A 57,671-nucleotide genomic window follows, 5' to 3' on the forward strand; every position below is an offset into this window, starting at 1 on the left:
GATCGCAAGCCATTCGCTTTATTTTGAACACACCTTTGAAGCAAACCTTGCAGGGCAAACATTTTCGCATTGCGAATTTGAGCAATGTGAATTTATCGACTGTGACTTTAGCAATAGTCAGTTTGAAAACTGTCGGTTCATAGAGTGCGAGTTTAAAAACTGTAATTTAGCTGCCCTTGGACTTAGATACACCTCGCTTGAAGAACTAAGCTTTAAACAGTGTAAATTAACCAGCGTGCGCTTTACTGATGTTGATTGGCCGCTACTCGCCAACCGTGCTCCAGTGAGTTTTGTTGGTTGTGAACTTAGCCACAGCAGCTTTTTTGAACTTAGTTTAAAAGCTTTAAAAATGCGTAGCTGTTTTGCCAAAGATGTTGATTTTAGACATGCAGATTTATCTTCAGCTGATTTTACTGATACGGACTTTCGTGACAGCTTGTTCCAACAAACCAACCTCAGTAAGGCTAACTTTATTGGCGCTAGCCACTTTGCTATTGATATAACTGCTAACAATATCAGTAAGGCCAAATTTGAACGTTATGCTGCTTTGGATTTATTAGCAGGGCTCGATATAGAGCTGGTGGATTAAATATTATTGCTACTTAAGGTTAAGGAAAGTTATGGATTTAAGTCCCATCACCTTAGAAGGTCAATTTGTTAAATTAGTGCCGTTAACGCTTGAGCACCGTGATGCTTTAGTTAGCGCCGCTTCAGATGGAAAGCTTTGGGAGCTTTGGTTTACCTCAGTGTCCAATGAAGAACGCGTTGACGATTATTTAAGTATGGCGTTTGAACAACAGTCACTTGGTCGCGCATTACCATTTGCTGTCATCGATAAACACACCGATGAGGTGATAGGCTCAACTCGCTTTTGTAATATCGACAATAAAAACCGCCGTTTAGAAATTGGCTATACCTGGTATGCCAAGCGTTTTCAGCGTACTGGGGTTAATACTGATTGTAAAAAACTGCTGCTGAGTTATGCATTTGAAACACTTAATGTGATTGCCGTTGAGTTTCGTACTCATTGGCATAACCAGGCTTCGCGCAATGCCATTGCTCGCTTAGGAGCGAAACAAGATGGGGTGCTTCGAAATCACCAAATAATGGCCGATGGATGCGTACGCGACACCGTGGTGTTTTCAATTATTGATGGTGAATGGCCTATGGTTAAACGTAGCTTAGAATTCAAATTAGCGCAGTTATAGTATGTTAAATATTAAAAAGGCGGCGCTAATGCTCGCGTTAACCCTTAGCGGGCAAACAGCCTTTGCAAATCAAACAGAGACACTGTTTGATACTGAGCGGGCACGCCATATTCCGGTGACCATTACAGCAGCCGATAGCAAATGCACGATAAAGACAAAATGCCCCGTGGCGTTTATTGGGGCAGGCTATGGTATGGCACATACAGACTATCAATTTGCCCAGCAGGCCTTTCATCAGAATGGTTATTTAACGGTTGAAGTTGCTCATGAGTTAAAAGGTGATCCGAGTTTAAACCCAGAGCCACCATACATGACCACACGCATGGAAAACTGGCACCGTGGTGTACAAACCCTTGAGTTTTTAGCCGTAGAACTTGCAAAGCGTTATCCTGCGTATGACTTTAATCAGCTCACTTTATTTGGTCACTCAAATGGAGGTGATATTGCAGCATTATATGCCGCTATTTATCCCGCTAAGGTGTCTAAGCTGATCACCCTTGATCATCGCCGTATGCTGATCCCGCGAAACAAAAATATTGCTGTACTGACACTACGCGGTTGCGATTACCCAGCAGATGACAACGTATTGCTAACGCCGCAAGAGCTCGCTGTATACCCAGTGACGCAAATTAAGCTTAAAGATTCGCGTCATAACGACATGTATGATGGTGGCCCAAAAGCGCTTGTAGCGCGTATGAGTAAAGAACTTAACGCGTTTTTATCCCGCTATTGATGCTCAGTTAAAACTGAGCATCAATGTCGCTGCGAAAATTAAAATAGCCCATCTCGACAAGGTTGTTATACACACCCTGAATATTCAGTGGTAGCCATTGCTGGTACATTTTTAAATGGCTGTATTGAGGCAGGCTTATTTCTTTTTGTAAGGTCGCAAGGTTCTTACCTTTTAACATGCCATCGCGCACGGCAGTATGTAAGTCTTGAATATAGTGTAAATAAGAGACAACATCATCGCGGTTGCCAGTATCTGCATGGCCACCTATAAATGCAGCAAACGCAGGTTCATTTAGCACCGCTTTGGTTGAATGCAGCATGCCGTTAATATCGTAACCAATCAGGTTTTTATATGGCATGCGGCCAAGCACAATCCAATCAACAACATAAAGTATATTGGCAGGCATAAAACGCATACTGACATTACCTCGGCCATTATTAGGCCCATAATATTTCAGCTGCACGTAACTATCACCTAAATCGACTTTTAGTGTATCGGTAAATGTAAGATCAGGCAGGGCTGTAGGCACTTTATTTAATTTAAGGTCCTCAGCTGCAAACTGGTGAGCAACGACCGTGGTGTTGTTATCGATTAGCTCATTACCGCCCATCGTATGGTCAACATGGCTATGGCTGTACAGCATGTACTTGATTTCGGCGTTAAAGGTTTTCTTGATATAGCTTTTTAAGTATTTTGCGGCATCGCTATTAATAGGATCAGTCACTAAGGCCTGGTTATCAACAATCATAAAAGCGCTGTGGTAATGGCCAGCACTAAATCGATATACGTTGTCTTTAATATTTTCGACTTTATAGTTGGCTTGTTCTGCACAGATGGCCTGATTGGTTACGAGTATCAGCACACTGAAAAGTAAGATTTGCAGATTTTTGAACATTAGCGATCCTTGTGCGTTGAAACGTGTCTAGTTGGTCATACCTAAGTTTAGATGATAGTACATATTATACTACTTAAAGGCTTGTTTGATCTGTATCAAAGTAAAGGAGCTAAGCAAGGTGGGGCGGACATAAGTCCTTATGTTTTTGCCTGTGTTTCTCTATCCTCGCGAAGCGCTATAATGAAGAAATGCTATGCTTAGCACAGACTTCTAGAACCTTATTCACTGGAAAAGACAAATGCAACATTTACCTACCGTTGATTATAAAGCGAGCGATGCGGCCGCTCAATTTGTTGAGTCACTAAGAAACACAGGTTTCGGTGTATTAAAAAACCACCCAATTCCTCAGTCATTAGTTGAGTCTATTTACAAAAATTGGCAAGAATTTTTTAATTCTGAGCAAAAGCACGAGTTTTTATTTTCAAAAGAAACACAAGATGGTTACTTCCCACCATCAGTGTCAGAAGTTGCAAAAGGCTTTACCGTTAAAGATATTAAAGAGTACTACCACGTTTATCCAAAAGGCCGTGTTCCAGCACAGCTAGAAGAAGAAATTCGTGAGTACTACCGTTTAGCGAATGAGTTTGCAGCAACATTATTAAGCTGGGTTCAAGCTGAGGCACCAGAAGAGGTGCGTGCTAAGTTCTCTATCGACCTTAAAGATATGATTGCTAACTCTGAGCAAACACTCCTGCGTATTCTTCATTACCCACCAATGACAGGTGATGAAGAGCCAGGCGCAATTCGTGCGGCAGCGCATGGCGACATCAACTTATTAACTGTATTACCTGCGGCAAATGAGCCAGGTTTACAAGTACAAAAAACAGATGGCGGTTGGTTAGACGTACCATGTGATTTTGGTAACCTGATCATCAATATTGGTGACATGCTACAAGAAGCGTCAGGTGGTTACTTCCCATCAACGATTCACCGTGTGATCAACCCAACGGGTAAAGCGTCAACGAAATCACGTATTTCGTTACCATTATTCTTACACCCGCGTCCTGATGTTGTGCTTTCTGAGCGCTACACAGCAGACAGCTATTTACAAGAGCGTTTACGCGAACTTGGTGTTAAGTAAAGATTGAGTATGAGAACAAAGCGGCATTAGAGCCGCTTTTTTTATGCCTAAAATTAGTCTGCTAAGTTCAGAATTAAGTGTTAGTTTGAAAATAATTCCATGCATTATTGACTATCCTAGGTATAATGCGCGCACTTCGCCGAATCGGCTGAATTTTTTAAAGAGAGATAGTATGAGTTTTGATGGGTTAGGTTTATCACCAGCTTTAGTAAATGCAGTTTTAGAAAAGGGCTATGAAGCACCTACGCCTATTCAATCACAAGCTATCCCTGCGATCATTGAAGGCCGCGATGTTATGGCCGCAGCGCAAACTGGTACAGGTAAAACAGCAGGGTTTACACTGCCGTTAATTGAGCGTTTGTCTAAGGGCCCTAAAGCGGGTGGCAATAAAGTACGTGCATTAGTATTGGCTCCTACCCGTGAGCTGGCCTTACAAGTAAGCGAAAATGTTGAGCAATATGCTAAGCATTCAAATGTGAGCTCATTTGTTGTTTATGGTGGCGTTAAAATTAATCCGCAAATGATGCGCCTTCGTAAAGGTGTTGATATTTTAGTTGCCACACCTGGTCGTTTATTAGATCTACACAACCAAAATGCTGTTAAGTTTGATGATTTAGAAGTGCTGATCCTTGATGAAGCCGACCGTATGCTTGATATGGGCTTTATTCATGACATCAAACGTATCATTGCTAAATTGCCTGCTAAACGTCAAAATCTGATGTTCTCGGCGACTTTCTCTGATGAAATTCGTGAACTTGCAAAAGGGCTCATTAACGACCCCGTTGAAATTTCAGTCGCGGCAAAAAACACCACAGCTAAAACGGTTGCTCAATCTGTTTATGCGGTAGATAAATCACGCAAAACAGCATTACTTAGCCATTTGATCCGTACCAATGATTGGCAACAAGTATTAGTATTTTGCCGTACCAAGCATGGTGCAAACCGTTTAGTTAAGCAGCTTGAACGCGATGATATTGTGGGTGCTGCCATTCACGGTAATAAATCGCAAGGCGCTCGCGTTAAGGCACTCGAAGGCTTTAAATCCGGTGAAGTGCGCGTATTAGTGGCAACCGACATCGTTGCTCGTGGCCTAGATATTGTTGAGCTACCTCACGTTGTTAACTACGATTTACCGAATATTTATGAAGATTACGTTCACCGTATTGGCCGTACAGGCCGAGCGGGTGCATCGGGTCATGCTATATCGTTTGTAACAGCAGATGATGCCGACGATTTATATGGTATTGAGCGCTTTATTGGTGAGCTTATTCCGCGTGCAACCGAAGCAGGTTTTGAGCCAAGCAAACCAGTTGCTGAAAAGCCACTAGATACGCGTCCAATCAAGCCGAAAAAACCAAAGAAACCGAAAAAGCCAAAAGCACCAGCTCAAGATGGTCAAGGTGCAGCAAAACCTGCACAAAAGCCAAAACCTAAATCGCAAAAGCGACCTTCACAAGGTAAGTGGCAGGGTAAGGGTAAAGAGCAGGGCCAAAACCAAAAAGGCGCTAACAACGGGAATAAATCGAATAACACTAAACCAGCAGGTAATAAACCTGCGGGTAATCGCCAGCGTGTATCGGGACCATCTCGCCCAAGACGTAAACCCGCTGCGGATAGTTAATAACAGTTAAAACAAAAAACGCGCAATTGCGCGTTTTTGTTTTTCTAAGCGATTAAACGAGTTTAATGCAATATAAGGTGGCGACACCAATAAAGAGTGTTACGGTGACACTTAACAAAGTGCCCAGCATGACATATTCAGTGAGTTGTTTTTCGCTACTTTCTTTTAAATCACCAAATCGGAAGATAGACTTGGCCGCTAGCAGAAAGCCCACGCCGCCGTATTCACCTAGCAAGATAAAGCTCAACATCAACACTCGTTCGAGCAAGCCAATAAAATGCCCCGCAGCAGGAATACTGCCTTCATTGTTTATCTGAATATTGATTTTCTCTAGCATCATGCGAATAAACACAGAGCTTGGGTTGAGCACCAACAAATAAGCTGCAATAACAAACAAGGTATCGAGGGCAATCAGCTTTTGCCACGCTAAGCTATAAAATTCATTCTTATCACTAAGCCAAACGCTTAGCATTACAATCACAACAAGATGTGCCAACTGGTCGAGTAAAAACGGCACTACGCCTTTACTTGAATACGACTTTGCCAAGTCAATGACATAGTGGCTTAGCATAATCGCAACCGTTGCTAACAATACACGAGAGAACTCTTGCCAGCCGTAAGTGTATTCCCATAGTGTGAGCACAGATAAAGAGGTCACGCCGTGTGTTAATACGTGCAAATAGAGCTTACTGGCACGAAAGTGACGGTTGTTTCTATCGTGCACCCAGCTCATTGGCTGCCAATAAAAGTCTGCAAGTAAGTGGCCCAGTACTAACGCGGTGAGTAATAGAGCAAAACTGGTCATAACAATCCTTTGAGTGTGGTTTGGCTGTAATTTATAAAGCGCTCGATAAGTTGATAATGAGCTAGGTTGAGTAACTTAGTGACATTCTCTCGGCTAGTATTAAGCTCTTTGGCAAGCTCTGCATGGCTGTTGTTCTCGGCGGTTAAATAATAAAACAGGGCATTAGCCTGCTTTTGACTCATTTTTTCAAGCAGGACTTCGACAAGCGCAATATTAAGCGCAAAGGCTTCTTCAAGGGGGGTATTTTCAATATTTAACACTAAGCGTTGCTGGCTCATGTTATCTAAACCACGGCCAGATAAAGTATAAGCACTGCCTGTGGCTGTTTTAATATCGGCGCGTGGGTTGTCGAGTGAGCCAATAGCCAAGCTTTGTCGCAGCTCATAATTGGCTGCCTTCATTTGCAAATACAACAAGATGGCAGCATGACATACCAGCTCAGGCTCTGTTAGCTGTACTTGCAATGCATCGCCACGGTAAATGGTAAAGCTTGCGTTAAAGCGCTTAGCAACAAAGCGTAAGCTTTGATCAAGCTGATAAAGCATAGCGTCGTATTCTTGTTGTGGAATTTTTTGTGATTTAATTAAATCACCGCTGATCACCGCAATCATTATGATCCCTTAGATTAAGTAACTTAATTTAGTTACATCGCGATAAGTAACCAAATTTGGTTACTTTGTTTTATGTAACCAATTTAGGTTACTTTTTCGTAAATATCAACCTAGATATGCTACAGTGGACACAAATCACGAAAGAACAGAAAACTATGTCAGCAGTTGATAAGCCAAGAGTCGGTATTTTTGTAGATGTACAAAACATTTATTACACCTGTAGAGAAAGCTACAAGAAAAACTTTGACTACAATGCCTTTTGGGCACAAATGAGCGAACGCTACCAAATTGATTGCGCCATTGCGTATGCAATATATCGTGGCGATGAAAAGCAATCGCAGTTTCAAAATATTCTGCGCGCAATTGGTTTTGAGGTAAAACTGAAACCTTTTATTCAGCGCAAAGATGGCAGTGCAAAAGGGGATTGGGATGTTGGCATTACCATTGATATGCTAGAGCATGCCAAGCAGCTCGATAAAATGGTATTGCTTTCGGGTGATGGTGATTTTGCGTTATTGCTTGGTCACTTAGCAAATAAGTATCAGCTACCGTGTGATGTCTATGGTGCAGAGTACCTCACCGCTGATATCTTAAAGCAATCTGCTGCTGAATTTCATTGTATTGACGATTCACTGCTACTATCAAAGTAAAAAAATATTCCTATAAAAATAAAATGTTTAACTAAAGTATTATTTCAGCTAAGCTAACATTAGCTACACTTGATGATAAATAAAGGAATAGTCACGCACAACGCATTAAATTATGCAAAAAAGCATAAATAAAGGTGTTATAGGACATTGTTGATGTGGTTTCTAATTTTCTTGTCTGTTAAATAAAGCGTTTTAATTCAATAAATTAAAAATAAATATGAAAGTTATACGAATTTTTATAAAAAATATAATGACAACGCTGTCATTTGTTGTGTAACATTAAATCAACAAAGGTTGAGATGATTTCGCATTCTGATAAGAAAAATAATGCGATTTAGACAAAAACTAAACGAAGGCTAGGGGTCGTTAAATGATGGCGAAGAGTGTGAATGAGGACCAATTGTTTATTGGTATCGATGGTGGCGGAACGAAATGTCGAGCAACTATCTACTCTGTTAAACAAGGTGTATTAGGAACTGGCCTAGGTGGTCCTGCAAATCCATTACATGGTTTGGAACGTACTCTCGAATCAATTATGGTCTCAACACAATTAGCACTTCGTGATGCGGGTTTACCGCTTGAAACCGTTCATCAGCTTTATGCCGGCTTAGGTTTAGCAGGTGTAAACCTACCAAGTTTGTACGACAAGATTATGGAATGGGAGCATCCATTTAAACAAATGTTCCTCACCACCGACTTACACACAGCCTGTATCGGCGCACACGAAGGCAGTGATGGTGCAGTGATCATCACAGGCACTGGCTCATGTGGTTTTTCATGTGTAAATGGTCGCACAACTAACTTTGGCGGTCATGGCTTTGCTCTAGGTGATAAAGGCAGCGGCGCCTGGATGGGTCTTGAAGCAATAAAAGCGACCTTGTTAGACCTTGATGGCCTAGGTGAATCAACAAATCTGACGAACGTGATCACCGAGCATTTTGCAGCTGACAATGCGATGGCGATTGTTGAAAAAATGTCTGGTCAGCCTTCGAGTAGTTTTGCCAAATTAGCCCGCTATGTATTTGAAGCCGCCAATAACAATGACAAAGTTGCGGTTTCGATTGTTAAAGAGGGTGCTGATTACGTTAGTAAATTAGCTCAGCGTTTATTAGAGAATAACCCGCCACGTTTATCTATGATTGGTGGCTTAGCTGAGCCATTAAATAAGTGGCTTGCAGAGGATATTGCGAAACGCGTTGAATCTCCTATTCAACCACCAGAAATGGGCGCGGTGTATTTTGCTCAGCAATCTGTTCTTGAACAAAACCAAGAGGTAAGTTTGTAATGACGATTTATCATGTAAGTTCATTGTTTACCGGTGACGAATTTTTATCTGACGTGTATTTTAGCGTCGAAAATGGTGTGTTTAAGTTTGTTGAAGCAGATGCTAATGCCGTTGCATTAACGGGTTTAGTGGCACCCGGTTTTATTGATGTACAAGTGAATGGCGGTGGCGGGGCGTTTTTTAACGCTGAACAAACGCCAGATTGCTTAGATAGAATAGCCAAAGCACATGGTCAGTTTGGTTCAACAGCGATTATGCCAACCCTGATCACTGACCAAGTCGAAGTCATGGCAAAAGCGGCCGATGCAACTGCACAAGCAATTGCTGAAGGTGTTCCGGGCGTAATGGGGGTGCACTTCGAAGGACCGCACCTTTCATTAGGGAAAAAAGGCACCCACAGCGAGCAATTTATTCGCCCTATTACAGAACAAGAATTTGCAATTTATGCCCGCCAAGACTTAGGCATTAAAATGGTAACCCTAGCGCCTGAAAATGTCAGTGCTGATGATATCGCGCGCTTGGTTGAGTGTGGTGTAAAAGTGTGTATTGGCCACACCAATGCAGACTTTGCGACCACCAATGCAGCACTTGCGGCAGGGGCTGATGGTTTTACCCACTTATTTAATGCCATGTCAGCATTTACATCACGAGAGCCGGGTGTTGTGGGTGCTGCGCTTTGGGATGATAACAGCTGGTGCGGCTTAATTGTTGATGGTCATCATGTACATCCATCATCAGCAAAATTAGCAATTCGTAGCAAACAGCGTGGAAAAATTATGTTAGTCACAGATGCAATGCCACCTGTGGGGACTGATGACATGGAGTTTGATTTCTTTGATGGTCGTAAAGTTATTCGTACTGGCGATAGATTAAATTCAACGACCGGTGAATTAGCAGGCAGCGTGCTTGATATGGCAAGTGCGGTGCGCAACACAGTGAACACATTGGATGTTAGCCTTGCTGAGAGCTTACGTATGGCATCACTTTATCCTGCACAATATTTAGGTTTACATAAAAAAGGTCGCTTACTGAGCGGGTTTGACGCTGACTTTGTGGTGTTAGACGCACAGCAAAATGTACAAGCCACCTTTATTGCTGGAAAAGCGCTATAACAAGCTTCCCTGGTAAAAACCCCGCCGTTGTATCGCGGGGCTTTTTCTATTTAAGGTAATACAATGACAACAACACAACCAACAAGAAAACGTTTGGCATCACTGGATGCACTGCGCGGCATGGATATGTTTTGGATATTAGGCGGACAGTCACTATTCGCAGCGCTCTTCGTTTTAACAGGCTGGACTGGCTGGAAAGCTTTTGAAGCCCATACTTTACATAGCGTTTGGCATGGCTTCACATTTTACGATCTAATTTTCCCATTGTTTATATTCTTATCGGGTGTGGCAATGGGACTAGCCCCAAAACGCATTGATCATTTACCGTTTGATGAGCGCAAAGTGTATTACCGCAAGGCGGGTAAACGTCTTTTACTATTGTGTTTATTAGGTATTTTGTATAACCACGGCTGGGGCACAGGGATGCCGATGGCGTTAGATGAAATTCGCTATGCCAGTGTGCTTGGCCGCATCGCTATTGCATGGTTCTTCTGTGCAATGTTGGTTTGGCATACTAGTTTACGAACACAAATTATTACCGCTGCGGCTATTTTAGTGGGTTATTGGTTACTACTTTGTTTTGTTCCAGTGCCGGGTGGCAGTGCTGGTGACCTTTCAGCAGCAGGGAGTTGGAATGCATGGTTTGATGCACACTTACTGCCGGGGATTAGTTATCAAAACCGTGTAGTAGACCCAGAAGGTGTGTTGTCGAATATCCCTGCGATAGTCAATGCATTAATGGGTGTGTTTGCAGGTCAATTAGTGGCTCGAGCTCAGCAAATTGGCGAGTGGAAAATGACCGCCTTGTTGTTCGCCGCAGGTGTGGTAAGTGTGTGTTTAGGTTGGTTATGGGATTTACAGTTCCCAGTAAATAAAGAACTTTGGACCAGCTCATTTGTGCTTGTAACCGTTGGCTGGAGTGCCATATTGCTCGCCGTTTTTTATGTACTGGTTGATATTTTACCGGGGCAACGCGCTGCGTATCCATTTGTGATCATAGGTGCAAACTCGATTATTATTTATTTAGCGTCAAGTCTTGTGAATTGGGGCTATGTAAGCCAAAGCGTATTTGGTGGGGTGGTTCGAGCTGTGCCAGAGGCGTGGCAACCTCTGATGGCGGTCATTGCGTTATTAGCAGTACAAATGCTGGTATTGCATTGGATGTATCGCCGTAAGATCTTTGTTAGTGTTTGATAATTATTAAACACTAACAGAAAGAGTAATTTTTTATTCACTTTTACTTTACAAAGATAAAACTAGAAGTGATAATGACAGCGTTGTCATAATGGTTATAGCTACTGCATCGTATCCTGGCAGTGGTTTGATCTAAAACCCAGCTCGATTGCACGTGGGGTTGGGTTTTAGGTCCCATTTTTTTCCAACTTATAATTAGAGCTAATCGATATGCAAATAGTGATTCTTGATGATGCAGCCCAAGTTGCAGCGTATGGTGCCAACATCTTTGCGAAACAATTACTAAAAAAACCAGCCTCGGTTCTTGGTCTTGCCACAGGTTCAACACCTGTTGCTTTGTACCAACAACTGATCGAAAAAAATAAAGCTGGCGATATTTCGTTTAGCAAAGCGACAACATTTAACTTAGACGAATACTTAGGCTTAACAGGCGAGCATCCACAAAGTTACCGTTACTTTATGAATGAGCAGCTGTTTAACCATGTTGATATCGACAAACAAAACACCCATGTACCGCCGGGTGATGCAGTAAACCCGCTTGTTGCTTGTAATGAATATGAGCAAAAAATCACTAACGCTGGTGGTGTTGACGTACAACTACTTGGTATTGGCCGTAATGGTCATATTGGCTTTAACGAACCTTCATCTGGTTTGACATCACGCACCCGTGTTAAGACACTGACAAAAGCGACGATTGAAGACAATGCGCGATTTTTTGCTGAGGGTGAATATCAACCACATTTATCAATCACTATGGGGATTGGCACTATTTTAGAAGCCAAAAAAGTAGTGCTTTTAGCAACCGGTGCAAGTAAAGCGGATGCCGTTCACGCCATGGTAGAAGGCCCGTTAATGGCTAAATGCCCAGCTTCAGCACTGCAACTTCATAAAGATGCGGTGATCATCATTGATAAAGCTGCCGCAAGTAAATTAGAAGATTTAGAGTTCTATCAGCATATTGAAGCTGAGAACCAAAAACTACAAGCGCACCTAGCGACCTTGTAAAATTGTGAGAGAGAATAAAAAAGCCCAGTTTGGGCTTTTTTTATGCCTGTAATAAATTGGGTTTATCATCCGCTTATGGTAGTTTTAGCGAGTAAACTATTTTCAAGGAATGCCATGCTGAATTACTCTCAAATGCCATTGGATCGTGCATCAAATCGCCGTAAAGATCCAAAGTGGTTAAAGGCTCAAATGAATTCTCAGAGTCGCTGGTTATTGGTCAATAACAATCAAAGTTTATTTGTTAAAGACAGCCCTGAAGTGTGTTATTTACGCTTATCTCAAGTGGATCATCTCGATTTATCAAAAAGCATTTTATTGGGTTTAGACGACGATGATGTGGCTCATTTTACTTTAGATGTCAGCCATGTTCCAGATTCACTTATTGAGCCTATGCTTAATGGCGCTGAATTTGTAGATATTCGCAAGTTAGGCCCACAAGTTGAGTTAAAACAAGGTTCGATTGCTGCACTGGCAAGGGGCTTGTGTTTTTGGCACGCAACGCACCGATTTTGTGGCCGTTGTGGTCATGAAAATAACATGGTTGAAGCAGGGCATTCACGTTTATGTGAGAACCAAACTTGCCAGCATCAAACTTTTCCGCGAACCGATCCTGCGGTGATAATGATCGTTACTAAAACCTTTTCAGATGGGGTTGAGCGCTGCTTGCTAGGCCGTCAAGCAAGCTGGCCTGACGGTGTTTTTTCAACTCTTGCTGGTTTTGTTGACCCAGGTGAAACATTAGAGCAGGCCGTTGCCCGCGAAGTTATGGAAGAAGCTGGTGTTGCGGTGACAGATATTCAATATATCGCTTCACAGCCTTGGCCATTTCCATCATCAATTATGTTTGGCTTTATGGCCACAGCAGTTTCAGAAGATATTCAAGTAGATAAAGACGAGTTAGACGATGCAAGATGGTTTAGCCGTGCTGAACTTAATGAATTTGGCCAATGGCATGAGCAGGGCAGTCATCTTAAACTAACCCGACAAGATTCTATTTCTCGATTTTTGGTTGAGCACTGGCGCAACCTGTAAAGCACAGCTTGGACAAATTATGACAAAGACAAATAAAAATACCCAAATCGTCTCTGCAGGGCGTAAAAAAGCATATACACAAGGAGTTGTGAACCCTGTGGTGCAACGCGCATCAACAGTGGTATTCGACTCGGTGGCTGATTTAAAAGAAGCGGCTAAGAAACGAGGCGACAAAACGTTATTTTATGGCCGCCGCGGTACGACGACACATTTTGCTCTGCAAGAAGCGATTGCTGAACTTGAAGGCGGCGAAGGCTGTGCGCTATATCCATCAGGTGCGGCTGCAATAAGCAATGCGCTACTCTCGTTTGTAAAAACAGGCGATCATATTTTAATGGTGGATACCGCTTACGAGCCGACCCGTGATTTTTGCGACAAAATACTGGCTGGATTAGGCATTGAAACAACCTATTACCCGCCGGGAATTGGCGCAGGAATTAGTGAGCTTATTAAAGATAACACTCGCGTATTGTTTTTAGAATCACCAGGTTCAATCACTATGGAAGTGCAAGATGTGCCAGCCATGGTTGCTAAGGCTAATGAGCGCGGTGTAATGACCATGCTAGATAACACCTGGGGTAATGGTCTGCATTTTAGACCGCTTGAGCATGGCGTTGATATTAGTATTCAAGCTGCAACAAAATACATCGTGGGTCACTCTGATGTGATGATGGGTGTGGCGGTAGCCAATAAAAAGTATTGGCCAACCCTTCGAGAAAATTCATACCTACTTGGTCAATGTACCTCTGCGGATGATGCCTATTTAGCACTACGTGGTCTGCGTACTATGGCTGTGCGTTTAAAACAGCATGAACAAGCCGCCATCGAAGTGGCTAAATGGCTAGAAACACACCCATTGGTTGATCATATTCGCCATCCGGCTTTTGCAACGTGCCCGGGTCATGAGTTCTTTAAACGAGATTTTGATGGCAGTAACGGCTTATTTTCATTTGTAATGAAGCAGGGTAATCAACAAGCGATTGATGCGTTTTTAGACAGCCTCCACCATTTTAAAATGGGCTTTTCTTGGGGCGGTTATGAGAGCTTAGTCACGGCAAACCTCAGCATGAAAGGGCTTCGCTCTGAAACAGGTTGGTCGCAAGGTCCAGTAATAAGACTTCATATTGGTCTTGAAGATGTGGCTGATTTACTAGCCGACCTTGACCAAGCGCTTGCAGTGTACGAAAGCCACCTCTAGGTTAAAAGTTTATACTTTGTTACATAAGACCCGCTTGTCGGGTCTTTTTTTTCTGGTAATTCAAGCTGTTTCAACTTAGTGTAATTCTAATAATAAAATTCATTAAGGATTATGAGTGACGCAGTTACATCCTAAACGACTTGCACAAATTGCCCAATTTGAGCTGGTACGACTATTTCTAACCAAACGTGGTTTGTTGGCGGTTGCCGCTTTTGCCATTTGTTGGCTACTTATTTTACGCTATCCCATTGCCCAATCTGTGACCTTGATTAGCTCACCTGATTTTGCCGATTTTGCTAGGCAAGCATTTGGCGCCATTGGCATCAGTAAATTACTTGATTGGCCTGAATCTGAACTGGCCGTTTATTGGCTGATTGCCTTATTTAGTTTTCCAAGTTTTTGTTTGTTTTTATGTAGTGATCAAACAGTGGGCGACAGACAGCGAGGTACGTTACGCTTTTTATCACTTAGAGCGACTCGTTCAGAAATTATTATTGGTCGCTTTTTAGGGCAGCTACTCATTTTAGCGGCATTGTTATTTGTTACCTTGATGGCAACGGTTGCAATGCTTGGCTATCGTGAGCCAAGTTTGCTGCTTTCAGGCTTATCGCGAAGCTTTATGTTGTTATTTTATTTGCTTGTTGCGGTTATGCCATTTATTGCCTTGATGAGCTTTTTGAATACGTTTGCCCGTTCATCGCGTCTTGCATTTGTATTGGCTATTTTGTTCTTTGCTGGCGGTAATATTGTGATTGGCTTACTGACGTGGCAATGGCCTGCATTTGAGGTTTTAAATTACATATTTCCCGGCTATCAACTTGATTTAATGGCAGGTCAACGTGCCGGCGTCACACTGGCTCTAGGTTTACCACTTTTACAAACGGCAGTGTTACTGCTTGCTGGAGATCGAATTTTTGCAAGGAGCTCATTATGACCGTTTTAATTCAAGCACAAGGCTTGTCAAAAAACTACGGGGCTAAACGAGCGCTCGATAACGTTAGCTTTGAAATAAAGAAAGGAGCGCCGGTAGCGCTAGTTGGCCCAAATGGGGCGGGTAAAACAACGTTATTCAGTTTGTTATGTGGTTATATTTTACCAAGTTCAGGAAAATTATCGGTCATGGGGCATACCCCAGGTAATGCGGCGTTATTCGGTAAGCTAACCGCGTTACCGCAAGATGCCCAGCTTGATCCTCGTTTTAGTATTGCGCATCAACTTAACTTTTATGGTCAATTACAAGGGCTCAGTGGTGCGGTTCGTAAAAAAGAAACGGCTCGTGTTTTAGAGCTCGTTGGTTTGTCAGAAGTGGCTAAGCAGCGACCGGATGACCTTTCTCATGGTATGCGTAAGCGAGTGACGATTGCACAGGCATTAATTGGTTCACCTGAAATAGTGATGCTTGATGAAGCAACTGCAGGCCTTGATCCAATTCATGCTCGTGAGGTAAGGGAGCTGGTAAGTTCTTTAAGTAACGAAGCAACATTTATCTTAAGCTCCCATGACTTAACTGAGCTTGAGCGATTATGCTCTGGGGTTTTACACCTCGATAAAGGGGTGTTAAGTGAGCATCAAGCCCGTTCTAGCACGCAGGATAATAAACACTTTATTACACTGCAGTTAAATCAACACTATGATGATGTAGAAGCAAAGCTTGCTGGCCTTGCCCACGTACATCATGTTTATATGAGCCAAGCAAAAGAATATGTGATCGAGTTTGAAAAAAACGCTGAGCCTTTTGATATCAATCTTCTACACTTTTGTTATCAACAAGGTTGGCAGTATCGTCAACTGGTAAATGGTCACACACTCGAAAATCAAATTTTTCATAAGGAGAGCTAATTATGGGTTTATTAAGCGGATTAATGGGTAACGCAAGTGAAGTCGATAATGATGATTTAGAAGAGCTGCTTGCCAATACGCTGATTGATGGTGAAGCAGTACAAAAAGCCTATAAAGTCATTCGTGATATGTTCATCTTTACCAATAAAAGATTAATTATTATTGATAAACAAGGTGTTACTGGCTCTAAAGTTGAAATGCTGAGCATTGCTTACTCAAAAATCACCAAGTTTAGTAAAGAAAGTGCCGGGCATTTTGATCTAGATGCTGAACTGAAAATTTGGGTTGGATCAGATCCAACGCCAATCAGCAAAGACTTTAAAGCAGGAGATAACATTAATGAGGTTTATAGAATTATAAGCGAGTTTGCTTTATAAGGTACTGACAAGCTTCATTTTTTCACTAAAAGTTGGTTTAGAGACGCAAGTTTCGGCCAACTTTTTCTTTACATTTGCCGACACTTTATTACAATTAATCAAGTAAAAACAAATGCTTAGTTAAGTTTCCATTCAGTTTTCTCACGTTAGCATGTGCCCAACTTAGCCATCAGGCTAGTTTTCAACAGCAATGAAACAATGTTAATAGGGAAATCTGTTTATGAAAAAGTTAGCAGTTATTATTTCGAGTATGCTTCTGTCAACTGCCGCGACTGCTGCGGATAGTTACCAATCAATCAGCCATTTAGGGTACATGGACACCGATGGCAACGACACAGTAAGTGTTGATTCAACGTATTACTTCGCGCCAAAGAAAACAATGGGTCCATACGACCAGTTTGAATACATCAACAGAACAACCAACGTGTTTGGTTCGTACGCAGATGATGACTTTGGTGATGTAACTAACATCGGTGGTGAATACTTCGTACAAGATTTTGTATTTGGTGCGGGTTACAGCAACTACGATTACGGTTCAGATACTGATTTATTCAATGTGTCTGCAGGTTACTTCTTTAATCCTAACCTTCTTCTTAAAGCGACATTTATCGACGTAGAAGACGGTGATAACACTGTAATGTTCGACCTTAAGTACAATCACCAGCTTAACAGCACTGATTACTTAGGTTTCACATTCACAGCTGACGATGAGTTTGATTACCGTGCAGTAAATGCAAAATACTTCATGGATCTTCAACAAGGTAACTACCTAACAATTGAAGGTACAATCTCAGATACAGACGATAGCGGTAGCTCTTGGGAACTAGGTTCAAACTACTACTTCTCTAAAGCAACGTCAGCATTTATAACGTTTAACAAAGAAGATGACTACAGCTTTGGTGCACAGCACTTCTTTAACAAAAACGTTGGCTTAAAAGCAGGTTATGCAAACAACTGGGATGACTCAGACTACGATGCATACTTTGCAAACGTAAGCTTACAGTTTTAATCATTAATTTGATGACATAAAAAAGCCCGCATTATGCGGGCTTTTTCGTTTTTATCATTACCAACCGCACTGGCGGCCTTCATTTTGCTCATCAAGGTATTTTTGTAACGGTGCAAAGTAATCTAAGATTGCTGTCGCATCCATTTCTTCTTTACCAGTGATCGTCGCAAGAGCTTCTTGCCATGGGCGGCTTGAGCCCATTTCTAACATTGCATTTAGTTTTTGACCCGCCTCAGCAGAGTTGTAAACTGAGCAGCGGTGAATCGCTTCTTCGTTACCGGCAATTTCACATAAACTTCTGTGGAAGTCGAATTGTAAAATGTGCGCTAAGAAATAACGTGTGTAAGGCGTGTTGCCTGGTACGTGATACTTGGCACCTGGATCAAAGTCTGCTTCGCTACGTGCGATAGGCGCTTGTACACCTTGGTATTTTTCACGTAATTCCCACCACGCTTTGTTGTAGTTCTCTGGTGTTACTTCACCTGAGAAAACCTTTCCAGCGCCATTGGTCTACCAATAAACCAAATGGAATAAATGCTACTTTGTCTAATGCCATTTTCATTAACAGGCCAATATCTTTTGACTCATCAGGCACCTCATCTAATAAACCAATTTCTTTTAAATAACCTGGCGTTACAGAAAGAGCAATGGTGTCACCAATCGCTTCGTGGAAACCATCGTTCGCACTTTCTTGATAATAAATAGGCTGCGTGTTGTACGCGCGTTGATAGAAGTTATGGCCTAACTCATGGTGAATAACAGAGAATTCTTCACCTGTGCGTTGAATACACATCTTAATACGTAGGTCGTCTTTGCTATCAATATTCCAAGCTGACGCATGGCACTGTACGTCACGATCTTGAGGTTTAGTGAATAGTGAGCGCTCATAGAAAGTATCTGGCAATGGCGCAAAACCCATTGAGGTGAAGAACTTCTCAGCGCCACGTACCATTTTAAGTTCGTCGTAATCGTGCTCAGCTAATAGTTCTGTTACGTCATAACCAGGATCGGCATTTTCTGGTGCAACAACATCGTAAATGTTACCCCACGTTTGTGCCCACATATTACCTAAAAGGTGTGCAGGGATAGGCTGGTCTTGTGGTACTTTATCTTCGCCATATTTTTCACCTAGCTTGGCACGAACATGACAATGTAATGAATCATAAAGCGGTTTAACTTGGCCCCATATACGGTCGAGTTCTTTTGCAAAATCATCGGCTGGCATGTCGTATTTACTACGCCACATAGCACCTGTATCTGCATAACCTAGCTCTTTTGCACCTTCATTGGTGAGGGCAACTTGTTGCTCATAAAGCGGGCGCATAGGTTTTGAAACTTGACGCCAACCTTGCCATAAATCAAGCAATTCATTGTAATCACGGCTCGTTGCCATTTTAGCGGTCATGTCGCCAAGGCTTAAACAGCTACCATCTTCTTTACAGTATTTACCTTTACCATAAATACCCCCTAGCTCAGCCACTAATTGTGAGAGCTTAGCTGTTTTTTCAGCATCTTGTGGTGCAGGTAAGGTAAGCGCTAGTTTAAGTTTATCGAGTTTACGACGCGCATCGTAATCTAGCTCTAAACTATCGAATTTTGCAGCTTCATTAGCAAGGCGAACAACGGCTTCGGTCATCTTGCGATTTACTTCAGCAGATAGTTCCGCAGTATCATGGGTAATGAAGTTGGCATAAATCCACTCAGCACGGCTTGCTTCTAAATAAAGCGCGCTTAATTCTTTTTCAGTATCGGCGATAAATTTAGCGGCATCTTGTGCTGTTACTTGGCTTGCTTTGACTTCAGCAGTCGTTGTTTTATTGCTCGTAGCGTCATCATTACAGCCTGTAAGTGCTAGTGCACTTGCGACCATAAGCGCGCTGATGCTGAGCTTAAATGGAGTCTTTTTCATAACGTTCCCTAGAAGTTTATTGTTATTTATTGCCCATGCATAATAGCAGTGTCTTAGTAAACAACAAACTGCATCGGTAAAAACAACCTAAGTAAGAGCTGCTTACGTTGTATTTATGGCACGATCAGTCATACTTGAACCAGTTAAATAAAATAAAAGGATTGCACAATGACGACCGTAATCATTCTGTTACTGGTTGCTGTGATTGTAATTTTTGCTGTGAAAGACATTCGCATCAATCTTGTCACACGACCTACGTTTAGTATGTTTAAAAAAGTTTTGCCGCCGTTATCGCAAACAGAACGTGAAGCTATGGAAGCAGGTGATGTTTGGTGGGATGGTGAATTATTCAGTGGTAACCCAGATTGGCAAAAACTGCATCGTTTTCCTAAACCTGAACTTAGCGAAAAAGAACGCGCATTTATGGGCGAGCAAGTCGAAACCTTGTTAGCCATGCTTGATGATTATCAAATTGTGCAAAAAGATAAAGACCTACCAAAAGAAGTGTGGGACTACCTAAAAAAAGAAGGTTTTTTTGCGTTAATCATTCCTGAAAAATTTGGTGGTCGCGAGTTTTCGGCGATTGCAAATTCAACCATCGTATCGAAAATTGCCACTAAGAGCTTAACCGCTGCGGTCACCGTAATGGTGCCCAATAGCTTAGGTCCAGGTGAATTACTTCTTCATTATGGTACTACCGAGCAACAAGAGCGTTGGTTACCAAGCCTAGCTAAGGGTGATGATGTGCCTTGTTTTGCATTAACGGGTCCAGAGGCAGGCTCTGATGCAGGCAGTATTCCTGATACAGGGGTGGTTTGTAAGGGCATGCATAATGGTGAAGAAGTGATTGGTTTAAAACTTAACTGGTCAAAACGTTATATCACCCTTGCGCCAATTGCCACAGTGCTGGGTCTTGCATTTAAAATGTACGATCCTGAGGGCTTATTAGGAGATAAAAAAGAGCTTGGCATTACGTGTGCGCTTATTCCAACTGATCACGAAGGTGTACAAACAGGTGAGCGTCATTATCCGTTAAACATGGCATTTATGAATGGCACAACATACGGTAAAGATGTGTTTATTCCGCTTGATTGGATCATCGGTGGTGAAAAGGGCGCTGGTCGAGGCTGGCGTATGTTAGTTGAATGTTTAAGTGCTGGCCGCGGTATTTCGTTACCGGCACTTAGTACGGCAACAGGTCACTTGGCTTCAAGAATGACATCAGCCTATGCAACCGTACGCCAACAATTTGGTGTGTCGATTGGCCAATTTGAGGGTGTCCAAGAGGCATTGGCACGTATTGGTGGATTAACTTACACCTTAGAATCAGCAAGGCTAATGACCGCAGGGGCGATTGACTTAAAATTGAGTCCGTCTGTGGTTACCGCTATAGCTAAGTACCATATGACTGAAATGGGTCGTACAGTAATGAATGATGCTATGGACATTCATTCTGGTAAAGGTATTCAAGTCGGGCCAAATAACTATTTAGCCCATGGCTATATGGGGATCCCGGTATCGATTACCGTTGAAGGTGCAAATATTCTTACTCGTAATTTGATGATCTTTGGTCAAGGCGCTACTCGCTGTCATCCGTTTGTTTTAAAAGAAATGGAAGCAGCAGCAATGGAAGACCATGATGTTGCCTTAAAAGAATTTGACTCATTACTACTGCAACATATTTTATTTGCTGGCAGTAATGCAGGTATGGCATTTGTGCACGGTTTAACACGCAGTTACTTCGCTAAAGCCCCTGTATGTGGCGCAACCACGGTTTACTACAAACAGTTAAGCCGCATGAGTCGTGGTTTAGCATTTTGTACTGATGTTGCGATGCTAGTATTAGGTGGTGAGTTAAAACGCAAAGAGATGATTTCGGCACGTTTAGGTGATGTGCTTAGCCACTTGTATCTTGCTTCATGTGTACTGAAACGCTACGAAGATGAAGGGCGTCAGCAAGCTGACCTACCATTTGTGCAATATGCCGTTGAGCATTCGTTATTCTGCATTGGTCAGGCATTCGACGGCTTCTTTAAAAACTTCTCTAATCCTGTAATTAATTTCTTACTGAAACGTATTGTGTTCCCACTAGGTAATCATTACCACCGTCCAAGTGATGAGTTAGCCCAAACAATGTGTGAGCACATGAGCAAACCTGGGGTCTTTAGAGACAGATTAACCCACCTTTGTTATGTCGATGAAAATGCAGGGACTGGTGTAATGGAAAATGCCTTTTTAGCCATGATTGATACCCATGAAGACTTTAAGCAGCTTCGTAAATGGCAAAAAGAAGGCACTATTGCCAAAAACCTTGAACTTGAGGGAGCAATTGCCGCAGCAGCAGAGAAAAACTTGATAAACGCAACCGTTGCAGAGCGCATGAATCAAGCCAATGAGCTACGTAAACAAGCGATAGCAGTTGATAACTTTGCACCCGGCGAGCTGTAACTTTTTGTAAAGTATAAATAAACTAAGCCTTGCATTTGCGAGGCTTTTTTATATTAGCTTTATAGGCCGTGAGTGATGACTTTTTCTGCTTCGCTGGCTGGCATGGGTTTCGCTTTTAAGAAGCCTTGACCAAACTTACATTGAGTTTGTTTTAAGATTGCCAATTGTTTTTCTGTTTCAATCCCTTCAGCAACAACATCGAGCTTTAACGATTGGGCTAACGATAAAATGGCATCAACCAAGGGGTTATGCGCTTTATTTAAATGATCGATAAAGCTTTTATCGATTTTTAAAATATGGATAGGTAATTGGTGTAAATAACCAAGCGCAGAGTAGCCAGTACCAAAGTCATCTAAACACAGTTTTACTTCAAGAGGCTCAAGGCCTTTTATGATTTTTGTAGCCAGCTCTAAATTACCAATTAGCCCCGACTCTGTGATTTCTAAGCACAGCGAGCCAAGTGGCAATTTATATTGTTTGTACAAGGCATGAATTTGTGCCACAAAATCGAGGCTCGCAAAATGACGTGATGATACATTCACAGTAATTCTGCCAAATGTTTTACCTTCACTTGTCCACTTTGCTATTTGCTTTGCAGCAAGCTCAAGCAAATGTAAATCTAGATTAATAATTTGGCCGGTGTCTTCTGCTACGGGTATAAAATCATTTGGTGAGACAAAGCCTTTACTTGGGTGATGCCAGCGCACAAGCGCCTCAAAGCCAACAACCTGTGCATCTTGAATGGTAAAAATGGGCTGGTAGTACAGCTCAAAGTCGTCATGCTCAATACCATGCTGTAAATCATTTTCTATATCAGCATGATTTTTAAGTTTTTTACGCATGGTATTGTTGAAAAACTTAACCTTGCCACGACCAGATGACTTAGCTTCATACATTGCAGCATCGGCATGTTGTAATAGCTTATAAGCTTGATCGCGACTGTTTTCACAAAACGCAACACCTATACTGGTAGATGCTTGTAATAGGTGGCCGTCAATATTGAGAGGCTCTGATAGTACCTGTTGAATGCGTTCTAGAGCATCATTAATTTGTTGTTTATCGGTGATGTTTTCCATAAAGATGGCAAACTCATCGCCCCCTAAACGAGCAAAAGTATCCGTATTGCGAATAGTACCTAAGATCAACTCACAGATTTTTACTAAAAAGTGGTCGCCAACCTCGTGACCTAATGAGTCATTGATACTCTTAAAGCGGTCAAAGTCTAGATAGAGCAGGGCATGCTGGTGACGCTTATCAGCTCTTGCAAGGCGAAGGATCGCATGTTTGATGCGTTCAATTAACAATGAGCGATTGGCAAGGCCGGTTAATTCGTCGTGAAGAGCGCGGTGCTCAAGCTCTTGTCTTGATAATTGACGGTCTATCGCCATGCTAATTTGGCGGCTCACATATGTAAGTAAAGCACGGTCATGCTCGTCATAGTGATAGCTTTTACTGTAACTTTGTACGGCAATGACACCGCTTATACGCTCATTTACTTTAAATGGCACACCTAGCCAAGACTCGGCCTGGCGACCAACCATTTTAAAATGGCCCGCATCAATGTGCTGTTGAAATTCTTCTTTAGTAAAAAGTAAGGACTGGTCGATATTTAATAAGTAATAAGATGCAGTATCTTTTAATTGTTCTTTTGATATTTTCTTGTGTGCGTTAGAACGCACACCTTCTTCGATAATATAAACTAAATCAAGTACATCTAGTTGCTTGTCATACAGGCCAATGAAGAAGTTATCAGCCCTCAGTAAAGAGGTAATAATGCCGTGTAAAGATTCAAAGAAGCTATCTAGCTCGCTTGATTGATAGGTTAAGTTAGCAATTTGCAGCATCGAGCGTTCTAGCTTTTGCGCATCGTTTAACTGCATAACGGTTTGCTGTAAGTCTTCTACAGTACGAACTTGATTTATCTTGGCACTTAATAGGTGCGCCACTGTTGATAAAATCTCTAAATGCGCATCGTTGTAGTAATCTTTTTGCGGGTGCTCACAGTCAATGACACCCAGTACTTTTTCTTTGTAAACTAATGGTACGCATAGCTCAGAAAGAGCAGGGCGAGAATCAGCGATATAACGTGGGTCTTCACTGACATCGCCAATCATTAACGGTTTACCAGTGCTTGCGACATACCCCGTAATACCTTGATCAAAGCTGATTTCTGTTCGGTCGATATGATAAGTATCGTGGCTGCTTGCTGTGCCAATAGACGCCATTTCTTTGAGGGTGCGAGTTTTATCATCGGCTAGATAAATAACACACTCTATAAAACCTAGGCGGCTTACCACTTCTGACGTGACATATTCTAACAATTCTTCAACCGTGTCTAACTGCATCACAGAGGATGAGAACTGATTGATAATATGTAGTTGGTCTGTTTTGACCTCAAGTGCAAAAGCAGCGTCTAAACTCTTAGGCATAGAATAAAAGGTAACCGAAATGTTGTATTAATTTATTACGTTAACCTACTATCAAACTATCCACAAAGTTATTTTCAAAAAAAACTGGAACTGGTGTAAACTAGGCACCTGAATATGAACTTGAGTGAATAAGCGAGGTTATTTACTCAGCGTTTACGCTATCCCCCTAACTTTAGCCGTGGAAACCAGCAATGTCAGATTTAAATTCGATGCAAACTCTAACAATTACACGCCCAGATGATTGGCACATTCATTTACGTGATGGCGAGCAACTCGTTGATACCGTTCGTGATGCTAGCCGTTACATGGGGCGCGCGATCATTATGCCGAACCTTGTTCCACCGGCAACCTGCACAGACACTGCTTTATCTTACTACGAGCGAATTAAAGCTGCAGGACCACAAGGTAACTTTGAACCATTAATGGTGCTTTACCTAACAGATAAAACTACACCAGAAGAAATAAAAAAAGCTAAAGCAACAGGTAAAATTGTTGCTGCTAAGTTGTACCCGGCTGGTGCGACTACCAACTCAGATTCAGGTGTAACCTCAATCAAAAACATTTACCCTGTACTTGAGGCAATGCAAGAAGTAGGGATGTTACTGTTAGTACATGGTGAAGTAACCGATTCATCAATTGATATTTTTGACCGTGAGAAGGTATTTTTAGAAACAATTCTAGCGGACGTGGTAAATGACTTCCCGAGTCTTAAAATTGTGCTTGAGCACATCACCACGAAAGATGCAGTAGAGTTTGTTGATAATGCACCAGAGAATGTTGCTGCAACAATTACTGCTCATCACCTTCTTTATAACCGTAATCATATGCTAGCAGGTGGTATTCGCCCGCATTATTACTGCTTACCTATTCTAAAGCGTAACATTCACCAACAAGCGTTAATTGGTGCTGCAACAAGTGGTAGCAAAAAGTTCTTCTTAGGTACTGATTCTGCACCACATTACAAAGACAAAAAAGAAGCAGCCTGTGGTTGTGCAGGGGCTTATACTGCTCACGCAGCTATTGAGCTTTATGCTGAAGCGTTTGAAGAAGCAGGTGCTTTAGACAAGCTAGAAGGTTTCGCGAGCCACTTTGGCCCAGACTTCTACGGTATGCCTCGAAACCAAGATACCATTACATTGGTAAAAGAGAGTTGGACAGTACCAGCAAGCTATAAACTAGGTGATTCAGAAGTAGTGCCAATCAAAGCAGAGGCGAAAATGGATTGGCAAGTTAAATAAGTTTTAGCAAGCTACAAATTGAGAATTAAAAGCCCATCTATTTGATGGGCTTTTTTCATTGATAATTAATTGTTTATAAATAGTACTGTCATATATTTTTGTTTAGGCAGTTGACCTTAAAATTATTTTCGATTAATAGAGCTAAAAGCAATTTAATGTGTTAGTCTTAAATTGCTTTGAGTTTTTGCGTATTGAATTTACGGATAATGTGCGGCTGTACGGTTACCGGTTTGGTTATTGGTTCTTCCTGTACTTTACCCCAAGTTTTTTGGGCATTCACTCAGGGAGGATAGAGCCATTATGGCTGAATTTTAATAATTGACTTACAGGAAAATTTGGTATGTCAAACACGGTTACTGGTAAAGTTAAGTTCTTCAACGAAGCTAAAGGCTTCGGTTTTATTGAACAAGAAAATGGCCCTGATGTATTCGTACACTTCAGCGCTATCACAGGTACAGGCTTCCGCACTCTAAGCGAAGGTCAGCAAGTATCTTTCGGCATCAAACAAGGTCAAAAAGGCCCTGAAGCTGAGAACGTAGAAGTAGCATAATTAATTATGCGAACCTAAGCATTTTGGTGAAACAGTTTCTGTTTCACCAAAAATTCATTTTTATCTCCTGCTAAACCCCAAGTTTTAACTCACTATAAATAGTCATAAACTGTACCGAATTTATATTCCTCCAAAGGCATTGTTTAAGACTAAATTAATCAGCCAATAAGCTAGAACTTCGCATTCTATGCCCTAAAAGCTACTCTCCATAACTAAAGTATTATATGCTGTGCCGATAGGATTTATTTAACATGACATCACCCGTTATGTTTAGTTTGTAGTTTTGATCGAACTCGAAAGTGAGCAGCTAAAAAGTTTATAGTTATTTTTCACCAATCTAGAAATAACCCGCTAAACTTAAATTATCCACATGTGGAATAAATGCTGAGTAACTTATACTTGTTTGATGAAATATAATGAAAGTTTGCTAATCGATGAGCATAGGAAACAATATACTTTTGGTAGACGACCACCCGATGGTGGCAACAGCAATTAAAATGGTACTCGCTAAGTCTACATTAGTTAACGAAGTACAAGCTGTTGGAAGTCAAAAGGAAGCATTGCAGTTTTTAAAAAGTAATAATGTAGCGCTGGCAATTTTAGACATTGAGTTAGAAGACTCAGATGGCTTTAGTTTATATAAGCGCGCAGTCAGTAGTGGGTTTACTGGCAAAGTATTGTTTTTATCTGCTAAGCAAGACAAACACATTATTCGCACTGCAGCAAAGCTAGGTGCTCAAGGATTTGTTAACAAGGCCGAAAGCCTTGAAGATATCTCCTCTGCAGTTGAAATGATTTTGCGTGGCTATACTTTCTTTCCACAAGAGCACCTAATAGCGTCTGAAAAAGACATAGACGAGTTACTCACTGAACGTGAACTCGCAGTGATGAATTATCTACTACAAGGCTTATCAAACAAAGATATTGGTGAAAAACTTTTCATCAGTAATAAAACGGTAAGTACATACAAAGCGAAAATATTTGAAAAACTAGAAGTTGATTCAATTATCTCACTCGCTAAGCTAGTTAAAGACCGCGCCGTATTTTAACTCTCTCACCCGTAGCGGTGAGAGATTTCAACTCTCTCATTCTAGTGTTTAGTGTCTGATTTGGCTGCTTTTTGAGCGGTTAGATGTAGTGAGTGCATAAAAATTCTTCAAAACAGATTTTTTAGATGAACAAAGTGAATTTTTTTTTCATTTTTCTTCAGCACTTTCAGATTTCATAAAATGTTACATTTATGTTTAAGGTTGAACCTAATATGAATGCAATGTTCGCCAGTAAAGGGCTATAGAAGTACCACATGAATACCTCTGTTATATTTTTGTTAATTCATTATTTTGGTTATTTTCATCTCAACGACGAGTCACCAAATTTTTCCGATGAAAGCCGAACATCAAGTTGACAGACTCTGAAGCATTTAGCATTATTGGAGAGTTGATATCTATTAAAAGATATCAGGGTTGTCCTCTTCGGAGGATAATTAAATTATAAAAGTAACATTACTTAATTGGTTGGGAACTATGTCTGTTAAAATCAGAAAGAGTCTTGTAGCATCAGCGTTGGTTGGCGCTTTTGCATTTGCAAGCAGCAATGTGATTGCAGATCCTTTGAAAGATGTGCAAGATGCAGGTCAACAAATTCAAAAGGCTGCTGTTAAGTCTCAAACTAAAATTGACAATGTATATGGTCAAACTCAAGAGCTAATCGCTGAGTACCGTAGCATTGTTGACGAAACTGAGCTAATGAAGGTTTATAACGATCACGTAGCACGTTTGGTCGCTGACCAAAACGCTTCAATCGAATCGTTTGACCGTCAAATCGCAACTATCGATAACACGAAACAAAACGTTGTGCCTTTGATGTATCGCATGATCGATACGCTTGAGCAATTCATCAAAGCGGACGTTCCGTTCAATCTTGAAAACCGTCTTGCACGTGTTGAAAGACTTCGTGACATCATGGCGTCAGCATCAGTTACTACATCTGAAAAATTCCGCCAAGTTCTTGAAGCTTACACTGTTGAAACTGCATACAGCTCAGCTGTAACTGCTTCTCAAGGTACTCTTGAGATCGATGGTAAGAGCATCAACGTTGACTTCGGTCGTTTAGGTCGTATCACTTACGTAGCTCAGTCTTTTGACCTTAAGCACGCGTGGGTGTGGGATAACAACACTAAACAGTGGAAAGAATTAGGTGAAGAATACCTAAAACCTGTTAAAGAAGTTATCCGTATGGCGCGTAAACAAGCGACATTAGAACTTGTTAAACTACCAATCTTTGGCGCGGAGTAATCAATAATGAAGAAACTATTTAAAGGTTTTGCTGTTGCAGCAGTACTATCTGTTTCTGCAGGTACCGCGCTTAATGCACATGCAAACACTGATGCTTTAGACAAAATTCTTGAGCAAGTTAAGCAAGAACGTATCTCTGAAGGCAAATTAAACAAGCAACGTGAACAAGAGTTCCTTTCAGCTCGTGCTGACAAGCAAGCGTTACTTAACAAAGCTAAAAGCGACCTAGCTGCTGAAAAAGCACGTGGTGACCGTTTAGCTAAAGAATATGCTCAAAACGAAAATACTTTAGCTGAAAAAGAGCAAGCTCTTTTAAACGCTCAAGGTACATTAGGTGAGATGTTCGGTGTTGTACGTCGTGCAGCTGCTGATGCAATCGGTTCAATCGAAGCATCACTTGTTTCTGCTGAAAAACCAGGGCGTGCTGAAGTACTTCGCTCACTAGCTGCTGCGAAAGAACTTCCAACTGTTCGTGAACTAGAAGAGCTTTGGATTTCTCTTCAAACTGAAATGACTGAGTCAGCTAAAGTTTCAACTTTCGAAACTGAAGTTGCAGGTCTTGACGGTTCTTCTTCTGTTAAGAAAGTAACTCGTATCGGTAACTTCAACTTAGTAACTGACGACGGTTATTTAATCTACTCTCCAGAAACTAAAGCGATTCAACCTCTAGGTAAGCAACCTGATAGCTACATCTTAGCTGGTATCAGCGATTTAGAAGGTACTTCTGCAGATAACTATGCTGGCGTATACATCGACCCGACTCGTGGCGCGATCTTACGTATCAACACGCAGAAGAAATCACTAATGGAATACTACGAGCAAGGTGCTGAAGTAGGTTACATAATCACATTACTATTAATTGTTGGTCTACTTATCTTCATCGTTCGTTTCATTGATCTTGCGCTTACTAGCACTAAGATTAAGAGCCAGCTTAAAAACCTTTCTACTCCGAATACAAACAACCCACTGGGTCGTATTCTTAAGGTTTACGCTGACAACAAGAATCAAGACGTTGAAAACCTTGAGCTTAAACTTGACGAAGCAATCCTACGTGAAACGCCTCGCATCGAAGCTGGTATCAACATCATCAAGATCTTGGCAGCAATCGCTCCATTACTAGGTCTACTAGGTACGGTAATCGGTATGATCCTTACGTTCCAAACAATCACATTGTTCGGTACAGGTGATCCGAAGATCATGGCTGGTAATATCTCTCTAGCACTTGTTACTACAGCGTTAGGTCTAATTGCAGCTCTACCACTTATCCTACTTCACTCAATTGTTGCGGGTCGTAGTAAGTCGGTTCTACATGTCCTTGATGAGCAAAGCGCTGGTATCATCGCTGCTCACGCGGAGAAGGAGAAAGCCTAATGCTAGTCCTGATGGAGATCTGGGAATCTATCAGGGATTTTGTTGGCACAGGCGGCCAGGTATTATACGTGGTCGCGATAGCACTCTTTCTTATGTGGGTTTTAATGATTGAGCGCTATTGGTTCCTACTAGCTGAGTTTCCTCGTATGACGAAGAACATTGTAGCTCAGTGGGATGCCCGCCAAGACACTACGTCTTGGTACGCACACAGAATCCGTGAAGCATGGATTTCTGAAGCGTCTGAAAAATTAGATCAGCGTATGTTGTTGATTAAGACATTAGTAGCTGTTTGTCCTTTAATCGGCTTATTAGGTACTGTAACGGGTATGATCGCGGTTTTCGAAACCATGGCTACTCAAGGTACTGGTAACGCACGTTTAATGGCATCAGGTATTTCAATGGCAACAATCCCAACAATGGCTGGAATGGTTGCGGCACTATCTGGAGTATTCTTTAGCTCACGTCTAGAAGCGAGAGCGAGAATGGCGAAAGCTAAACTTGTAGATAGCATGCCTCATCACTAGAGAGAGAATTAAATATGGCACGTAAACAACGTTTTCGTGAAGAAGAAGAAGCAGCGGTTGACATGACGCCAATGCTTGACATCGTATTTATCATGCTTATTTTCTTTATCGTAACTACATCGTTCGTTAAAGAGGCTGGTATCGAAGTCAATAAACCTAAAGCAGCTGCAGCTACGAAGCAAAAAAATGCAAACATTTTTGTTGCTATCCGCGCTGACGGTGCGATCTGGATTGATAAACAACAAGTAGACGTTGAGCGTGTATCAGCTAAACTTGAAAGTTTATTAGCAGAACAACCTACTGAAGTTGTAATTTTGCAAGCTGATAAAGAAGCAAAACACGGCGTAGTAGTTAAAGTTATGGACCAGATCAAAGCGACGGGTGATAACCTTAAAATTTCAATAGCTGGAGATCAGTAATGATTCGTTTTCTGTTTTCACTGATTGCAGGTGGGGCAGTTACTTTCGGCTTGTTCTACTTCATGGCGTACCTCATCTCCGGTGGAGCTGACCGTGCGACTGAACAAAAAGAACAGATCGTAGTCGAAATTATGACGAATCCGCCTGAATCTAAGGTGCAGGAGAGGAAGCGTGTTCCGCCTCCGCCTCCGCCACCGCCAAAGCAGCCGCCTAAGCCGCAGCCGCCTCAGCCGGAAAACAGCAACCCGAACACTGGTGGTTTGTCATTTAATATGCCAAGCATCGATGTGGGTAGCACAGCTGGTGGCCTAAGTGGTCCAGGTGCATTTGGACGTGATGGTGACGCGACACCTATCGTTCGTATTGAACCAAAATACCCTACGCAAGCAGCGCGTGATGGTAAAGAAGGTTGGGTACAACTTTCATTCACTATCAATGAAGTGGGTGGTGTAGAAGATGTTGAAGTGATCGACGCAGATCCTAAACGTATCTTCGACCGCGAAGCTAAACGTGCGCTACGTAAGTGGAAATACCGTCCGAAAATCATCGATGGTAAACCACAGAAGCAATTTGGTCTTCAAGTACAATTAGACTTTAAACTTAACCAAGGCAACTAAGGAGGCGAGTAATGAGAAATTTATCTAAAGTAACTGCACTTGCGCTTCTTATGTCTCTATCAGGTGTAGCTTTCACTGCACCTGCTTTAGCGGCGCCAGATTACGCGAAGATTGAAGCGCGTAAAAAAGCAAAAACTAAAGTTATGGGCGAGCGCGTTGGTAAGAAAGTTATTAAAGCGTTTGACTTGTACAATGAAGATAAGCTTGATGAAGCGATTGCACTACTTAAAGAAATTGATCCTTCAGATGATTTCGATAAGGCAACAGTTGATCGTTACTTAGGTCAAATGTACGCTCAAAAAGAGCAGTACCAATTGGCTATTAAGCACATCTCAGCGGCAGTTAAACCTGACGTTTTAAACTTTGCTGACCAAGAGCAAGGCTTAAAACTTCTAGGTGATATGTACGCGGGTACTGAGCAATATGCAAAAGCAAAAGAAGCTTATGCATCTTGGATGGACTTCACAGGTGAGGAAGACGACAAAGTTTATACACGTATTGCGCAAGCAAACTACGAGTTAAAACTTTACAAAGACGTACTTCCTGCTGCAGACAAAGCAATCGAATTGGCAAAAGAACCTGCTAAAGCTTCTTACCAATTAAAGCTAGCTGCCTATTTTGAACTTAAACAGTACAAAAACATGGTAGAAGTAGCTGAAGAGATTGTTCGTGTTTGGCCTGAAGACAAAAAAGCCTGGGTTGGTTTAGGTAAATACTACCTACAAACCGAAGACTTCAAGAAAGGTCTAGCGACCATGGAAGTTGCCTACAAAAATGGCTATTTTGAAAACGAAGTTGAATACAAAGTACTCTCTAACTTCTATTCGTTAAATGATATTCCTTACAAAGCAGCAGTCGTGCTTGAAAAGGCAATCAACGAAGAAAAAGTTAAGCGTAACAAGCAAAATATCAGTGCAGTGGCATCTAACTACCACCGTTCTAAAGATATTGAAAAAGCAGCTAAATACTATGAAGAAGCGGCTAAATTTGATGACGATGCAGAGCTTTATCGCAAAGCTGGTTCATTACTTTTACAATCGCAAAACTATAGTGCAGCCGTTGTTCGTTTGAACAAGGCATTAGAGCTAGGTTCTGACAAAAAAGGAACTATCTACTCTGATTTAGCTGAAGCTTACTACTACCAAGAGAAGTACAAGCAAGCTTACAACGCTATCACTAAAGCAATGGATGATCCGCGCACGCGTCGTTTCGCGAAGAGCTGGTCAACCTTCATCAAAGATAAAGCCGCTCGTAACGGTGTAAAAATCTAATTGATGTTGTTTTAAACTAAAAAGCCCCTCTGGGGCTTTTTTTATGGAATTTTAAAATGCTAAGACAGATCGTATTATTAGTTGTCGCAAGTGTGATGCTGATAGCTTGCTCTGAGCAAACATCAGGTTTCAAAACGTTTAGTGAAGGGCAGCAAGCGCTGCAAACTATTAATAATTTATTATCGACTCAAGAACAGCAAAGTGAAGCTGCTAGCTGGCCTTTCTCAGAAAGTTATTTGCAAGCGCGTCATCAAGCTTATCAAGGACTAAAAGCGACTAAGTTAGATGTGTCACAACAGGCGCAATTAAATTATTTAATTATTGCTGAGCGTTATCCTGAGCGTTACTTTGTATGGCCTGTACAACGTGATGTTATTAGCCAAGCTCGTTCATTAGATGACTACTCAGAAAATGCACTAGCTAACTGGCTAGAGTTAGTTGAAACACAGTTAATTGCAGCTGAGCAAAGCAATCTGAAATTAAATAAAATCGAATTAACGCTTTTACATAATATGGTCAAATCGTACCTTGATAATAGCGATGACAGTGTACAAGCAGCACTAAACAAACTTAATCAATATTTAACTCAGTATAAACCGCGTACAAAACTTGGTTTAGTTGGTTTGGCAAACGGTAAAGATTGGTATCAAAGTAAACTTAATTACTTTAGTGGTGAAACTAAGCCACCTTTAAATTGGTTAAGTGAGATACAGGCTTCGTTAAAGCAATCGCAGAGTGCAGATTTTGTATTACCTGTATCAGACTCTCACGCTAAACCATTAGTAATGAATTATTTTGTAGAAAATCATCAGCGCACAGGCCTTGATTGGCAACTTGATTATCTCGACCCGCTCAAAAGTAAGCGTAAATTAACACAAGGCGAGCAATACTTTTGGCAAGTTATGATGGAAACTGACTTAGGTATTCATTATCACACGTGGAGTGAACAGCAAGCACGTGTTAACTTGATGAAGCGTTTAGGTGTAGATCAGCAGCAAGCTGATTGGTTAATTGAGGATATCGTGCTTTATCCTGCGATGAGTTTTATTTTTATAAATTAGTACAGCGCTGCGCTCTATGGAGCGCAACGTCGACAGCGTTGGCTTGCAGGATCTGCAAGTAAACGTTCGTCATCAATTTTTTCTTCACAATCACAGCAATAGCCATACTGCCCAATATCGATTTGGCATAGTGCTGCTTCTAACTTTTCTATTCGAGCAATCAATATTTGATACTCAGAACCGAGATTATTTGCTGTCAGCTCTAACCAGTCTGAAGGGGGATTATCCTTGAGTTGCGATAGCAGTTGCTGATGATAGGCTTGATCAGAATTAGCCAGCATATCGAGTAAACGTTGTCTAACCTGCGCAAGTTCCGCAGATAACTTTGTTTGAATTTCAGTATTGTTCATCGCTTTTCTTCCAAGTGGGCAATACTAGTATTATCAAACAAAATCGATTGGCTAATTATGATTTGTATCAATACTCGGCGCTTTCGCGTACTTTCTTAGTACATCTGCAACTTCATCTTTGGCTTTTAAGCGGCGGATCTCATCAAAAAGTGCGTTAGCTTGTGGGTATTGGCGTTTTAAATAGCCGAGCCACTGTTTAGTACGAGAAGCAAAATACTTTTCACATTTGCTCTCGTCTTGATGCATAGATGAATGAATAATGTGGTATATCACATGCTCCCATAACATCGGAGTGTAATGCTCGTTTTCTGCATGAGATTTTATTTGTTTTGCTAAATCAGGCATCGCTAATGCACCACGACCAAGCATTAGGTCTTGGCAATGACTGCGCTTTTGACAAAGCATGGCATCTTCAACTTGCCAAATTTCGCCGTTAGCAACGACCGAAATATTTTTATCTTTGATCAATGGGGGGATTTTTTCCCAATATGCCGGTGGGTTGTAACCATCTCTTTTAGTTCTGGCATGAATAGCAAGACTTGAAGCACCCGCGCTAACAACAGCATCAACAATTTCTTGGCTATTACTATCATCATCAAAACCAAGCCTAATTTTGGCACTAACTTCATGGCAAGGATCAACAGCATCACGTACGGCTTTAATAATTTCGTACATGTGCTCAGGGTCTTTTAACAGTACCGCACCACCTTTACTTTTGTTCACTGTTTTAGCAGGGCAACCAAAATTTAAGTCGATGCCATGGGAGCCTAGGCGTATTGCTTTAACAGCATTTGCTGCCAAAGCATCGGCAACTTGACCTAGCAACTGAATACGCACTGGCGTACCTGCACGGGTATAGCCACCTGTTTTTAGCTCAGGACAATAGCGATGAAACACGCGTTCGGGCAGTGTGTCTTCAACGACACGAACAAACTCTGTTACGCATAAATCAAATCCACCTAAATCAGTTAGGAGTTGTCGCATTTTAAAATCCACAACGCCTTCCATCGGTGCTAAAACTAGTCGCATGATACCTGTTAACTCATCAAAAATTAGGACGCGTATTCTAGCTGTTCTGGATTGTTTTATAAATCGTAATTTGCATTCTTGGCACTTTCAGAAAATAATTATAAAAATTTTGAAAGTAATTTTTAGTTCTCGGGTCTTGTTTAATAACCCTTTATAAAAAAGAGAGTCATCGAATGAACACAGTTAAGAAAAATTCAATTGCATTAACATTAGGTGCGGTTGTAGTAGGTGCGTCAAGTTTTGCTGCCACAGATGCCAGTGCAAATCCATTTGAATTTCAGCAAATGCAAGCAGGCTATCAACTAGATGCCGCAGAAGGTAAATGTGGTGAAGGTAAATGTGGCGGCGATAAAAAAGCTGAAAAAGAAGGCAAATGTGGCGAAGGTAAATGCGGCGCAGACAAAAAAGCAGCTAAAGAAGGCAAGTGCGGCGAAGGTAAATGCGGCGCAGACAAAAAAGCTGCTAAAGAAGGCAAGTGCGGTGAAGGTAAATGCGGCGCAGACAAAAAAGCAGCTAAAGAAGGTAAGTGCGGCGAAGGTAAATGTGGCGCAGACAAAAAAGCGGCTAAAGAAGGCAAGTTCGGCGAAGGTAAATGTGGCGCAGACAAAAAGAAAGCTAAAGAAGGTAAGTGTGGCGAAGGTAAATGTGGTTCTAACCACTAAACGCTCATTTAGCTTTTAAAAGGGCCGTAAAGGCCCTTTTTAGTAGGAGGTAGTATGTTAAAAGAATCAGTAGCTGATTTTGGGCAGGTTGGTTTAGGTTTGCGCCGAGAAATGCTTGATGAAATGCTCATTGATGTTCCAAAACCCATTGAGTTTTTAGAAGTTGCACCAGAAAATTGGCTCAAACTAGGCGGGCGTTTTGGAAAACAATTTAAACAGCTTACCGAACAACATGCCTTTGTATGCCATGGTTTATCGTTATCGATTGGCTCACCTGCAGCGCTTGATATTGACTTTGTGCAATCGCTAAAAACTTTCTTTAAAGAGCATAATATTCGTTTATTCAGCGAACACTTAAGCTACTGCTCGGGCGAAGGGCATATGTACGATTTAATGCCTATTCCTTTTACTGAAGATGCAATTAAACATGTGGCCTCTCGTATTAGGCAAGTACAAGATATTCTAGAGCAGCCAATTGCCATCGAAAATGTCTCTTACTATGGCGCGCCCGGCCAGCAAATGACAGAACTTGAATTTACCAATGCTGTTTTAGAAGAAGCGGATTGTAAACTACTGCTCGACGTGAATAACATTTACGTTAATTCGATTAATCATGGTTACGACGCAGAGCAATTCCTAGCTGCGTTACCAACAAAACGTATTGCCTATGGGCATGTTGCGGGCCACTACACTGAGGCAGAGGATTTACTGGTTGATACCCATGGTGCGCCAGTTATCGATCCTGTTTGGCAATTACTTGAAAAAGCTTATGAAGTTCATGGGGTATTTCCCACTTTGTTAGAACGAGATTTTAATATCCCTCCTATGAGTGAGTTATTAGCTGAACTGAAAACCATTGAAGCACTACAGCAAACAGCCAACAAACAAAACCAAGCAAGGGTGAAACACAGTGCCTAATCATTTTATGCAAGTGCAGCAAGCGTTTATGGCACATATCCGCGACCCTCAGCAACATGCTAAGCCTAGTGATGTTGAAGAGCGTCGGATGGCGATTTACCGAGACTTATTTTTTAACAATGTGGATGGCTTTGTTAGCTCTGCGTATCCAGTACTAAAAAGTTTATATTCAGAGCAAGCTTGGCACAGACTCGTTAGGCAGTTTTTTAGCCAGCATGATTGTAAATCACCTTATTTTTTAGATATTGCAGGGGAGTTTTTGGCCTTTCTTGCTAATGACTATGAAATGCAAAGCGATGATCCTGCGTTTATGTTAGAGCTAGCGCACTATGAATGGGTTGAGCTTGATGTATCGGTTGCTCAAGAGGTGGCAGAAGAAGTGAGCTTATCGGCTCATCAAGTGACAAGCTCTGCATTATTCTTAAGTTCACTTGCGCGTAACTTGAGTTACAGTTTTCCTGTTCATACCATCAGTGCAGATAATCAACCAAGTGAACCGGCAGCACAACCAAGTTACTTTGTGGTTTATCGTGATAGCGATGACGAAGTACAATTTTTATCGACAAATGCGATGACCGCATTACTTCTTAATATCATAGAATCTCAGTGGGGTGCAGATTTAAATGATGTATGCCAAGCAGTTGCAGAGCATGCGCCTCAATTTAGCCAAGAGCAGCTGTATCAGGGAGCGCTCAATACCTTAAGCGCCATGGCAGAGCGCGGCATTGTGGTGACTAATACATTGGTTTAAAAATCGGCTAAAGCTCTTTATTGATGAGGGCAGTTCGACTATTATGTGCGCCTTATTTTGTCGTGCTTAAATAAAGGTAGTAACTATGTCGAATGATAAAGACTTTAAAGATCCGTTCAATGCAACTTATTTCATTGCGTTTTTAGCTGTATTCGGTGGCATTGGCTGTCTAAACGCTATTCTTGGTTGGATCACTTCTTTATCTTAATCTGCGTAAGCAAATTTAAGACAATAGGCTGCATAATGCAGCCTTTTTTATAGTTGATATTTCTTGTTAAGTGATTAATTTCGAAACTTGCTACCGACTTTCCACTAAGGTGATGTTATACTCTCGAGCTTTGTTAGATAAACTTTTTGAGCAGTATAATTATGACTCAAGCAACTTCAACGCTCATCAAACAGAGCATTGCAACGATCGCTGATTACCCAAAGCCGGGCATTATGTTCCGTGACGTAACAACTTTAATGGCTAATGCTGACGCATTTAAAGCAACTATCGACAGCTTTATCGCAGCATATAAAGACCAAGGTTTTACAAAAATCATCGGTACTGAATCTCGTGGCTTTATCTTTGGTGCACCACTTTCTTATGCACTAGGTATTCCATTCATTCCAGTTCGTAAACCAGGCAAACTTCCTCGCGAAGTGATTTCACAAAGTTACCAATTAGAGTATGGTGAAGATATTCTTGAGCTTCATACAGACGCAATTGTCCCTGGCGATAAAGTGTTACTGGTAGATGACTTACTAGCGACAGGTGGCACAATCGAAGCAACTGCAAAATTAGTTGCTAAACTAGGCGGTAACGCAACTGATGCAGCATTTGTTGTTTCTTTACCTGAGCTTGGTGGTGAACAACGAGTTGCTGATATGGGCATCAAAATCTTAAAGTTGGTTGAATTCGAAGGCGAATAATTAATGAGTTATCAGGTTCTGGCAAGGAAATGGCGACCACAAACCTTTCACGAGTTAGTGGGGCAGTCTCATGTTAAACAGGCATTGGTTAATGCATTAACACAAAATAGACTCCATCATGCTTATCTCTTTACTGGAACCCGTGGGGTGGGTAAAACAACCATCGCACGTATATTCGCTAAAAGCCTCAACTGCGATAAGGGTATCTCTGCTGAGCCATGCGGCCAATGTTCAAGTTGTACTGACATCGAAGCAGGTCGTTATATTGATTTATTAGAAATCGATGCGGCATCACGCACCAAAGTAGAAGATACCCGCGAAATCCTTGATAACGTTCAATACGCACCAACACGTGGTCGTTACAAGGTATACCTAATCGATGAAGTTCACATGCTGTCAAAGCACAGTTTCAATGCATTACTTAAAACATTGGAAGAGCCCCCAGAGCATGTGAAGTTTTTATTAGCGACAACCGATCCGCAAAAACTGCCAGTGACGATTTTATCGCGTTGCTTACAGTTTAATTTAAATGCTTTGTCGCAATCAGAAATTCATGATCAGCTTGCCCATGTTCTTAATCAAGAACAGCTAAGTTTTGATGATAAATCATTGTCTATTTTAGCTAAGGCAGCCGATGGTAGTATGCGTGATGCTCTGAGTCTTACAGACCAAGCAATTGCGCAAACCAATGGCAATATTAATCATCAGGCTGTGCAAACTATGCTTGGTTTGATGGATACTCAATATAGCCAAACCATGTTAGCAGCGTTGCTGTGTCAAGATGGCGATGCGTTACTTCAAGAAGTAAAAGCCGTCGTTAGCCGAAACCCTAACTTTGTAGCCTTACTCGACGATTTAATTGCCCTGACGCATCTTATTCAGCTTGTGCAACTTGTGCCTAGTGCAGCGGCACTTGATGATACTAACCGAGATTTTATTGAGCAGGTGGCACAAACCACTGATGCACAGCAGATGCAGGTTTACTACCAATTGCTATTAAATGGAAAAAAAGATTTGCAATGGGCACCCGATGCTAAACTTGGTTTTGAAATGATCATGTTGCGACTGCTTGCATTCCAGCCTACGCAATTTGCACAAAGCCAAACACCAACGAATACCCAGCAACAGGTTAAGCCAAGTGGTGCCGGTGCACTGCGTGATATATTGAAAAAATCAACGGCGCAACGTGAACAAGCAGCTTCAGAGCAAGCACCAGTTGCACATAGCTCTGCACAGACAACTGCTGTTCCTTCAGAGCCTCAGCCAACACAAGCTGAACCTGTTGAAGCAGAACCTAATCAAGCTGCCAAGACAGAGACGGCGCATAGTCATCAGCCTGCCCAGCAAGTTGAAGCAACTGCAGTAGCACAGCCTGATGCTGGTCAACAGCCTCAGCAACCTGTTGAAACTGCAATGGCCGCTGAAGTTCAACCAGCGTCTCAACAGCAAGAGCAAAGCCACTCAGAGCAAGTTCCAGCAGCTGAGTACTCATCACCAGAGTATTCTTCGCAAGATTACATGGACGATCATGATGCAGAAATGGACTCATCGCTTGCTGCGCAATACGATGATGTGATGAATAGCGCCTATGATCAGGGCTTTACTGCCAATGAAGCATCTGCGCCTCAGCAACAGCAAACAGCACCTGCACAATTACAACAGCAGCAAAGTCAGGCGCAGTCGGCCATTGCTCGTATTTTACAAGACCGCAATATTTCAGGTGCCGGGCGTTTAAGTGGTGCGGCAACGCACACTAATGCTAAAGCAGAACCACAGCCTGAAGCTAAGCCCAAAGCAGAGCCGCGAGCGCAACAGAGCACAGCCACGACCAATATTCAGCCTCAGCAGCAAGCAATGGCTGCTGAAGTAAAAAAGCCCATCCCCCAGCAAACGGGGGAGAGCAGTAGTAAAGTAAAAAAAGTCGACTTTCGAGAAAAGCATCAAACAATCACCGAAAACTTAGCGCCAGAGTTACTTGAGCAGATCAATCCACAAAAAGCGCCAGAGCCAGTAGTTGAAGAAGCCAGTATTCCGATACCTGATGATTTTGAAAGCCCGATCAGCAGTATTAAATTTGCACACGAACAAGACGAATGGGCGTATTTAATTAAACGCATGGGACTGGGTGGTCGCATGCGCCAATTTGCGCTGCATTCAATTTTTACCAAGCAGAATAATCAGCTGCACATTGAAGTTGATTCATCACAGCGCCATTTAGATAGCGCTGTGCTTAGACAAAAGCTCAATGCCGCATTAAGTGAAATTTACGGCCATAATGTTGAGCTTAGTATCGAGTTTGCTGATGGCGTAATTGATTCACCGTATTTGATTCAACAAAAAATTGATGCGGGACGTCATCAACAAGCGATTGATGTAATAAATAGCGATGAGAATATAGTGCAATTTCAGCAGTTATTTAGCGCTATAATCGATGAAAACAGTATTCAGGCATTGTAATTAGTTACAATAGCCCTTATCTTCATGCCAATTAAAGTAGTTTAGAAAGAGAGACAGTTATGTTTAAAGGTGGAATGGGTAACATGATGAAGCAAGCGCAGCAAATGCAAGAGCGCATGCAAAAAGCCCAAGAAGAAATCGCAAACCTTGAAGTTGTAGGTGAAGCAGGTGCAGGCCTAGTTAAAGTAACTATGCTTGGTAACCACAATGTTCGTCGTGTTGAATTAGATGACAGCCTAATGGAAGACGACAAAGACATGATCGAAGATTTATTAGCGGCAGCGTGTAACGATGCTGTACGTCGTGTTGCTGAAGAAACTCAAGAGCGCATGAGCAAAGTAACTGGCGGTATGCAATTACCACCAGGTATGAAAATGCCATTCTAAGTGATTTTGTATGCAACTATCTCCTAGTTTAACACAGCTAATTGAAGCGCTACGATGTCAGCCGGGCATAGGTCCTAAGTCGGCACAGCGCATTGCTTTTCATTTGCTTGAGCGTGACCGTCAGGGTGGTAAACAGCTTGGTCATGCATTAACCAAGGCAATGGATGAAGTAGGGCACTGTCAATCTTGTCGTACTTTTACAGAGCAAGCTGTATGCGATATTTGTTCAAGTGTTAAACGCCAAGATAGTGGTTTATTGTGTGTGGTAGAATCACCAACCGATGTACTCGCTATTGAGCAAACTGGTCAATACCAAGGTCTTTACTTTGTTTTAATGGGTCACTTGTCGCCAATTGATGGCATAGGACCAAAAGAAATTGGCCTTGATATTCTTGAAAGCAAGTTGCAACAAGGCGGCATTAATGAGGTGATCCTCGCAACTAATCCAAGTGTTGAAGGTGAAACCACTGCCCACTACATTGCTGAGCTTTGTCATAAGTATCAGGTTGGTGCATCTCGTATTGCTCACGGTGTCCCTGTTGGTGGTGAGCTCGACTTACTCGATGGTATGACATTGATGCACGCATTTAGCGGACGACGCGCCGTAAACCAAAACTAATACCGAAAATGGTATCAAAAGCCTGCTTTAAGCAGGCTTTTTTATGTATAGCTCCCCAATTTAGCCGTAAATTTAATTTTTTGTCTTGAAGTTCAAAAAGCCTGCCCCATATAAAGAGTCATAGTGCAGATTAGACACTTTGTTAATTGGAGATTTACACAATGACTGCAGCACAAAAAGAAACATTAGGCTTTCAAACAGAAGTCAAACAACTATTAAACCTGATGATTCACTCTCTTTACTCTAATAAAGAGATTTTCCTACGTGAGCTTGTATCAAACGCGTCAGATGCGGCAGATAAATTACGTTTCCTTGCGCTTTCTAATGGCGATTTATACGAAAACGATGCAGATTTGAAAGTCCGTATCAGTGCCGATAAAGAAGCAAACACGGTCACCATTACTGATAATGGTATTGGTATGAGCCGTGAAGATGTGATCAATTCACTAGGTACGATTGCCAAATCAGGCACCGCAGAATTTTTCCAGAACCTAACTGGTGATCAAAGCAAAGATTCACAATTGATTGGTCAATTTGGTGTTGGTTTTTACTCAGCATTTATCGTTGCTGACAAAGTAACAGTGCGTACTCGTAAAGCAGGTGAAAGCCAAGGTATTGAATGGCAATCTGCAGGCGAAGGTGAGTACACATTACAAGAGATTGATAAACCATCACGTGGTACCGAAATTATTCTTCACCTTCGTGAAGACGAAACAGAGTTTGCTGATGAGTTCCGTTTACGTAGCATCGTCACTAAATATTCAGACCATATTTCTATTCCAGTAGAAATGTATAAAGCAGAAGTACCTGAATCTGAGGGTCCTGACGGCGAGAAAATTCCAGCACAGCCAGGCGAGTGGGAAGGTATTAACCGCGCAACAGCGCTTTGGACTCGCGATAAGTCAGAAGTAACAGACGAAGAGTACAAAGAGTTTTATAAGCATATTGGTCATGATTGGGAAGAGCCACTAAGCTGGGCACATAACAAGGTTGAAGGTAAAACAGAATACACTAGCTTGTTATACATCCCGAAAAAAGCACCTTTCGATTTATGGAACCGTGAGCGTCAATCTGGTTTAAAACTGTATGTGCAACGCGTTTTCATTATGGATGACGCTGAGCAGTTCATGCCAAGCTATTTACGTTTTGTGAAAGGTTTACTTGATTCAAACGACTTACCACTTAACGTGTCACGTGAAATCTTACAAGACAACAAAGTAACGCAAGCAATCCGTAAAGGTTGTACATCGCGCGTACTTAAAATGCTTGAGCGTATGGCGAAAAACCGCGAAGAAGATTACCAATCTTTCTGGAATGAGTTCGGTCAGGTGTTAAAAGAAGGCCCAGCTGAAGATGCGGCTAACAAAGAAGCCATTGCTAAGCTATTGCGTTTCTCTTCTACACATACAGATGAGAGCACACAAAATGTATCGCTTGAGCAATATATTGAGCGTATGAAGCCAGAGCAAGACAAAATCTACTATGTAGTTGCTGATTCATTCGCTGCAGCGAAGAACTCTCCACATTTAGAGATCTTCCGTAAGAAGGGTATCGAAGTATTGCTTCTAAGCGACCGTGTTGATGAGTGGATGATGAGCTACTTAACAGAGTTCAACGAAAAATCATTCCAGTCAATTACCCGTGGTGACTTAGATTTAGGCAACATGGATGACGAAGAAACGAAAAAAGCGCAAGAAGAGTCAGAAAAAGAAGTTGCTGGCCTAGTCGAGCGCATTAAAACAGCACTAGGTGATAACGTTAAAGACGTACGCTTTACGCACCGTCTAACAGACTCACCAGCTTGTGTTGTTGCTGATGAGCATGATATGAGCTCGCAAATGCAAAAGTTAATGGAATCAGTTGGTCAAACAGTGCCTGAGCAAAAGCCAATTTTTGAGCTTAACCCAGAGCATCAGCTTGTTAAACACTTAAATGTTGAACAAGATGAAGACAAGTTTGCCCAGTGGTCACAAGTGCTTCTAGATCAAGCATTACTGGCTGAGCGCGGTACGTTAAAAGACCCTGCAGGCTTTGTAACTCGTTTGAACAAACTTATGCTAGATTTAAGCAAATAAGCGTTTTAGCGCAATGAGTTGGAAAAGGGAGCAAGGCTCCCTTTTTTATTGCCGCTAATATAGGCAATTGGTATAAGTTACTTGAGGTATAGCCTTAGTTGTGGAAGAATTCAGGCTCTAAAAACAAAACTCCACTGATCGACCATTTTTAAGATTAGTATCACACAGAGGACAATGATATGCGCATTATTCTTTTGGGCGCGCCGGGTGCAGGTAAAGGTACTCAAGCTCAGTTTTTGATGGACAAATACGGTATTCCACAAATTTCTACGGGCGATATGCTGCGTGCAGCAATCAAAGAAGGTACACCACTTGGTCTTGAAGCTAAAAAAGTAATGGATGCAGGTCAATTAGTATCTGACGAAATTATTATCGGTCTAGTTAAAGAGCGCATTGCTAAGCCAGATTGCGAAAAAGGTTTCTTGCTAGATGGTTTCCCTCGTACTATTCCTCAAGCAGATGCAATGAAAGAGAATGGCGTGGTAGTTGATCACGTTATCGAATTTGACGTTGCTGATGAAATCATCGTTGAGCGTATGGGCGGCCGTCGCGTACACCCTGGCTCTGGTCGTGTTTATCACGTTGTTTATAATCCACCTAAAGTTGATGGCAAAGATGACATCACAGGTGAAGACCTAATCATTCGTGATGACGACACTGAAGAAACAGTACGTAAGCGTTTAGGTATTTACCACGACCAAACTAAACCATTAGTTGATTACTACCAAGCTGAAGCGAAAGCAGGCAACACTCAGTACCACAAATTAGACGGTACTCAAGCTGTTGAAGCTGTTAGCCAACAACTTGGTGAGCTTTTAGGTTAATAGCCTAATTGTTGACATAAAAAAACCGCCTCTGGGCGGTTTTTTTATGTCTGTCTCACTGCAAGTAAAAATTGCGCTTTACAGTTTCTTTAATGCCGCAATAGCGCCGTCGTAATCAGGCTCTTTTGAAAGGTTATCGACAAGCTGCTTGTAAACGATGTTATGTTCTTTATCGAGCACAAATACGGCGCGGGTTAACAAGCCCATATCTTTGATAATCAAACCATAGTTCTTACCAAAGTCACGCCATACTGAGTCAGATAAAGTCACTACTTTGTCTATATTCTCCGCTTTACAAAAACGCTTCTGTGCGAACGGTAAGTCTGCGCTTAAGGTTAGCATCGCCACACTTGGGTATTCTGAAGCTACTTTTTCATTAAAGTGTTTGGTTTGAATACTACATACACCGGTGTCTAAACTTGGCACAACGCTTAAAAGCACGGCTTGGCCTTGATAGTTGTCTAGTGTGACTGGCGTAAAGCTGCCATCTACTACTTTAAAATTAGGCGCTTTTTGACCAACTTCAACACCTTGTCCTAGTAAAGTGACTGGCTTAGACTGGGCAGAAACCTTACCAGCATCTAAACTATTTTCTGATAAATCACCTGCATAACTAAACGTGCACACTGCACTTAATGCAAATATAAGTGGACGTAACATAATAAGATTCCTTCAAATTAACGCATTTAACATCAGTGTATTATACTCATGAGGTGGCTCCAAGGATTAGTACAATTTAAAATTGTAAATAACCAGTAGTTTGATTAACATGTGTTCGTGACCCTATTTTTTATATATAAAAATAAGAATAAAGTTGCTAGGCTAATTTGCGTCTAGTTAAAAAATACGGATTTAGAGAGAGAGTATGTCAACATCGGTATTAGTTTGTGATGATTCAAAGTTAGCTCGTCGACAATTAGCACGCTCTTTACCTGATGATTGGGATATTAAAGTTGAGTTTGCTGAAGACGGTGTTCATTGTATTGAGCAAATCAAGAAAATTCAGCCTGAAATACTGTTTCTCGATTTAAACATGCCTGAAATGGATGGCTACGAAGTACTTCAAGCTATTCAAGAACAAGACCTTCATGTTCTCACCGTGGTTGTGTCTGGTGATATTCAGCCTAACGCTCACCAACGTGTGCTTGAGTTAGGCGCTATCGACTTTATTCAAAAACCTTGCTCTGCAGAAAAGCTTGCTAATATCATCGAGCACCATGGCATTAAAGATAAAGCCATGCGTGAGCGCCTTGCTAATAAGCTAGGTGAGCAAGTTGACCCTGATGTACGTGACATCTATCAAGAGCTCACAAACGTGGCTATGGGGCAAGCAGGGGACTTATTAGCGCGTCTTCTTAATGTATTCGTAAAGCTTCCTATTCCTAATGTAAATGTATTAGAGGTAAATGAGCTCGATATGGCTTTACGCTCGATTGATGCGAATGCCACTACATCTGGTGTGTGCCAAGGTTTTATCGGTGGTGGTGTATCTGGTGAAGCCTTATTGCTATTAAATGATTCAAGTTTTAAAGAAATTGCGTCACTTATGAATTACGAAGGTGAGCTTAACGATAAAGTTGAGCTTGAGCTGCTGATGGATGTCAGCAACATTCTAATTGGCGCGATTTTAACTGGGCTTTCTAAACAGCTCGATATGCGTTTTAGCCAAGGTCATCCTGTGGTGCTAGGACAGCATTGTGATGTGACCGACTTAGTAAAAGCCAATAAATCTCGCTGGCAACGAACGCTGGCGATTGAGATCAGCTATGGCATCGAAAATCATAATATTAACTGTGATTTGATGTTGCTGTTCACCGAGGACTCATTAAAAACCCTTAAGTACAAAGTAGCTTATTTATTAGAAGACTAAACTATGCCTGCAGCCGATTTTAATATGAATGAACTCCATTGGTTAATGGATATGTTTAATACCGTTGATGTAGGCCTAGTGGTGCTCGATAGAGACTACAAAGTATGCATCTGGAATGGATTTATGGAAAACCATTCCGGCTTATTGCCAAGCGCGGTAAAAGATAAAGACCTGTTTGACTTATTTCCATCAATTGATGAAAAATGGTTTCGCAGCAAATCTGAGTCTGTGTTCATTCTAAATAATCGCTCGTTTACTATTTGGGAGCAGCAGCCGTATATTTTCCGTTTTAAAAATTACCGTCCGATTACCGGTAAAGCGGATCATATGTATCAAAATGCCACTTTTATTCCGCTGACGACCACCACAGGTGAAGTATCGCATATCTGTATCATTATCTATGATGTAACCGATGAAGCGGTGAATAAAAAAGAGCTAGAAGAAGCCAACAGTAAGCTTGAACAAATGAGCCGTACCGATGCACTTACTAAGCTTACTAACCGTGGTTATTGGGAAGAAAAGCTACGCAAAGAATACATGCGCATAGTGCGTAGTGGCGGGTGCAGCACCTTGTTAATGTTTGATATTGACCACTTTAAAAAGGTGAATGATGAGCATGGCCATCGCGGCGGTGATGAGGCGCTGCGTCATATTGCAGACTTACTGCGTAAAACTCTACGTGAAACAGACTTAGCAGGTCGCTATGGCGGTGAAGAGTTTGCGGTAACCTTGCTTGATACTGATCATCAAGGTGCACATATCTTTGCTGAGCGACTAAGAACACTGATTGAGAACTCATCAATTTACTTTGATGGCAAACAAATTCAACTGACGGTCAGTATTGGTTTTGCGTGCTTCGACGAGAAGTTTGATCGCTACGAAAAGTGGGTTGAGGCAGCCGATAAAGCCTTATATCACTCAAAAGAAAACGGCCGTAACAAGATCACAGCTTATACAGATTTATAAACAAACAAGGGGCAAATAAGCCCCTTTTTTATAACAATCCGATTAAGTTTGCGGGTTAAACCCCAAGTGGCGGAAGAACAAGAATATCTGTTTTAAGTAGCTTCATGACTTTTTCAGCGGTATTACCAATTAGATGACCTTTAATACCTGTATTACCCACCGACCCCATAATTACTAAGTCTGCATTTAATTTAGCTGCAACACTTGGGATCACTTGCTCAACCACACCGGCTTTGATTTTAAGCTTGTCTTTTAAGTCGTGCGCTTCGATTAAGGTACGCTGGGCTACGGGTAGCTTTTCAAAGGCGTTAATCACTTGCTCATCTGAAAATACAATACCTAAATCACGTAAAAACGGTGATACATGTACGGTATAACAAGCATAAAACTCGCTGTCGTAGTCTTTTGCATAGGCTAAGCCTGCTTTGATAATTGCTTCGTTTAAACAGTATTTAGTCGCCTTCTCACTGCCTAAATCAAGGGCTGCCAGTACATTGGTATTGTTACGCCACTTGTTATCGGCAGCCAAATAAAGCGGCAGTGGGCTGAAGCGAATAAGCTGCCAGTCTAGCTCTGTAAATTGCGTTTCTTCGTCGATGTGGCGAGTTTTAATCACCATTTCATAATCTGACGTATCAAGCTCATTGGCTAGCCATTGAACTGGACTTTCATGCCACAGGGTTTGCAAAGTATAGCTACCATCATCTAAATGTTCACTGATAATTGGACCAAGTGCTGCACGGACTTTAGCGAGCTCTTTGTCTTGAATAGCGAGCGCTTCATCAGGTGGAATAGAGAATAAAATGTTATTGGTGTCTTCGTAGCTAAAAGCAACAATATCAATATGCTTCACGCCTTTGGCTTTTTGCTTTGCATGCAATATAGACGTTTTAGCATCGGCTGTAGAGTCGATGATCACCAGTATTTTTTTATTCATTTTTGGCTACTCTGTTGTGTGTCGGGTATCACTGCTTGGGCATTCACCCAATAATGAAACTTCACCTGTTGCGGTTTCTTGTTCCAGTTTTACCTTAAAGCCCCATAGCCTGTAAAGGTGTTTTAACACTTCATCTTTGGATTTAGCTAACGGAATATTGTTATGCGGTACATAACGCAGAGTAAGTGAACGATCTCCTCTGATATCAACATTATACACTTGAATATTTGGTTCGTGGTTACTTAAGTTGTATTGTGCCGACAGGGTTTCACGAACCTGGTGATAGCCCATTTCATCATGGATGGCGCCGACATTGAGGGTCGGCTCTTTTTCATGATCAATAATGGTAAACAACTTAAAATCACGAATAATTTTTGGTGATAAAAACTGGCTAATAAAGCTCTCGTCTTTAAAGTTTTGCATTGCAAAGTGCAGGGTTTCTAACCAATCACTGCCGGCATACTCCGGAAACCATTTCTTGTCTTCTTCTGTTGGATTTTCACAAATACGGCGAATATCAACCATCATGTTAAAGCCAAGAGCATAGGGGTTGATCCCTGAATAATAGTTGCTGTTATAGGGCGGTTGATACACCACATTGGTGTGACTTTGTAAAAACTCGAGCATAAAGGCATCGGTGAGCTTACCTTCGTCGTACAGGTGGTTCAAAATAGTGTAATGCCAAAACGTAGCCCAGCCCTCATTCATCACTTGAGTTTGTTTTTGTGGGTAAAAATATTGCGAAATTTTACGCACAATACGAATAATTTCTCGTTGCCATGACTCTAGCAGAGGTGCATTTTTTTCGATGAAGTACAAAATATTTTCTTGTGGCTCTTCTGGAAAACGACGCTCACGTTTTTTCGACTCTTGCTGCGAAGTAGGGATTGTGCGCCACAACTCGTTGACTTGCGATTGTAGGTAGTCTTCACGTTCTTGTTGGCGTTTTTGTTCTTCAAAAAGTGAAATACGTTGCGGGCGTTTGTATCGGTCGACACCATAGTTCATTAACGCATGGCATGAATCAATCAGGTTTTCGACCTCGGTAATACCGTATTTTTCTTCGCACTTGGCAATGTAATTTTTGGCAAATAATAAGTAATCGATAATTGAGCTGGCATCAGTCCAGGTTTTGAATAAGTAATTGCCTTTAAAAAATGAGTTGTGACCATAGCAGGCGTGGGCCATTACCAAGGCTTGCATAGGCAGTGTGTTTTCTTCCATTAAATAGGCAATACACGGGTCTGAGTTAATAACTATTTCATAAGCAAGGCCCATTTGCCCACGTTTATAGTTTTGCTCTGTTTGAATGAATTTTTTACCATACGACCAGTGGCTGTAGCCAATCGGCATACCCACACTCGAATAGGCATCCATCATTTGTTCAGCAGTGATCACCTCAATTTGATTCGGGTAGGTATCGAGTTTATAAATTTTCGCTACCCGTTCAATTTCAGTTTGATACTCTGTTAATAGATCAAATGTCCAATCAGGACCGTCGCTAATACGTTTATCGGCCATACTTTACCTCACTGGCAAGGCTATGCGGCGCCTTGCTGCTGACGATTCTTTTTAAATAATTCACGGAAAATAGGGTAAATGTCCTCAACGCCACGAATGTGTTGCATGGCAAAATTGTCGTGGGTTTGCACTATTGATTGATACTCTCGCCATAAACTTTGATGAGCACGAGCGGTAATTTCGATATAGGCGTAATAGCGCACCGCCTTTAACAGTTTATTACGTAAAATTTCGCCACAGTTTGGCGAGTCATCAGCCCAGTTATCACCATCAGAGGCTTGCGCTGCGTAAATATTCCACTCTTCAGGGTTATAACGTTCAGCGATGATTTCGTTCATCAGTTTTAATGCACTTGATACTATGGTGCCACCGGTTTCTTGAGAGTAGAAAAACTCTTGCTCATCGACTTCTTTTGCTTGGGTATGATGGCGAATATAGACAACCTCTATATTTTTGTAGCTACGAGTTAAAAATTGATAAAGCAGAATATAAAAGCGTTTTGCCATGTCTTTTGTTGCTTGATCCATCGAGCCAGACACATCCATTAAACAAAACATGACAGCTTTGCTTGTTGGGTGTGGTTGCTTTTCATAATTACGAAAACGTAAGTCGTAATTATCAATAAAAGGCACTGCTTTAATGCGGTTTTGCAACTCCTCAATTTGTCGTTCAAGTAAAGCAATTGCCGCCTTGTCTGGCTGCTCTTCAGCTTGTAGCAGAGCGAGCTGACCCTCAAGCTCTGCAAGGTGACGTTTTTTGCCTGCAGTCATTGCCACTCTTCGAGCAAGCGAGCCTTGCAATGAGCGAACAATATCAATATTGCTTGGCATGCCGTCGTTACAAAAACCAGCGCGATGGGTTTTCATTTGCACCAGTTTATCGAGCTGGTTTTGCTGCAGGTTAGGCAGTTCAAGATCTTCGAACAGTAAATCTAAGTATTCATCTTTTGAAATAGAAAATACAAAGTCGTCTTGTCCTTCACCAGAGTCACTGGCTTCACCTTCGCCGCTACCACCACCTTGACCGCCTCCTTGCGGGCGCTTGATTTTGTCGCCCGTAGAGAATTGGTCATTGCCTGGGTGGATCTGTTCACGGTCGCCACCACGTCCTTGATGAAAAATAGGCTCACTGATATCACGCTGCGGAATAGAGATACTCTCGCCGCTGGTGGTATCGGTTACGCTGCGCTTATTAATGGCATCAGATACCGCTTCTTTAATCTGTTTTTTATAACGCCTGATGAACCGTTGACGATTCAAGGTACTTTTGTTTTTTCCATTCAGGCGTCGGTCAATAAAATGCGCCATAACAACCCCCTTAAAACAAACGTTTTTTACTGCGATTTTCTAACGCGTAAATACCATTCAGAAAGTAAACGTACTTGTTTTTGGGTATAGCCTTTCTCAACCATACGATTGACAAAGTCTTCGTGTTTTTTCTGATCTTCAGCCGAGGTTTTCGCATTGAAGGAAATAACCGGCAGCAGATCTTCGGTATTTGAGAACATTTTCTTCTCAATAACTGTGCGAAGTTTTTCGTAGCTGGTCCAAAGCGGATTCTTGCCTTGGTTGTGGGCACGCGCCCGCAGTACGAAATTAACTATCTCATTACGGAAATCTTTAGGGTTTGAAATACCCGCAGGTTTTTCAATCTTCTCAAGCTCTGCGTTAAGCGCAGCACGGTCAAATAACTGGCCGGTATCTGGGTCACGGTATTCTTGATCTTGGATCCAAAAATCTGCATAAGTGACGTAGCGGTCAAAGATGTTTTGCCCATATTCTGAGTACGATTCTAAATAGGCTGTTTGTAACTCTTTCCCGATAAACTCTACATACTGAGGAATGAGGTATCCTTTCAAGTGGCTTAAGTAACGCTCTTCAACATCGGCGGTAAATTGCTCTCGCTCAATTTGCTGTTCAAGAACATAGAATAAGTGCACTGGGTTGGCTGCCACTTCAGTGGTATCGAAGTTAAATACCCGCGATAGAATCTTAAACGCAAAGCGGGTAGAAAGCCCGGTCATGCCTTCATCAACACCCGCGTAATCGCGGTATTCTTGATACGACTTCGCTTTCGGATCAGTATCTTTTAAGCTTTCGCCGTCATAGACCCGCATTTTTGAATAAATACTTGAGTTTTCTGGCTCTTTAATGCGCGAAAGAGTGGTAAATTGTGCCAGTGTTTTTAATGTGCCCGGTGCACAAGGTGCATCATGTAATTCACTGTTTTCAAGAAGTTTGTTGTAAATTTTAACTTCTTCAGAAACACGTAAACAATAAGGCACTTTGACGATGTAAACACGGTCTAAAAATGCTTCATTGTTTTTGTTGTTTTTAAATGTTTGCCACTCAGATTCATTTGAGTGAGCTAAAATCATACCATTAAACGGCAGGGCACTAATGCCTTCTGTACCGTTATAATTACCTTCTTGCGTTGCTGTAAGTAGTGGGTGTAGCACCTTGATTGGCGCTTTAAACATTTCCACAAACTCCATTAAACCTTGGTTTGCTAAACAAAGTGCACCTGAGTAGGCATAGGCATCAGGGTCATTTTGTGCAAAGTGCTCAAGCTGGCGAATATCGACCTTACCCACTAACGCTGAAATGTCTTGATTGTTTTCATCGCCGGGCTCGGTTTTCGCAATCGCGACTTGATTTAAAATAGATGGGAAGCGCTTAACCACTCTAAATTGGCTAATATCACCGTTAAATTCACTTAAACGTTTTGCGGCCCACGGTGACATCACTGTTTTTAAATAACGCGGTTTAATGCCGTATTCTTTTTCTAAAAGTTCAGCGTCTTCATTTGGGTCAAATAACGCTAAAGGGTGGTCGTTAACAGGCGAGCCTTTGATTGAGTAAATAGGTACCTGCTGCATTAAGTATTTTAGCTTTTCAGCAATTGATGATTTACCGCCACCTACCGGGCCAAGTAAATACAGTACTTGCTTACATTCTTCTAAGCCTTGCGCAGCATGTTTTAAATAAGAGACGATTTGTTCAATGGCATCTTCCATACCATAAAAATCGTGAAATGCAGGGTAGCGTGCGACTACGCGATTAGAAAACAGCCTGCTTAAACGCGCATCGGTTGATGTGTCGATAATCTCCGGCTCACCGATGGCCATTAATAGCCGCTCAGGTGCGCTGGCATAAGCTGATTTATCCTTCTTACAGATCTCGAGAAATTCCTCAATACTGTATTCTTCTTCTTGCGCTGCTTCGTATCGTGATTGGTAATGCTCAAAAATACTCATAGAGACCTCCGAAAACCCGCTAAAATGACGTGTAATTAGATTAAGAGAAAAGCAAAGGCTAATTAAAGCTTAGTCACGATTTTGAATTTTTGCGCAAGAAAATTAAGAATTTAATTGAAAAAAGCTCATCTTGATTACGCTTTTTGGCTGAGGGCTTGGCTGCGACTTAGAAGGGGCGTGCACTGGCAATAAAAAAGACGCCGAAGCGTCTTTTTTTGATTACTGCTAGTAACAGAAGATTAAGCGAAGTTAGCGTTCGCGAAGTCCCAGTTAACTAATGCCCAGAAACCTTTTAGGTAATCTGGACGAACGTTACGGTAATCGATGTAGTAAGCGTGTTCCCAAAGATCCACAGTTAGGATTGGAGTAACACCTTCGTCAGTTAAAGGCGTTGCAGCATTTGATGTGTTAACGATATCAAGTGTGCCGTCAGCTAGTTTAACTAACCAAGTCCAGCTTGAACCGAAGTTGTTTACTGCTTTGTCGTTTAACGCTTCTTTGAATGCGTCGAAAGAACCCCATTTAGCGTTGATCGCGTCAGCGATTGCGCCTGTAGGCTCGCCACCGCCGTTTGGAGATAGGCTGTTCCAGTAGAACGTGTGGTTCCAGATTTGTGCAGCATTGTTAAATACGCCACCTTCTGAAGAACATACGATTTCTTCTAGAGATTTGTTTTCGAATTCTGTGCCTGGGATCAGACCGTTTAATTTCACAACGTAAGTGTTGTGGTGTTTACCGTGGTGAAACTCTAGAGTCTCTTTTGAAATATGTGGCTCTAATGCATCGATTGCGTATGGTAGTGACGGTAGTTCAAATGCCATTTTTTATCTCCATCTTCTTGGTTGATAGTCCACTCAGTTATAGGTAATAGCAAGGTAAACCGCGTACTTCCCTATACCAAGTGGTATTATAGTGTTACTATAATTGTTGAGTATTTTACTCAAGTTTTAGCAAACAGCAATGCTATTGCTAAAGACTATTTAAAATTGTGGCTACGAATGCCGATTTTAAGTTATATATCTGAGGCCACAGTGAAACTTTTTCAAGGCCAATGTAGTAAGCCAATGTCTTTTTTGAGGTTGTAAATGGAAACCATCGATAAAATTAAACAGCAAATTTCTGAAAATCCTATCCTTCTTTACATGAAAGGATCACCAAAGTTACCTAACTGTGGTTTTTCTTCACAAGCATCACAAGCACTTATGGCGTGTGGTGAGCAGTTTGCTTACGTTGACATTCTACTTAACCCAGATATCCGTGCAGAGTTACCTGCATACGCAAACTGGCCAACTTTCCCACAACTATGGGTAGAAGGCGAGCTTATCGGTGGTTGTGACATTATCATCGAAATGTTTCAACGTGGTGAATTACAGCCACTAATCACTGAAACAGCAGCAAAGTACAAAGAAAAAGACGCTGAATAATTATATTTAGTGTAGAAAGAAGCCGCTGATTGCGGCTTTTTTTATATCAAATTTTTCAAGCTGGCAGCAAAACATGCACGCTTAATCCACCTTGCTCGCGGTTATGCAAGCTAATTTGCCCGTGGTGCGCTTCAACTATTTCCCTGCAAAGTGCTAACCCTAGGCCACTGCCTGTTGCTTTAGTGGAGTAAAAGGGAATAAGTGCGTTTGCCATTACAGCTTCACTCATACCTTTACCTTTATCACTCACCGTGATGTGTGTGCCACTTGCTTCTTGTTGCACTGTTAAGCTGACATCTTCCGGGTTTGACCCTGACTCATAGGCATTTTTTAATAAGTTTATAAGTAATTGTTCGAGCTGAGTGTGATCAGCATCAGTTGTTACACGCTTATCAAGTGAGACCTCAACTTGCCACTGACTTTTTAATTGCTCAATCAGCGTCGGCCAGTTAATCGTTGATAGTTGAGGGGTGGGTAACTTGGCAAATTTACCATAACCTTGCACAAACTCATTAAGGTGTTTTATGCGGTCTTCAATGGTGGTAAATACCCGTTTTAAGCGTGGTTCATCGACTTCTTTTGTTAAAAGTTGCGCGCTATGAAGCATCGACGACATTGGCCCAAGGGAGTTGTTAAGCTCATGGCTAATAATACGAATAACTTTTTTCCATACCTCTACTTCTTGGCGGCTAAGTTCACGGGTCAGTTGTTTAAAAACATACAGTTGGTGAAACTGATTATTTAGTAATAATCGGCCTGTTGCCATGTGCCAAGTTTGTGATTCTTGATCTGCTTTGTCGAGGGTAAATAAACCATCAACGCCTTTGTGAATCGCGCGGGTTAATTGCTCGCAGCTTGAATCTAATAAGTTTTCAAGCTTGGCGCCTTCAAGGGCTGATTTAGCATCAAGTAAGCTGCGGGCACTGTGGTTGCTATACACAATAAAGCCTTGGTCGTTGGTCAAAAGCACAGCTTGCGGCGAGCTTTGCAGTACTTTGTCGAGCATCAACTCACGCTGATAAATCCATTGTTTTTCTTGGCGAAGCTGTTTTGCGGTTTGGTTATAAAGCCGGCATAAATCACCTAGCTCATCACTGCCATCATAGGCTAATAATGTAGCCAGCTCACCATCTTTAAAATTAAGCAGCCCGGTTTCGAGCGAGTTCATGCCATCAATGAGCGGGGTTGATAATTGGGCAGCAAAAAATCCGCTGATAAAGGTGCAAGCGAGTAGGGCTAATAGGCTGTAAAGCAAGCTTATGCCCGCAAAATAACAAACCAATATAAGCGGCAATGCAGAAGCAGCAATACACAAAGTTATGATTTTATATCGAAACGAAAAACGCATTAGTATTCAATCTTAAATTTATCAAGCCTGCGATAAAGCGCTTGGCGGCTTAAGCCAAAATGGCGAGCCACTTTAGCAATCACACCTTTGTACTCGCGCATGGCAAGTTCGATCTCTTGTTTGTTAGGCTCTGCTCTTGTTTGTGTTGGGCTGTTTGTTTCAACTTGTAAGCCAAAATCAGCAAGCTCAATCACCCCTTTGGGTTTTAAAACGCCAGCGCGTTTACAGGCATTTTCAAGCTCGCGAACATTACCCGGCCAGCTATGGGCGAGCAGGGCTTTTTCTGTACTTAGTGACAGTGTGCGCTCAGGTAAAAAGTGTGCGACCAAAGCTAAAATATCATCGGGGCGATGGGCAAGGCTTGGTAAATTTAACTCAATTACATTTAAGCGGTAGTAAAGGTCTTCTCGAAATTGACCTGCTTTAATTGCATGGCTTAAATCTTCATTGGTTGCTGAAATCACCCGCACATTCACTTTACGTGTTTGTGTTGAACCTAAACGTTCAAATTCACCGGTTTGTAAAATGCGTAATAATTTCATTTGCCCAGAAAGTGGCAAGTTACCAATTTCGTCTAAAAATAGGGTGCCACCATCGGCCGCTTCAAAACGACCAATGCGCTGTTTAGTAATACCTGTATAGGCGCCCGCTTCTGCACCAAATAACTCAGCCTCAATAAGCTCGCTTGGTAAAGCACCCGCATTAACAGTGATAAAGGGTTTATCTGCTAATAATGAATTGGCCTGTATTATTTGCGCAATGCGCTCTTTACCACTGCCGTTGGGGCCTGTGATCAGCACTGAAATATCTGATTTAGCAACTTGAATCGCAAGATTAACAATGTGCTCCATAGCGGTACTTTTATAAACCAAGCCTACTAAATTTGCTTGTTGTACAGATGCGTCACGTTCTTGCTGGTGGCGGGTAAAGGTTTCGTTTTGCTGTTTTGCTTTACCCAGCTCGATTAGGTTATTTACACAAGTAAGTAGCTTGGCATCGTCCCACGGTTTTGGTAAATAATCAGCCGCCCCAGCTTTGACAAGTTCAACGGCAGTAGAAAGCTCCGTCCATGCGGTGATCAAAATAATCGGTAGGTGAGGATTTATGTCTCTTAAGGCATAAAAAAGTTCTTTGCCTTCTTCGCCGGAAGTGGTGTCGGCGGTAAAGTTCATGTCTTGAATAACAAGCGCAATGCGTTGGTATTGTACGGCCTGAATTGCCTCAAACGGGTTACTTGCTGTAACAACACCAAAACCGTGAATTTCGAGTAATAACGACAATGCATCCAAAATGGCTGGGTTATCGTCGACGATAAGTATTTTTTCCATATTTTTGTTTTAGTTACTTTCCTAATAAGAGTGCAAGATGAATGCTACACTGTTAATCCAGTGTAGCATAGGTTGGGAGAACTAAATTGTTCGAGTTGCAATGCTCGGTGAGATATTCGCCGCTCGTTTTGCAGGGGCAAGTACCGCTAATAAACTCATAGCGAACACTGCCAGCGCAGTAGCAAGTACGTAGCTAATATCAAGCTGAGCAATTGAAAAGTGCTGCATCAGTAATTGCCCTAAATACAC

56 protein-coding genes and 1 pseudogene (3 of these 57 running past the window's edge) are annotated in these 57,671 nt (G+C 41.8%); 41 read left to right on the plus strand and 16 right to left on the minus strand.

The genetic code is table 11. From position 1 onward, the window contains the following. Positions 1-2, plus strand: a 2-nt sliver of a protein-coding gene (locus HUS62_RS07555; protein WP_058585269.1) for a hypothetical protein. 205 nt of this gene lie to the left of the window's left edge; only 2 of the gene's 207 nt are visible here; its start codon lies beyond the left edge, outside the window; only part of the stop codon is in view: it crosses the left edge, with 2 bases visible at positions 1-2. Next, positions 1-589, plus strand: partial view of a pentapeptide repeat-containing protein gene (locus tag HUS62_RS07560; protein WP_282658457.1) — the 3' portion only. The gene continues 2 nt to the left of window position 1, outside the view; the window shows 589 of its 591 coding nt (coding positions 3-591); its start codon straddles the left edge of the window (only 1 of its three bases is visible, at position 1); it ends in the stop codon at positions 587-589. Before HUS62_RS07555 ends, HUS62_RS07560 begins: the two co-directional genes overlap by 4 nt. Positions 590-620: 31 nt before the next feature. Next, positions 621-1,208 carry a GNAT family N-acetyltransferase gene (locus HUS62_RS07565; protein ID WP_175079051.1) on the plus strand — a complete coding sequence of 196 codons (588 nt, stop codon included), beginning with the start codon at positions 621-623 and terminating at the stop codon, positions 1,206-1,208. Between the two features lie 28 nt (positions 1,209-1,236). Continuing rightward, positions 1,237-1,941 (plus strand): alpha/beta hydrolase, encoded by a 705-nt coding sequence (locus HUS62_RS07570; protein WP_371319664.1) that lies wholly within the window; start codon positions 1,237-1,239, stop codon positions 1,939-1,941. A gap of 7 nt (positions 1,942-1,948) precedes the next feature. Here the strand turns inward: HUS62_RS07570 and HUS62_RS07575 are convergent, their stop codons facing one another. Continuing rightward, positions 1,949-2,836 (minus strand): MBL fold metallo-hydrolase, encoded by an 888-nt coding sequence (locus tag HUS62_RS07575; protein WP_258536735.1) that lies wholly within the window; start codon positions 2,834-2,836, stop codon positions 1,949-1,951. Positions 2,837-3,074: 238 nt separating this feature from the next. Between HUS62_RS07575 and HUS62_RS07580 the strand changes: the two genes are divergently transcribed. Both HUS62_RS07580 and HUS62_RS07585 read left to right on the plus strand, forming a co-directional pair. Beyond that, positions 3,075-3,917, plus strand: coding sequence for an isopenicillin N synthase family oxygenase (locus HUS62_RS07580; RefSeq protein WP_054551580.1), 843 nt, complete (start codon positions 3,075-3,077; stop codon positions 3,915-3,917). Positions 3,918-4,089: 172 nt separating this feature from the next. Beyond that, entirely contained in the window at positions 4,090-5,538 is a 1,449-nt protein-coding gene (locus tag HUS62_RS07585) for a DEAD/DEAH box helicase (RefSeq protein ID WP_175079053.1), read from the plus strand. 52 nt (positions 5,539-5,590) lie between these two features. Here the strand turns inward: HUS62_RS07585 and HUS62_RS07590 are convergent, their stop codons facing one another. Beyond that, a complete protein-coding gene (locus HUS62_RS07590) occupies positions 5,591-6,343 on the minus strand; it encodes a DUF3307 domain-containing protein (RefSeq protein WP_175079054.1) in 753 nt (250 codons plus the stop codon). Then, positions 6,340-6,954: a hypothetical protein gene (locus tag HUS62_RS07595; protein ID WP_175079055.1), complete on the minus strand. Its 615-nt coding sequence runs from the start codon at positions 6,952-6,954 to the stop codon at positions 6,340-6,342. The genes HUS62_RS07590 and HUS62_RS07595 overlap by 4 nt, the downstream gene beginning before the upstream one ends. A 155-nt stretch (positions 6,955-7,109) precedes the next feature. On the opposite strand from HUS62_RS07595, the gene HUS62_RS07600 reads away from it, so the two are divergent. The 11 genes from HUS62_RS07600 (at position 7,110) to HUS62_RS07650 (ending at position 17,655) form a co-directional block, all read left to right on the plus strand. Beyond that, positions 7,110-7,604 (plus strand): NYN domain-containing protein, encoded by a 495-nt coding sequence (locus HUS62_RS07600; RefSeq protein ID WP_175079056.1) that lies wholly within the window; start codon positions 7,110-7,112, stop codon positions 7,602-7,604. Positions 7,605-7,974: 370 nt separating this feature from the next. Beyond that, positions 7,975-8,889 (plus strand): N-acetylglucosamine kinase, encoded by a 915-nt coding sequence (gene nagK, locus HUS62_RS07605; RefSeq protein WP_175079057.1) that lies wholly within the window; start codon positions 7,975-7,977, stop codon positions 8,887-8,889. Next, positions 8,889-10,001: an N-acetylglucosamine-6-phosphate deacetylase gene (gene nagA, locus HUS62_RS07610; protein ID WP_175079058.1), complete on the plus strand. Its 1,113-nt coding sequence runs from the start codon at positions 8,889-8,891 to the stop codon at positions 9,999-10,001. Before nagK ends, nagA begins: the two co-directional genes overlap by 1 nt. A gap of 63 nt (positions 10,002-10,064) precedes the next feature. Beyond that, entirely contained in the window at positions 10,065-11,195 is a 1,131-nt protein-coding gene (gene nagX / locus HUS62_RS07615; RefSeq protein ID WP_175079059.1) for a transmembrane glucosamine N-acetyltransferase NagX, read from the plus strand. A 210-nt stretch (positions 11,196-11,405) separates the two neighbouring features. Further along, on the plus strand, positions 11,406-12,200 hold the full coding sequence (gene nagB / locus HUS62_RS07620; RefSeq protein ID WP_175079060.1) for a glucosamine-6-phosphate deaminase: 795 nt from the start codon (positions 11,406-11,408) through the stop codon (positions 12,198-12,200). Between the two features lie 114 nt (positions 12,201-12,314). Beyond that, entirely contained in the window at positions 12,315-13,232 is a 918-nt protein-coding gene (gene nudC, locus HUS62_RS07625) for an NAD(+) diphosphatase (RefSeq protein ID WP_175079061.1), read from the plus strand. A gap of 19 nt (positions 13,233-13,251) precedes the next feature. Continuing rightward, entirely contained in the window at positions 13,252-14,430 is a 1,179-nt protein-coding gene (locus HUS62_RS07630) for a cystathionine beta-lyase (protein WP_175079062.1), read from the plus strand. 115 nt (positions 14,431-14,545) lie between these two features. Beyond that, a complete protein-coding gene (locus HUS62_RS07635) occupies positions 14,546-15,364 on the plus strand; it encodes an ABC transporter permease (protein WP_175079063.1) in 819 nt (272 codons plus the stop codon). Then, entirely contained in the window at positions 15,361-16,269 is a 909-nt protein-coding gene (locus HUS62_RS07640; RefSeq protein ID WP_175079064.1) for an ABC transporter ATP-binding protein, read from the plus strand. Before HUS62_RS07635 ends, HUS62_RS07640 begins: the two co-directional genes overlap by 4 nt. A 2-nt stretch (positions 16,270-16,271) precedes the next feature. After that, a complete protein-coding gene (locus HUS62_RS07645; protein WP_175079065.1) occupies positions 16,272-16,646 on the plus strand; it encodes a PH domain-containing protein in 375 nt (124 codons plus the stop codon). Positions 16,647-16,866: 220 nt separating this feature from the next. After that, positions 16,867-17,655, plus strand: coding sequence for a putative porin (locus HUS62_RS07650; protein WP_175079066.1), 789 nt, complete (start codon positions 16,867-16,869; stop codon positions 17,653-17,655). Positions 17,656-17,712: 57 nt separating this feature from the next. On the opposite strand, the pseudogene HUS62_RS07655 reads toward HUS62_RS07650, so the two are convergent. Then, positions 17,713-19,564, minus strand: a pseudogene (locus tag HUS62_RS07655) (M2 family metallopeptidase). A gap of 168 nt (positions 19,565-19,732) precedes the next feature. Between HUS62_RS07655 and HUS62_RS07660 the strand changes: the two are divergent. Beyond that, the gene (locus tag HUS62_RS07660; RefSeq protein ID WP_175079067.1) at positions 19,733-22,012 is read left to right on the plus strand and encodes an acyl-CoA dehydrogenase; all 2,280 of its coding nucleotides are present in this window, start codon (positions 19,733-19,735) and stop codon (positions 22,010-22,012) included. Between the two features lie 59 nt (positions 22,013-22,071). Here HUS62_RS07660 and HUS62_RS07665 read toward each other — a convergent pair whose 3' ends face one another. Then, a complete protein-coding gene (locus tag HUS62_RS07665; RefSeq protein ID WP_175079068.1) occupies positions 22,072-24,441 on the minus strand; it encodes an EAL domain-containing protein in 2,370 nt (789 codons plus the stop codon). Between the two features lie 191 nt (positions 24,442-24,632). On the opposite strand from HUS62_RS07665, the gene pyrC reads away from it, so the two are divergent. The 10 genes from pyrC (at position 24,633) to HUS62_RS07715 (ending at position 33,786) form a co-directional block, all read left to right on the plus strand. Continuing rightward, on the plus strand, positions 24,633-25,679 hold the full coding sequence (pyrC, locus tag HUS62_RS07670) for a dihydroorotase (RefSeq protein WP_175079069.1): 1,047 nt from the start codon (positions 24,633-24,635) through the stop codon (positions 25,677-25,679). Between the two features lie 340 nt (positions 25,680-26,019). Next, positions 26,020-26,229, plus strand: a complete 210-nt coding sequence (locus HUS62_RS07675; protein ID WP_036967526.1) for a cold-shock protein — start codon at positions 26,020-26,022, stop codon at positions 26,227-26,229. A gap of 458 nt (positions 26,230-26,687) precedes the next feature. Beyond that, on the plus strand, positions 26,688-27,278 hold the full coding sequence (locus HUS62_RS07680) for a response regulator transcription factor (protein ID WP_175079070.1): 591 nt from the start codon (positions 26,688-26,690) through the stop codon (positions 27,276-27,278). Between the two features lie 474 nt (positions 27,279-27,752). Beyond that, positions 27,753-28,523: a DUF3450 domain-containing protein gene (locus HUS62_RS07685; protein ID WP_062564205.1), complete on the plus strand. Its 771-nt coding sequence runs from the start codon at positions 27,753-27,755 to the stop codon at positions 28,521-28,523. Positions 28,524-28,529: 6 nt separating this feature from the next. Next, complete coding sequence (locus HUS62_RS07690; RefSeq protein WP_054561743.1) at positions 28,530-29,894, plus strand: MotA/TolQ/ExbB proton channel family protein; 1,365 nt, start codon at positions 28,530-28,532, stop codon at positions 29,892-29,894. Continuing rightward, entirely contained in the window at positions 29,894-30,418 is a 525-nt protein-coding gene (locus HUS62_RS07695; RefSeq protein WP_054551558.1) for a MotA/TolQ/ExbB proton channel family protein, read from the plus strand. The genes HUS62_RS07690 and HUS62_RS07695 overlap by 1 nt, the downstream gene beginning before the upstream one ends. A gap of 14 nt (positions 30,419-30,432) precedes the next feature. Continuing rightward, positions 30,433-30,837 (plus strand): biopolymer transporter ExbD, encoded by a 405-nt coding sequence (locus HUS62_RS07700; RefSeq protein ID WP_054551557.1) that lies wholly within the window; start codon positions 30,433-30,435, stop codon positions 30,835-30,837. Next, entirely contained in the window at positions 30,837-31,454 is a 618-nt protein-coding gene (locus tag HUS62_RS07705) for an energy transducer TonB (protein WP_054551556.1), read from the plus strand. The genes HUS62_RS07700 and HUS62_RS07705 overlap by 1 nt, the downstream gene beginning before the upstream one ends. A gap of 11 nt (positions 31,455-31,465) precedes the next feature. Beyond that, positions 31,466-32,725, plus strand: a complete 1,260-nt coding sequence (locus HUS62_RS07710; RefSeq protein WP_175079071.1) for a tetratricopeptide repeat protein — start codon at positions 31,466-31,468, stop codon at positions 32,723-32,725. Positions 32,726-32,781: 56 nt separating this feature from the next. Continuing rightward, a complete protein-coding gene (locus tag HUS62_RS07715) occupies positions 32,782-33,786 on the plus strand; it encodes a hypothetical protein (RefSeq protein WP_175079072.1) in 1,005 nt (334 codons plus the stop codon). A 14-nt stretch (positions 33,787-33,800) separates the two neighbouring features. On the opposite strand, the gene HUS62_RS07720 is transcribed toward HUS62_RS07715, so the two are convergent. Continuing rightward, positions 33,801-34,136, minus strand: coding sequence for a TraR/DksA C4-type zinc finger protein (locus HUS62_RS07720; protein WP_054561739.1), 336 nt, complete (start codon positions 34,134-34,136; stop codon positions 33,801-33,803). 51 nt (positions 34,137-34,187) lie between these two features. Next, positions 34,188-35,165, minus strand: a complete 978-nt coding sequence (locus tag HUS62_RS07725; protein WP_062564203.1) for a tRNA-dihydrouridine synthase — start codon at positions 35,163-35,165, stop codon at positions 34,188-34,190. Between the two features lie 173 nt (positions 35,166-35,338). On the opposite strand from HUS62_RS07725, the gene HUS62_RS07730 reads away from it, so the two are divergent. The 10 genes from HUS62_RS07730 to adk all read left to right on the plus strand — a co-directional run bounded on the left by HUS62_RS07730 (position 35,339) and on the right by adk (position 44,772). Next, a complete protein-coding gene (locus tag HUS62_RS07730) occupies positions 35,339-35,827 on the plus strand; it encodes a hypothetical protein (RefSeq protein WP_175079073.1) in 489 nt (162 codons plus the stop codon). A 54-nt stretch (positions 35,828-35,881) separates the two neighbouring features. Beyond that, entirely contained in the window at positions 35,882-36,745 is an 864-nt protein-coding gene (locus HUS62_RS07735; protein WP_054561736.1) for a DUF692 domain-containing protein, read from the plus strand. 7 nt (positions 36,746-36,752) lie between these two features. Beyond that, positions 36,753-37,496 (plus strand): DUF2063 domain-containing protein, encoded by a 744-nt coding sequence (locus tag HUS62_RS07740; RefSeq protein WP_175079101.1) that lies wholly within the window; start codon positions 36,753-36,755, stop codon positions 37,494-37,496. Positions 37,497-37,581: 85 nt separating this feature from the next. Beyond that, entirely contained in the window at positions 37,582-37,704 is a 123-nt protein-coding gene (locus HUS62_RS23080) for a hypothetical protein (protein ID WP_254907726.1), read from the plus strand. A gap of 161 nt (positions 37,705-37,865) precedes the next feature. Continuing rightward, positions 37,866-38,411: an adenine phosphoribosyltransferase gene (apt, locus tag HUS62_RS07745; protein ID WP_054551549.1), complete on the plus strand. Its 546-nt coding sequence runs from the start codon at positions 37,866-37,868 to the stop codon at positions 38,409-38,411. A gap of 3 nt (positions 38,412-38,414) precedes the next feature. Beyond that, the gene (gene dnaX / locus HUS62_RS07750; RefSeq protein WP_175079074.1) at positions 38,415-40,868 is read left to right on the plus strand and encodes a DNA polymerase III subunit gamma/tau; all 2,454 of its coding nucleotides are present in this window, start codon (positions 38,415-38,417) and stop codon (positions 40,866-40,868) included. 59 nt (positions 40,869-40,927) lie between these two features. Continuing rightward, positions 40,928-41,254 carry a YbaB/EbfC family nucleoid-associated protein gene (locus HUS62_RS07755; RefSeq protein ID WP_054551547.1) on the plus strand — a complete coding sequence of 109 codons (327 nt, stop codon included), beginning with the start codon at positions 40,928-40,930 and terminating at the stop codon, positions 41,252-41,254. Positions 41,255-41,264: 10 nt separating this feature from the next. Continuing rightward, positions 41,265-41,873 (plus strand): recombination mediator RecR, encoded by a 609-nt coding sequence (recR, locus tag HUS62_RS07760; protein WP_054551546.1) that lies wholly within the window; start codon positions 41,265-41,267, stop codon positions 41,871-41,873. 161 nt (positions 41,874-42,034) lie between these two features. Continuing rightward, entirely contained in the window at positions 42,035-43,948 is a 1,914-nt protein-coding gene (htpG, locus tag HUS62_RS07765; RefSeq protein WP_175079075.1) for a molecular chaperone HtpG, read from the plus strand. 179 nt (positions 43,949-44,127) lie between these two features. Further along, positions 44,128-44,772: an adenylate kinase gene (gene adk, locus HUS62_RS07770; RefSeq protein ID WP_036967590.1), complete on the plus strand. Its 645-nt coding sequence runs from the start codon at positions 44,128-44,130 to the stop codon at positions 44,770-44,772. Positions 44,773-44,850: 78 nt separating this feature from the next. Here adk and tpx read toward each other — a convergent pair whose 3' ends face one another. Next, positions 44,851-45,432: a thiol peroxidase gene (gene tpx, locus HUS62_RS07775; protein ID WP_062564138.1), complete on the minus strand. Its 582-nt coding sequence runs from the start codon at positions 45,430-45,432 to the stop codon at positions 44,851-44,853. A 205-nt stretch (positions 45,433-45,637) separates the two neighbouring features. Here tpx and HUS62_RS07780 point away from each other — a divergent pair, with 205 nt between their 5' ends. Further along, positions 45,638-46,642 carry a response regulator gene (locus tag HUS62_RS07780; protein ID WP_175079076.1) on the plus strand — a complete coding sequence of 335 codons (1,005 nt, stop codon included), beginning with the start codon at positions 45,638-45,640 and terminating at the stop codon, positions 46,640-46,642. Between the two features lie 3 nt (positions 46,643-46,645). Continuing rightward, on the plus strand, positions 46,646-47,608 hold the full coding sequence (locus tag HUS62_RS07785) for a diguanylate cyclase (RefSeq protein ID WP_175079077.1): 963 nt from the start codon (positions 46,646-46,648) through the stop codon (positions 47,606-47,608). A 55-nt stretch (positions 47,609-47,663) separates the two neighbouring features. Here HUS62_RS07785 and HUS62_RS07790 read toward each other — a convergent pair whose 3' ends face one another. The 5 genes from HUS62_RS07790 to HUS62_RS07810 form a co-directional block, all read right to left on the minus strand. Then, entirely contained in the window at positions 47,664-48,545 is an 882-nt protein-coding gene (locus tag HUS62_RS07790; RefSeq protein ID WP_175079078.1) for a universal stress protein, read from the minus strand. 6 nt (positions 48,546-48,551) lie between these two features. Continuing rightward, entirely contained in the window at positions 48,552-50,066 is a 1,515-nt protein-coding gene (locus HUS62_RS07795) for a SpoVR family protein (protein WP_054561728.1), read from the minus strand. A 20-nt stretch (positions 50,067-50,086) separates the two neighbouring features. Continuing rightward, a complete protein-coding gene (locus tag HUS62_RS07800) occupies positions 50,087-51,373 on the minus strand; it encodes a YeaH/YhbH family protein (protein ID WP_130167088.1) in 1,287 nt (428 codons plus the stop codon). 26 nt (positions 51,374-51,399) lie between these two features. After that, positions 51,400-53,322, minus strand: a complete 1,923-nt coding sequence (locus HUS62_RS07805) for a PrkA family serine protein kinase (RefSeq protein WP_054551538.1) — start codon at positions 53,320-53,322, stop codon at positions 51,400-51,402. Positions 53,323-53,561: 239 nt separating this feature from the next. Continuing rightward, on the minus strand, positions 53,562-54,143 hold the full coding sequence (locus HUS62_RS07810) for a superoxide dismutase (RefSeq protein WP_054551537.1): 582 nt from the start codon (positions 54,141-54,143) through the stop codon (positions 53,562-53,564). Between the two features lie 264 nt (positions 54,144-54,407). On the opposite strand from HUS62_RS07810, the gene HUS62_RS07815 reads away from it, so the two are divergent. Beyond that, the gene (locus HUS62_RS07815; protein ID WP_054551536.1) at positions 54,408-54,746 is read left to right on the plus strand and encodes a Grx4 family monothiol glutaredoxin; all 339 of its coding nucleotides are present in this window, start codon (positions 54,408-54,410) and stop codon (positions 54,744-54,746) included. Positions 54,747-54,801: 55 nt separating this feature from the next. Here HUS62_RS07815 and HUS62_RS07820 read toward each other — a convergent pair whose 3' ends face one another. The 3 genes from HUS62_RS07820 to HUS62_RS07830 all read right to left on the minus strand — a co-directional run. Beyond that, complete coding sequence (locus HUS62_RS07820) at positions 54,802-56,094, minus strand: PAS domain-containing sensor histidine kinase (RefSeq protein ID WP_175079079.1); 1,293 nt, start codon at positions 56,092-56,094, stop codon at positions 54,802-54,804. Then, complete coding sequence (locus tag HUS62_RS07825; RefSeq protein WP_175079080.1) at positions 56,094-57,422, minus strand: sigma-54 dependent transcriptional regulator; 1,329 nt, start codon at positions 57,420-57,422, stop codon at positions 56,094-56,096. Before HUS62_RS07825 ends, HUS62_RS07820 begins: the two co-directional genes overlap by 1 nt. An 81-nt stretch (positions 57,423-57,503) precedes the next feature. After that, positions 57,504-57,671 carry the end of an ABC transporter permease gene (locus tag HUS62_RS07830; protein WP_175079081.1) on the minus strand. It continues 1,038 nt past the right edge of the window, so the window shows 168 of its 1,206 coding nt (coding positions 1,039-1,206); its start codon lies off the right edge, out of view — the gene reads right to left on this strand; it ends in the stop codon at positions 57,504-57,506.

The sequence above is a fragment of the Pseudoalteromonas sp. 0303 genome (assembly GCF_013349995.1).
In the GTDB taxonomy this organism is placed as follows: Bacteria; Pseudomonadota; Gammaproteobacteria; order Enterobacterales; family Alteromonadaceae; genus Pseudoalteromonas.

Excerpts from the sequence above, each read along its gene's own strand:
- HUS62_RS07565 (WP_175079051.1), top strand. The coding sequence starts at position 621 with ATGGATTTAAGTCCCATCACCTTAGAAGGTCAATTTGTTAAATTAGTG.
- HUS62_RS07570 (WP_371319664.1), top strand. The coding sequence starts at position 1,237 with ATGCTCGCGTTAACCCTTAGCGGGCAAACAGCCTTTGCAAATCAAACA.
- HUS62_RS07575 (WP_258536735.1), bottom strand. The coding sequence starts at position 2,836 with ATGTTCAAAAATCTGCAAATCTTACTTTTCAGTGTGCTGATACTCGTA.
- HUS62_RS07580 (WP_054551580.1), top strand. The coding sequence starts at position 3,075 with ATGCAACATTTACCTACCGTTGATTATAAAGCGAGCGATGCGGCCGCT.
- HUS62_RS07585 (WP_175079053.1), top strand. The coding sequence starts at position 4,090 with ATGAGTTTTGATGGGTTAGGTTTATCACCAGCTTTAGTAAATGCAGTT.
- HUS62_RS07590 (WP_175079054.1), bottom strand. The coding sequence starts at position 6,343 with ATGACCAGTTTTGCTCTATTACTCACCGCGTTAGTACTGGGCCACTTA.
- HUS62_RS07595 (WP_175079055.1), bottom strand. The coding sequence starts at position 6,954 with ATGATTGCGGTGATCAGCGGTGATTTAATTAAATCACAAAAAATTCCA.
- HUS62_RS07600 (WP_175079056.1), top strand. The coding sequence starts at position 7,110 with ATGTCAGCAGTTGATAAGCCAAGAGTCGGTATTTTTGTAGATGTACAA.
- nagK (WP_175079057.1), top strand. The coding sequence starts at position 7,975 with ATGATGGCGAAGAGTGTGAATGAGGACCAATTGTTTATTGGTATCGAT.
- nagA (WP_175079058.1), top strand. The coding sequence starts at position 8,889 with ATGACGATTTATCATGTAAGTTCATTGTTTACCGGTGACGAATTTTTA.
- nagX (WP_175079059.1), top strand. The coding sequence starts at position 10,065 with ATGACAACAACACAACCAACAAGAAAACGTTTGGCATCACTGGATGCA.
- nagB (WP_175079060.1), top strand. The coding sequence starts at position 11,406 with ATGCAAATAGTGATTCTTGATGATGCAGCCCAAGTTGCAGCGTATGGT.
- nudC (WP_175079061.1), top strand. The coding sequence starts at position 12,315 with ATGCTGAATTACTCTCAAATGCCATTGGATCGTGCATCAAATCGCCGT.
- HUS62_RS07630 (WP_175079062.1), top strand. The coding sequence starts at position 13,252 with ATGACAAAGACAAATAAAAATACCCAAATCGTCTCTGCAGGGCGTAAA.
- HUS62_RS07640 (WP_175079064.1), top strand. The coding sequence starts at position 15,361 with ATGACCGTTTTAATTCAAGCACAAGGCTTGTCAAAAAACTACGGGGCT.
- HUS62_RS07645 (WP_175079065.1), top strand. The coding sequence starts at position 16,272 with ATGGGTTTATTAAGCGGATTAATGGGTAACGCAAGTGAAGTCGATAAT.
- HUS62_RS07650 (WP_175079066.1), top strand. The coding sequence starts at position 16,867 with ATGAAAAAGTTAGCAGTTATTATTTCGAGTATGCTTCTGTCAACTGCC.
- HUS62_RS07660 (WP_175079067.1), top strand. The coding sequence starts at position 19,733 with ATGACGACCGTAATCATTCTGTTACTGGTTGCTGTGATTGTAATTTTT.
- HUS62_RS07665 (WP_175079068.1), bottom strand. The coding sequence starts at position 24,441 with ATGCCTAAGAGTTTAGACGCTGCTTTTGCACTTGAGGTCAAAACAGAC.
- pyrC (WP_175079069.1), top strand. The coding sequence starts at position 24,633 with ATGTCAGATTTAAATTCGATGCAAACTCTAACAATTACACGCCCAGAT.
- HUS62_RS07675 (WP_036967526.1), top strand. The coding sequence starts at position 26,020 with ATGTCAAACACGGTTACTGGTAAAGTTAAGTTCTTCAACGAAGCTAAA.
- HUS62_RS07685 (WP_062564205.1), top strand. The coding sequence starts at position 27,753 with ATGTCTGTTAAAATCAGAAAGAGTCTTGTAGCATCAGCGTTGGTTGGC.
- HUS62_RS07690 (WP_054561743.1), top strand. The coding sequence starts at position 28,530 with ATGAAGAAACTATTTAAAGGTTTTGCTGTTGCAGCAGTACTATCTGTT.
- HUS62_RS07695 (WP_054551558.1), top strand. The coding sequence starts at position 29,894 with ATGCTAGTCCTGATGGAGATCTGGGAATCTATCAGGGATTTTGTTGGC.
- HUS62_RS07700 (WP_054551557.1), top strand. The coding sequence starts at position 30,433 with ATGGCACGTAAACAACGTTTTCGTGAAGAAGAAGAAGCAGCGGTTGAC.
- HUS62_RS07705 (WP_054551556.1), top strand. The coding sequence starts at position 30,837 with ATGATTCGTTTTCTGTTTTCACTGATTGCAGGTGGGGCAGTTACTTTC.
- HUS62_RS07710 (WP_175079071.1), top strand. The coding sequence starts at position 31,466 with ATGAGAAATTTATCTAAAGTAACTGCACTTGCGCTTCTTATGTCTCTA.
- HUS62_RS07715 (WP_175079072.1), top strand. The coding sequence starts at position 32,782 with ATGCTAAGACAGATCGTATTATTAGTTGTCGCAAGTGTGATGCTGATA.
- HUS62_RS07720 (WP_054561739.1), bottom strand. The coding sequence starts at position 34,136 with ATGAACAATACTGAAATTCAAACAAAGTTATCTGCGGAACTTGCGCAG.
- HUS62_RS07725 (WP_062564203.1), bottom strand. The coding sequence starts at position 35,165 with ATGCGACTAGTTTTAGCACCGATGGAAGGCGTTGTGGATTTTAAAATG.
- HUS62_RS07730 (WP_175079073.1), top strand. The coding sequence starts at position 35,339 with ATGAACACAGTTAAGAAAAATTCAATTGCATTAACATTAGGTGCGGTT.
- HUS62_RS07735 (WP_054561736.1), top strand. The coding sequence starts at position 35,882 with ATGTTAAAAGAATCAGTAGCTGATTTTGGGCAGGTTGGTTTAGGTTTG.
- HUS62_RS07740 (WP_175079101.1), top strand. The coding sequence starts at position 36,753 with ATGCAAGTGCAGCAAGCGTTTATGGCACATATCCGCGACCCTCAGCAA.
- HUS62_RS23080 (WP_254907726.1), top strand. The coding sequence starts at position 37,582 with ATGTCGAATGATAAAGACTTTAAAGATCCGTTCAATGCAACTTATTTC.
- apt (WP_054551549.1), top strand. The coding sequence starts at position 37,866 with ATGACTCAAGCAACTTCAACGCTCATCAAACAGAGCATTGCAACGATC.
- dnaX (WP_175079074.1), top strand. The coding sequence starts at position 38,415 with ATGAGTTATCAGGTTCTGGCAAGGAAATGGCGACCACAAACCTTTCAC.
- HUS62_RS07755 (WP_054551547.1), top strand. The coding sequence starts at position 40,928 with ATGTTTAAAGGTGGAATGGGTAACATGATGAAGCAAGCGCAGCAAATG.
- recR (WP_054551546.1), top strand. The coding sequence starts at position 41,265 with ATGCAACTATCTCCTAGTTTAACACAGCTAATTGAAGCGCTACGATGT.
- htpG (WP_175079075.1), top strand. The coding sequence starts at position 42,035 with ATGACTGCAGCACAAAAAGAAACATTAGGCTTTCAAACAGAAGTCAAA.
- adk (WP_036967590.1), top strand. The coding sequence starts at position 44,128 with ATGCGCATTATTCTTTTGGGCGCGCCGGGTGCAGGTAAAGGTACTCAA.
- tpx (WP_062564138.1), bottom strand. The coding sequence starts at position 45,432 with ATGTTACGTCCACTTATATTTGCATTAAGTGCAGTGTGCACGTTTAGT.
- HUS62_RS07780 (WP_175079076.1), top strand. The coding sequence starts at position 45,638 with ATGTCAACATCGGTATTAGTTTGTGATGATTCAAAGTTAGCTCGTCGA.
- HUS62_RS07785 (WP_175079077.1), top strand. The coding sequence starts at position 46,646 with ATGCCTGCAGCCGATTTTAATATGAATGAACTCCATTGGTTAATGGAT.
- HUS62_RS07790 (WP_175079078.1), bottom strand. The coding sequence starts at position 48,545 with ATGAATAAAAAAATACTGGTGATCATCGACTCTACAGCCGATGCTAAA.
- HUS62_RS07795 (WP_054561728.1), bottom strand. The coding sequence starts at position 50,066 with ATGGCCGATAAACGTATTAGCGACGGTCCTGATTGGACATTTGATCTA.
- HUS62_RS07800 (WP_130167088.1), bottom strand. The coding sequence starts at position 51,373 with ATGGCGCATTTTATTGACCGACGCCTGAATGGAAAAAACAAAAGTACC.
- HUS62_RS07805 (WP_054551538.1), bottom strand. The coding sequence starts at position 53,322 with ATGAGTATTTTTGAGCATTACCAATCACGATACGAAGCAGCGCAAGAA.
- HUS62_RS07810 (WP_054551537.1), bottom strand. The coding sequence starts at position 54,143 with ATGGCATTTGAACTACCGTCACTACCATACGCAATCGATGCATTAGAG.
- HUS62_RS07815 (WP_054551536.1), top strand. The coding sequence starts at position 54,408 with ATGGAAACCATCGATAAAATTAAACAGCAAATTTCTGAAAATCCTATC.
- HUS62_RS07820 (WP_175079079.1), bottom strand. The coding sequence starts at position 56,094 with ATGCGTTTTTCGTTTCGATATAAAATCATAACTTTGTGTATTGCTGCT.
- HUS62_RS07825 (WP_175079080.1), bottom strand. The coding sequence starts at position 57,422 with ATGGAAAAAATACTTATCGTCGACGATAACCCAGCCATTTTGGATGCA.